Source organism: Paenibacillus sp. FSL H8-0457 (assembly GCF_038051935.1).
Lineage (GTDB): Bacteria > Bacillota > Bacilli > Paenibacillales > Paenibacillaceae > Paenibacillus_AQ > Paenibacillus_AQ lautus_A.
Map to the genome: position 1 here is coordinate 5,847,075 of NZ_CP150293.1, position 57,671 is coordinate 5,904,745.

The 57,671-nt window shown below is 54.5% G+C and carries 54 protein-coding genes and 1 riboswitch (2 of these 55 cut by a window edge); of the genes, 11 read left to right on the forward strand and 43 right to left on the reverse strand.

Annotation, left to right across the window (positions count from 1 at the left end; translation table 11 throughout):
- The 6 genes from MHI43_RS26115 to MHI43_RS26140 form a co-directional block, all read right to left on the reverse strand.
- A protein-coding gene (locus tag MHI43_RS26115) for an Rrf2 family transcriptional regulator (protein WP_015737170.1) crosses the window boundary here: on the reverse strand, positions 1 to 66 show its 5' end (the start). 387 nt of this gene lie to the left of the window's left edge; only the first 66 of its 453 coding nucleotides appear in the window; its start codon is at positions 64 to 66; its stop codon lies off the left edge, out of view.
- A 220-nt stretch (positions 67 to 286) separates the two neighbouring features.
- A complete protein-coding gene (locus MHI43_RS26120) occupies positions 287 to 451 on the reverse strand; it encodes a hypothetical protein (protein ID WP_009589346.1) in 165 nt (54 codons plus the stop codon).
- 111 nt (positions 452 to 562) lie between these two features.
- Entirely contained in the window at positions 563 to 1,486 is a 924-nt protein-coding gene (locus tag MHI43_RS26125; protein ID WP_036662796.1) for an AEC family transporter, read from the reverse strand.
- Between the two features lie 110 nt (positions 1,487 to 1,596).
- The gene (locus tag MHI43_RS26130; RefSeq protein WP_341283176.1) at positions 1,597 to 4,671 is read right to left on the reverse strand and encodes an ATP-binding protein; all 3,075 of its coding nucleotides are present in this window, start codon (positions 4,669 to 4,671) and stop codon (positions 1,597 to 1,599) included.
- A gap of 210 nt (positions 4,672 to 4,881) precedes the next feature.
- A complete protein-coding gene (locus tag MHI43_RS26135; protein ID WP_015737173.1) occupies positions 4,882 to 5,373 on the reverse strand; it encodes a hypothetical protein in 492 nt (163 codons plus the stop codon).
- A gap of 174 nt (positions 5,374 to 5,547) precedes the next feature.
- Positions 5,548 to 6,705, reverse strand: coding sequence for a response regulator (locus MHI43_RS26140; protein ID WP_036662794.1), 1,158 nt, complete (start codon positions 6,703 to 6,705; stop codon positions 5,548 to 5,550).
- Positions 6,706 to 6,890: 185 nt separating this feature from the next.
- Here MHI43_RS26140 and MHI43_RS26145 point away from each other — a divergent pair, with 185 nt between their 5' ends.
- A complete protein-coding gene (locus MHI43_RS26145) occupies positions 6,891 to 7,235 on the forward strand; it encodes a hypothetical protein (protein ID WP_009589352.1) in 345 nt (114 codons plus the stop codon).
- Between the two features lie 60 nt (positions 7,236 to 7,295).
- On the opposite strand, the gene MHI43_RS26150 is transcribed toward MHI43_RS26145, so the two are convergent.
- Together MHI43_RS26150 and MHI43_RS26155 are read right to left on the reverse strand one after the other, a co-directional pair.
- A complete protein-coding gene (locus MHI43_RS26150; RefSeq protein ID WP_051425344.1) occupies positions 7,296 to 7,772 on the reverse strand; it encodes an N-acetyltransferase in 477 nt (158 codons plus the stop codon).
- Between the two features lie 150 nt (positions 7,773 to 7,922).
- Positions 7,923 to 8,423, reverse strand: a complete 501-nt coding sequence (locus MHI43_RS26155; RefSeq protein ID WP_009589361.1) for a GNAT family N-acetyltransferase — start codon at positions 8,421 to 8,423, stop codon at positions 7,923 to 7,925.
- Between the two features lie 185 nt (positions 8,424 to 8,608).
- On the opposite strand from MHI43_RS26155, the gene MHI43_RS26160 reads away from it, so the two are divergent.
- On the forward strand, positions 8,609 to 9,697 hold the full coding sequence (locus tag MHI43_RS26160) for a Xaa-Pro peptidase family protein (protein WP_015737177.1): 1,089 nt from the start codon (positions 8,609 to 8,611) through the stop codon (positions 9,695 to 9,697).
- Positions 9,698 to 9,828: 131 nt separating this feature from the next.
- On the opposite strand, the gene MHI43_RS26165 is transcribed toward MHI43_RS26160, so the two are convergent.
- From MHI43_RS26165 to cobD, 11 genes are all read right to left on the reverse strand, one after another.
- Positions 9,829 to 11,223, reverse strand: a complete 1,395-nt coding sequence (locus MHI43_RS26165; RefSeq protein WP_015737178.1) for an L-cystine transporter — start codon at positions 11,221 to 11,223, stop codon at positions 9,829 to 9,831.
- Positions 11,224 to 11,435: 212 nt separating this feature from the next.
- Positions 11,436 to 12,257, reverse strand: a complete 822-nt coding sequence (gene cobS / locus MHI43_RS26170; protein ID WP_015737179.1) for an adenosylcobinamide-GDP ribazoletransferase — start codon at positions 12,255 to 12,257, stop codon at positions 11,436 to 11,438.
- Complete coding sequence (gene cobU / locus MHI43_RS26175) at positions 12,254 to 12,832, reverse strand: bifunctional adenosylcobinamide kinase/adenosylcobinamide-phosphate guanylyltransferase (protein WP_015737180.1); 579 nt, start codon at positions 12,830 to 12,832, stop codon at positions 12,254 to 12,256. Before cobU ends, cobS begins: the two co-directional genes overlap by 4 nt.
- Complete coding sequence (cobT, locus tag MHI43_RS26180; RefSeq protein WP_015737181.1) at positions 12,829 to 13,899, reverse strand: nicotinate-nucleotide--dimethylbenzimidazole phosphoribosyltransferase; 1,071 nt, start codon at positions 13,897 to 13,899, stop codon at positions 12,829 to 12,831. Before cobT ends, cobU begins: the two co-directional genes overlap by 4 nt.
- Before the next feature lie 65 nt (positions 13,900 to 13,964).
- Positions 13,965 to 14,750 (reverse strand): ABC transporter ATP-binding protein, encoded by a 786-nt coding sequence (locus tag MHI43_RS26185; RefSeq protein ID WP_015737182.1) that lies wholly within the window; start codon positions 14,748 to 14,750, stop codon positions 13,965 to 13,967.
- Positions 14,747 to 15,793, reverse strand: a complete 1,047-nt coding sequence (locus MHI43_RS26190) for an iron ABC transporter permease (RefSeq protein ID WP_015737183.1) — start codon at positions 15,791 to 15,793, stop codon at positions 14,747 to 14,749. The genes MHI43_RS26185 and MHI43_RS26190 overlap by 4 nt, the downstream gene beginning before the upstream one ends.
- The gene (locus MHI43_RS26195; protein ID WP_015737184.1) at positions 15,790 to 16,794 is read right to left on the reverse strand and encodes an ABC transporter substrate-binding protein; all 1,005 of its coding nucleotides are present in this window, start codon (positions 16,792 to 16,794) and stop codon (positions 15,790 to 15,792) included. Before MHI43_RS26195 ends, MHI43_RS26190 begins: the two co-directional genes overlap by 4 nt.
- 255 nt (positions 16,795 to 17,049) lie before the next feature.
- Positions 17,050 to 17,253, reverse strand: a riboswitch (cobalamin riboswitch).
- A gap of 152 nt (positions 17,254 to 17,405) precedes the next feature.
- Positions 17,406 to 18,200 (reverse strand): histidine phosphatase family protein, encoded by a 795-nt coding sequence (locus MHI43_RS26200; protein WP_036662792.1) that lies wholly within the window; start codon positions 18,198 to 18,200, stop codon positions 17,406 to 17,408.
- Entirely contained in the window at positions 18,191 to 19,168 is a 978-nt protein-coding gene (gene cbiB / locus MHI43_RS26205) for an adenosylcobinamide-phosphate synthase CbiB (RefSeq protein WP_015737186.1), read from the reverse strand. Before cbiB ends, MHI43_RS26200 begins: the two co-directional genes overlap by 10 nt.
- Positions 19,165 to 19,899: an adenosylcobinamide amidohydrolase gene (locus MHI43_RS26210; RefSeq protein ID WP_015737187.1), complete on the reverse strand. Its 735-nt coding sequence runs from the start codon at positions 19,897 to 19,899 to the stop codon at positions 19,165 to 19,167. The genes cbiB and MHI43_RS26210 overlap by 4 nt, the downstream gene beginning before the upstream one ends.
- Positions 19,900 to 19,980: 81 nt before the next feature.
- Positions 19,981 to 21,105, reverse strand: coding sequence for a threonine-phosphate decarboxylase CobD (gene cobD / locus MHI43_RS26215; protein ID WP_015737188.1), 1,125 nt, complete (start codon positions 21,103 to 21,105; stop codon positions 19,981 to 19,983).
- Between the two features lie 175 nt (positions 21,106 to 21,280).
- On the opposite strand from cobD, the gene MHI43_RS26220 reads away from it, so the two are divergent.
- On the forward strand, positions 21,281 to 22,282 hold the full coding sequence (locus tag MHI43_RS26220) for a lipoate--protein ligase (protein ID WP_015737189.1): 1,002 nt from the start codon (positions 21,281 to 21,283) through the stop codon (positions 22,280 to 22,282).
- An 89-nt stretch (positions 22,283 to 22,371) separates the two neighbouring features.
- On the opposite strand, the gene MHI43_RS26225 is transcribed toward MHI43_RS26220, so the two are convergent.
- Positions 22,372 to 23,082 carry a metal-dependent hydrolase gene (locus tag MHI43_RS26225; RefSeq protein WP_015737190.1) on the reverse strand — a complete coding sequence of 237 codons (711 nt, stop codon included), beginning with the start codon at positions 23,080 to 23,082 and terminating at the stop codon, positions 22,372 to 22,374.
- 287 nt (positions 23,083 to 23,369) lie between these two features.
- On the opposite strand from MHI43_RS26225, the gene MHI43_RS26230 reads away from it, so the two are divergent.
- Together MHI43_RS26230 and MHI43_RS26235 are read left to right on the forward strand one after the other, a co-directional pair.
- Positions 23,370 to 24,272, forward strand: coding sequence for a DMT family transporter (locus MHI43_RS26230; RefSeq protein WP_036662797.1), 903 nt, complete (start codon positions 23,370 to 23,372; stop codon positions 24,270 to 24,272).
- Positions 24,273 to 24,310: 38 nt separating this feature from the next.
- A complete protein-coding gene (locus tag MHI43_RS26235; protein ID WP_009589265.1) occupies positions 24,311 to 25,117 on the forward strand; it encodes a Cof-type HAD-IIB family hydrolase in 807 nt (268 codons plus the stop codon).
- Positions 25,118 to 25,248: 131 nt separating this feature from the next.
- On the opposite strand, the gene MHI43_RS26240 is transcribed toward MHI43_RS26235, so the two are convergent.
- Entirely contained in the window at positions 25,249 to 26,010 is a 762-nt protein-coding gene (locus MHI43_RS26240) for a TioE family transcriptional regulator (RefSeq protein WP_036662791.1), read from the reverse strand.
- A 221-nt stretch (positions 26,011 to 26,231) separates the two neighbouring features.
- Between MHI43_RS26240 and MHI43_RS26245 the strand changes: the two genes are divergently transcribed.
- Together MHI43_RS26245 and MHI43_RS26250 are read left to right on the forward strand one after the other, a co-directional pair.
- Positions 26,232 to 26,489 carry a hypothetical protein gene (locus MHI43_RS26245; protein WP_235201776.1) on the forward strand — a complete coding sequence of 86 codons (258 nt, stop codon included), beginning with the start codon at positions 26,232 to 26,234 and terminating at the stop codon, positions 26,487 to 26,489.
- A 3-nt stretch (positions 26,490 to 26,492) separates the two neighbouring features.
- Positions 26,493 to 26,648: a hypothetical protein gene (locus MHI43_RS26250; RefSeq protein ID WP_235201775.1), complete on the forward strand. Its 156-nt coding sequence runs from the start codon at positions 26,493 to 26,495 to the stop codon at positions 26,646 to 26,648.
- 109 nt (positions 26,649 to 26,757) lie between these two features.
- On the opposite strand, the gene MHI43_RS26255 is transcribed toward MHI43_RS26250, so the two are convergent.
- The 4 genes from MHI43_RS26255 to MHI43_RS26270 all read right to left on the reverse strand — a co-directional run bounded on the left by MHI43_RS26255 (position 26,758) and on the right by MHI43_RS26270 (position 30,351).
- Positions 26,758 to 27,537, reverse strand: a complete 780-nt coding sequence (locus MHI43_RS26255) for an MBL fold metallo-hydrolase (RefSeq protein WP_015737195.1) — start codon at positions 27,535 to 27,537, stop codon at positions 26,758 to 26,760.
- Positions 27,538 to 27,699: 162 nt separating this feature from the next.
- Positions 27,700 to 27,936 carry a hypothetical protein gene (locus MHI43_RS26260; protein ID WP_009589256.1) on the reverse strand — a complete coding sequence of 79 codons (237 nt, stop codon included), beginning with the start codon at positions 27,934 to 27,936 and terminating at the stop codon, positions 27,700 to 27,702.
- Complete coding sequence (locus MHI43_RS26265; protein ID WP_015737196.1) at positions 27,933 to 28,961, reverse strand: nucleotide-binding protein; 1,029 nt, start codon at positions 28,959 to 28,961, stop codon at positions 27,933 to 27,935. Before MHI43_RS26265 ends, MHI43_RS26260 begins: the two co-directional genes overlap by 4 nt.
- Positions 28,962 to 29,073: 112 nt before the next feature.
- On the reverse strand, positions 29,074 to 30,351 hold the full coding sequence (locus tag MHI43_RS26270) for a serpin family protein (RefSeq protein ID WP_036662790.1): 1,278 nt from the start codon (positions 30,349 to 30,351) through the stop codon (positions 29,074 to 29,076).
- A 189-nt stretch (positions 30,352 to 30,540) separates the two neighbouring features.
- On the opposite strand from MHI43_RS26270, the gene MHI43_RS26275 reads away from it, so the two are divergent.
- Complete coding sequence (locus MHI43_RS26275; RefSeq protein ID WP_015737198.1) at positions 30,541 to 31,107, forward strand: GNAT family protein; 567 nt, start codon at positions 30,541 to 30,543, stop codon at positions 31,105 to 31,107.
- 225 nt (positions 31,108 to 31,332) lie between these two features.
- Here MHI43_RS26275 and MHI43_RS26280 read toward each other — a convergent pair whose 3' ends face one another.
- Genes MHI43_RS26280 through cysT form a run of 4 tightly spaced genes read right to left on the reverse strand, consistent with a single transcriptional unit; the run spans position 31,333 to position 35,097 of the window.
- Positions 31,333 to 32,391 carry a sulfate ABC transporter substrate-binding protein gene (locus tag MHI43_RS26280; protein ID WP_036662788.1) on the reverse strand — a complete coding sequence of 353 codons (1,059 nt, stop codon included), beginning with the start codon at positions 32,389 to 32,391 and terminating at the stop codon, positions 31,333 to 31,335.
- Between the two features lie 30 nt (positions 32,392 to 32,421).
- Positions 32,422 to 33,486 (reverse strand): ABC transporter ATP-binding protein, encoded by a 1,065-nt coding sequence (locus tag MHI43_RS26285; protein ID WP_015737200.1) that lies wholly within the window; start codon positions 33,484 to 33,486, stop codon positions 32,422 to 32,424.
- A gap of 1 nt (position 33,487) precedes the next feature.
- Complete coding sequence (locus MHI43_RS26290) at positions 33,488 to 34,285, reverse strand: sulfate ABC transporter permease subunit (protein ID WP_009589250.1); 798 nt, start codon at positions 34,283 to 34,285, stop codon at positions 33,488 to 33,490.
- A complete protein-coding gene (cysT, locus tag MHI43_RS26295) occupies positions 34,282 to 35,097 on the reverse strand; it encodes a sulfate ABC transporter permease subunit CysT (protein ID WP_036662786.1) in 816 nt (271 codons plus the stop codon). The genes MHI43_RS26290 and cysT overlap by 4 nt, the downstream gene beginning before the upstream one ends.
- Positions 35,098 to 35,286: 189 nt before the next feature.
- Here cysT and MHI43_RS26300 point away from each other — a divergent pair, with 189 nt between their 5' ends.
- Positions 35,287 to 35,688, forward strand: coding sequence for a secondary thiamine-phosphate synthase enzyme YjbQ (locus MHI43_RS26300; protein ID WP_015737203.1), 402 nt, complete (start codon positions 35,287 to 35,289; stop codon positions 35,686 to 35,688).
- 178 nt (positions 35,689 to 35,866) lie between these two features.
- Here MHI43_RS26300 and MHI43_RS26305 read toward each other — a convergent pair whose 3' ends face one another.
- The 3 genes from MHI43_RS26305 to MHI43_RS26315 all read right to left on the reverse strand — a co-directional run bounded on the left by MHI43_RS26305 (position 35,867) and on the right by MHI43_RS26315 (position 38,561).
- Positions 35,867 to 36,460, reverse strand: coding sequence for a TetR/AcrR family transcriptional regulator (locus MHI43_RS26305; RefSeq protein WP_015737204.1), 594 nt, complete (start codon positions 36,458 to 36,460; stop codon positions 35,867 to 35,869).
- Positions 36,461 to 36,466: 6 nt separating this feature from the next.
- Complete coding sequence (locus MHI43_RS26310; RefSeq protein ID WP_009589243.1) at positions 36,467 to 37,099, reverse strand: YigZ family protein; 633 nt, start codon at positions 37,097 to 37,099, stop codon at positions 36,467 to 36,469.
- Between the two features lie 106 nt (positions 37,100 to 37,205).
- Positions 37,206 to 38,561 carry a glucose-6-phosphate isomerase gene (locus MHI43_RS26315; protein ID WP_009589268.1) on the reverse strand — a complete coding sequence of 452 codons (1,356 nt, stop codon included), beginning with the start codon at positions 38,559 to 38,561 and terminating at the stop codon, positions 37,206 to 37,208.
- Positions 38,562 to 38,758: 197 nt separating this feature from the next.
- Between MHI43_RS26315 and MHI43_RS26320 the strand changes: the two genes are divergently transcribed.
- Both MHI43_RS26320 and MHI43_RS26325 read left to right on the forward strand, forming a co-directional pair.
- Positions 38,759 to 39,655: an NAD(P)-dependent oxidoreductase gene (locus MHI43_RS26320; RefSeq protein ID WP_015737205.1), complete on the forward strand. Its 897-nt coding sequence runs from the start codon at positions 38,759 to 38,761 to the stop codon at positions 39,653 to 39,655.
- 162 nt (positions 39,656 to 39,817) lie between these two features.
- Entirely contained in the window at positions 39,818 to 40,744 is a 927-nt protein-coding gene (locus MHI43_RS26325) for a copper amine oxidase N-terminal domain-containing protein (protein WP_036662781.1), read from the forward strand.
- Between the two features lie 121 nt (positions 40,745 to 40,865).
- Here MHI43_RS26325 and MHI43_RS26330 read toward each other — a convergent pair whose 3' ends face one another.
- The 11 genes from MHI43_RS26330 to purU form a co-directional block, all read right to left on the reverse strand.
- Positions 40,866 to 41,183 carry a pyrimidine/purine nucleoside phosphorylase gene (locus tag MHI43_RS26330; protein WP_015737208.1) on the reverse strand — a complete coding sequence of 106 codons (318 nt, stop codon included), beginning with the start codon at positions 41,181 to 41,183 and terminating at the stop codon, positions 40,866 to 40,868.
- 101 nt (positions 41,184 to 41,284) lie between these two features.
- Positions 41,285 to 43,306 carry a transketolase gene (tkt, locus tag MHI43_RS26335; RefSeq protein ID WP_009589249.1) on the reverse strand — a complete coding sequence of 674 codons (2,022 nt, stop codon included), beginning with the start codon at positions 43,304 to 43,306 and terminating at the stop codon, positions 41,285 to 41,287.
- A gap of 366 nt (positions 43,307 to 43,672) precedes the next feature.
- Entirely contained in the window at positions 43,673 to 46,696 is a 3,024-nt protein-coding gene (locus MHI43_RS26340) for a VWA domain-containing protein (RefSeq protein WP_341283177.1), read from the reverse strand.
- The gene (locus tag MHI43_RS26345) at positions 46,680 to 48,686 is read right to left on the reverse strand and encodes a VWA domain-containing protein (RefSeq protein WP_036666325.1); all 2,007 of its coding nucleotides are present in this window, start codon (positions 48,684 to 48,686) and stop codon (positions 46,680 to 46,682) included. Before MHI43_RS26345 ends, MHI43_RS26340 begins: the two co-directional genes overlap by 17 nt.
- Positions 48,687 to 48,946: 260 nt before the next feature.
- A complete protein-coding gene (locus tag MHI43_RS26350) occupies positions 48,947 to 49,894 on the reverse strand; it encodes a DUF58 domain-containing protein (protein WP_036666324.1) in 948 nt (315 codons plus the stop codon).
- Positions 49,891 to 50,880, reverse strand: coding sequence for a MoxR family ATPase (locus MHI43_RS26355; RefSeq protein ID WP_015737213.1), 990 nt, complete (start codon positions 50,878 to 50,880; stop codon positions 49,891 to 49,893). Before MHI43_RS26355 ends, MHI43_RS26350 begins: the two co-directional genes overlap by 4 nt.
- 71 nt (positions 50,881 to 50,951) lie before the next feature.
- Positions 50,952 to 52,649, reverse strand: coding sequence for a phage tail length tape measure protein (locus MHI43_RS26360; RefSeq protein WP_036666323.1), 1,698 nt, complete (start codon positions 52,647 to 52,649; stop codon positions 50,952 to 50,954).
- Positions 52,650 to 52,683: 34 nt separating this feature from the next.
- Positions 52,684 to 53,631, reverse strand: a complete 948-nt coding sequence (locus tag MHI43_RS26365; RefSeq protein WP_015737215.1) for an ABC transporter permease — start codon at positions 53,629 to 53,631, stop codon at positions 52,684 to 52,686.
- On the reverse strand, positions 53,628 to 54,557 hold the full coding sequence (locus MHI43_RS26370; protein ID WP_015737216.1) for an ABC transporter ATP-binding protein: 930 nt from the start codon (positions 54,555 to 54,557) through the stop codon (positions 53,628 to 53,630). Before MHI43_RS26370 ends, MHI43_RS26365 begins: the two co-directional genes overlap by 4 nt.
- A complete protein-coding gene (locus MHI43_RS26375) occupies positions 54,554 to 56,914 on the reverse strand; it encodes a hypothetical protein (RefSeq protein ID WP_036666322.1) in 2,361 nt (786 codons plus the stop codon). The genes MHI43_RS26370 and MHI43_RS26375 overlap by 4 nt, the downstream gene beginning before the upstream one ends.
- Positions 56,915 to 57,240: 326 nt before the next feature.
- A protein-coding gene (gene purU, locus MHI43_RS26380; RefSeq protein WP_036666321.1) for a formyltetrahydrofolate deformylase crosses the window boundary here: on the reverse strand, positions 57,241 to 57,671 show its 3' end. 469 nt of this gene lie beyond the right edge of the window; 431 of the gene's 900 nt are visible here — the last part of the coding sequence; the start codon falls outside the window, past its right edge; the stop codon is at positions 57,241 to 57,243.

Below are 57,671 nucleotides of genomic sequence, written 5' to 3' on the forward strand. Positions count from 1 at the left end.
AGCCTTATTCATCTCCAGCACGGAAAGAATATGAATGGCCACTGCAAATCGGCTGCTTATGTTCATGCGATCCCTCCTGACGGTCCAAATCTTCAGATGACTAGCATGTAACCATCATAGTTACATTAGACTCCAAAGTCAACGCTCCTGCCGTGTGCATAGAATAATAGGAAAAACTTTCGCGTCCATTATGCACATTGTGATCCTGCCCTACTTCATGAAAAAAAGCCTCCATCCCGCTTGTGGCTAAGGAGAGGCTTTCTCACCGACGTAACCCGGCCTGAACTTAGAACATCGGGAATACGTATTTGATCAGGAAGTACAAGAAACCAAAAAAGATGATCAGATAAGCAACATACTTGATCAACGTAGAAGCTACCCTGCTGGAGTCGTTACGCTCCTCGATATTGCGGGTCTCGATCTCCACGTCTCGGTCACGCGGTCTGCTCATAGTTTCCACCTCCATCCGATTCGGATTCGCAGATGATGGTTATCTCTTGACGCTTACTACTCTTTACACGCTAGTCCAAGAGTTGAACCAATCTTCCGGAGGCGAGACATCTTAAAGAAAGCCAATCATGGCAGGCAGAACGATAAAGGAAGCCAGCGTGGTCCACAGAATACACCTGGAAACAAGCTTGGGCGCGGCATCGTACTCTTCGGCAAGGATGACCGCATTCACGGCTGCAGGCATCGCCGACAGAATCAGAATGACTGCAAACAAGGTTCCCTCAATGGATAACATCGCGAGCAATCCCCAAGCCACCAACGGGCCCACCAGCATTCGCATCGCCATGCCCGACCAGAATCCGCGCTTTGAGACGGCGAGCGACGCTCCACCCTCCCGAACCCCAACCATCTGGGCTCCCAGTATGACAAGAGCCAGCGGCGCATAGGCGGCGGACAGCATGGAAACACCGGTATTCAACCCTTCGGGGAGCTGGAAATCCGTCAACCGGAAGAGTACGGCAAACGCTGCGGCGTAAACCGAAGGAAGCGTAAATACGGTCTTGATCGCTTTTACGGCCGAAAAATGAGACCGCGCTGCCAAATACACGCCTAATGTATTCATGATGATGATCTGCACAATGACATACACGGAAGCCTTATCCAGCCCTGCCTGCCCGAATGCAAGCAGCACGAGGGGAAGCCCGTAATTCACGCTGTTGGTAAAAATGGTGGTCAAGGCGAGGCCCGATTTCTCCGTCTGGGACAAGCCCAGCATTTTACCTGCAAAGGCGCTGAGCGCCCAGAGGATGATCACGTTCAACAGGCAAAAGGCAACCGTCACCGTCACCTCGTTCGAGGTGATCGAAGCCTTTTCCAGCGTCTCGAAGATCAGTGCCGGGCTCAGCACATATAAAGACAGGGCCGAGAGCCCCTTGGTTTCAATTCCTTTAAATCGCTTAAGCAGCGCTCCGCCGATGACGGGCAGCGATATCGGAAGGAATACGCTGTAAATCGTAGCCAAAAAAGAAGAGATCATGAAGTCCACCCTTATACGAAGTAAAATATCATCATCTCTACATCCTAACCTAAACCTGCGGCATTCGTCCAAGATTCAAAGACTATAGGTCTAATAGGCTCAGGCTTTGATTATGCCATCTTCTTGATGACAAATGACACCGTGGTTCCTCTGTCCCTTGAGCTGTCGATCATGAGGCCCTGCCCATAAATCTGCTTCAAACGGCGGTCCGTGTTCATAAGCCCGACTCCCTTGGTGGCGCGATGTCCGCTTCCCAGCATCCTTCGGAGCTTCTCGGGATCCATCCCCGCGCCGTCATCCGCGATGATCACCTTGGCTGATTCAGCCTCTCGTACGATGCGGATGGTAACGGTCCCTCCCTGGGTCCGTGCCAATACCCCGTGAACGACCGCATTCTCCACGATGGTCTGCATCGTCAAGGGAGGAAGCTTCCATTGCTGCACGGCAACCTCGTCGGAGATATGCCAACGGACACGCAGCCGTTCCCCGAACCGCTCCCCCTCGATATACAGGTAAGAGCGAACCAAGCCAAGCTCCTGCTCCAACGGTATGAAACGGTCCAGGTTGCTGATATCATAGCTGGCCCTCAGATAATGGCTGAATTCTGCGATGAGCGCAATCATCCGGGAAGGATCCACCTCGCTTAGCGAAGCGATCGAATTTAAGGTGTTGTGCAGGAAATGCGGCTGGATTTGGGCCTGGAGCCAAGCCGCTTCCATATGCAGCCTCTCCTTAATGGACCGCTTCAGCTCCAGCAAGGCGCGTACCCTCGTTTTTAATTCCAGGTGATCCACCGGTTTTATTAAGTAATCGTTAGCTCCCGAGATGAACCCCATATGTATGTCCTCCGGCCGATTTCTGGCGGTCAGCAGCAGGATGGGAAGCTCCGATAGCATATACCTCTGCCGAATCGTCCTGGACAGTTCATACCCCGACATCTGGGGCATCATCACGTCGGAAATGATAAGATCCCACTCTCCCTGCTCCAACAGCTGAAGAGCTTCCTCGGCGCGGGTAACGGTCACGATCCGATACCCCTCGTCTGCAAGCAAATGATGGATGACCTTCAGGTTAACCGGATCGTCGTCAACGATAAGCAGCCTGCCGTCGCTTGGACGGGCAAGCGCCAGAGCCTCCGATTCGGCGTCATCCTGTTCGTGCATATCTGACATATTCGATTGCGTCTCCTTCTCTTTCTCTGGATTTGAAGCCGGGGAGACCGCGATAAACTCCTGTTTATCCGCGTTCTCCTGCTTCATCATATCGTCCACTTTCAGCGTGAACGTAAAGTCGCTCCCCTGACCCGGAGCGGATGTTACGGAAATACCCCCTCCATGGAGCTCAACCAGCTGCTTGCTGATGCCCAGTCCAAGCCCCAAACCGCCTCCCGAAGCGGCAAAACCGGAATCTCCCTGCTCGTAGGGGAGGAATATTCGGCTTAACGTCTTTTCGTCCATACCGATCCCCGTGTCGCGAACGTGGACATAAGCCCTTCCTTCAATGACCTCGGCAGCCACCGTGATACGTCCCGCCTCCGTATATTTGATGGCGTTGTGAATCAGATTGAACATGATTTGAACCAAGCGGCTTTCATCTGCCCATACCTTGGGGCCATCCTCCGCGATCTCGCATACGAGCTCGATTCGCTTGCCTTCCGCCATCGTACGGAGCATGTCCAGCACGCCTTGAACAGCCGAACCGAGGTGAACGCTCTGCACATTCAACCGAACGCGGTTGTCCTTCAATAACGAAACATCCAACAAGTCGTCCAGGAGCAGTGACATCCGTCTGCCGATACCGGTGATCAGCTCCAACTGATTGCGATCCTCTTGCTCCAATACGCTCCCTTTGCGTTCCAGCAGCGTTTGCGCCATGTTGATGATGCCGTGCAGCGGATTTCGCAGCTCATGGGACGTATTCGCCAGAAACTCATCCTTCATCTTGTCCGCTCGCTGCAGCTGCTCGGCCTGTTCCCTAAGCATGACGCTGTTTCTGGTAAACCGGATAAACCAGAAGGAAGCAAACCCGAGAAACGCAACGATCAGGTCGATCGGGTAAAAAGGCAGTTCCTTAAAATACCGGAATCTTAAAATTCCGCTTATCATAATGTTGCAGGAAACCGCAACCGCCGACAGCAGGATGAAGATCGCTGCTTCCTTCCGCTCGCTGACCGCCTTCCTGGCTAACGAAGGCACGAACAGCACGGCGCTTATCAATACCACCGACAAATATTTAGAGAGATGGACCATCAGATGAAACGGAAGCAGCAAATAGACTGCGGCATACGAAACCACAAACACCGTGTAAGCACGGTAAAAGCCCTCCTTGATCCTCGGCTTTAGCAAATGCTTGGTGCACAGAATCAAACATAAAGATATCGCGACATAAGCAATAACCTTAAGCTTCACCGCCCACTCGAAAGGAATGCCGGGCAGCCACACCAACAGAAGCTTATCATCGTCGCTCAGCGTAGCCAGCAGCGTAAACAGAATAAGCCCGGCAAAATAAAAAAGCCCTCTGCTTCGATAGCCGATCAAGTACAAAATAAAAACATAGATCACATGGAGCAATAGCACGATGCACACCAGCAGCTGCATGTTCTCGGAGAAGGCTTTTCCCCTCATCACCGCTTCCGCCGTTCCGAATTGGATCGGCAGCCGGATCCCGCCTGAATCGGCATACTGATAGTTGCTCACTTCCACGATGATATCCAGCTCATCACCGCCGGTCGGGGGGATGAGCTCCATATGGGGGATGATCCTGGCCACGTGGGTCTCTGGCAGATCGGACGGATGTCCTGATTCGTGCAATAATTTCCCGTTTACATACAAACGATAGGCTGTACGGATATCGCTGATCCAGATGCCGTAAGTTTTGTTCCGATCCGGTACGAGCAGCTTGAGGCGGTAAGTCCCGTAGCCGATTTGGTTTCCGTTCTCGTTCACGCCCTCCCATGGCCCCGGAACCTGTATCCAGCGCGGGTCGGCGGCAGCCGGCTCTCCTTGGGACGCTCCATCCGGGCCCTTCCATTGATTCGGATAAAAGGCCCACTCCCCGTTGAGGGCGACCCTGCTCCGATCATCCGCCGGCCAAGCCCGAAGATCCAGCACGCCTTGCCGGAATGGACGTTCCTCGGGTACCGTAATGGTGTTGAACCAGACCAAGCGCACGGAAAGTAAAATCACGATAAACAGAAAAGTAATCCCCAGCAACCTTCTGCCGGAGACGGGCTTCGATTTGATATTGGAATAGATCGACAATAGTAACAGTCCTTTATATAACGTATTGTAAGAATCAATAACACTACATAACTGTCCATTATTTTACATCGTTGCGATGCAATTGTCTGTCCCATTCCCTAAAGTTCGCATGAATCCACGGGTTCGTCAGGCCGCCTAAACAATCGAAAGCGTTTTGCCCGAACGCTGAAGAGGCTGATGCGGGCATAATTCGTCAGCGGATACATGCTTCACCGTATAGTAGGAGTAGAATCTTTTTCTCCCGGAAGCTTCATAAATCCACGAAAAAAAGTCGAATATCGAATCATCCACCCATCTTCCGTTATATTCGATTAACGACCGCAAATATGGAATCTGAAGCTTCACGCCTCCATTCCACATGAAGATAAACGTATTAAACTCGGCATTTTTTTGCAGCAAAAAATGAACGGTACGCTCATCCAGCAAAAACTTCTCCTGATCACACAGAAATACCGGTCCCTCGTCCGTAGCAACGATGCCAATCCGCTTGCCGTTGAAGTAAACATAGAAGCCTCGGCAATGCTGGACATCCTTAGTTGCATCCAGCTCGATCTCCCGAAACGTACCAAGCTCCAGCCCCATGGCTTTATGCAGCGAAGATTCCTTAAATTTCCGAATGAATTTCATAACCGAATATTGTACCTCCCGATTCTTATGGTTCACACTCTACAGTATAAGAGGCGGTCCTCTACAATTTCTGAACAGGAACCAAAAAGAACAGCCCTTCGGTTGACGCATACAAAAAAATCACCGGTCATAGCGGCCGGTGATTCCCTATCTTATGATTGCTTGGTAGATCATTTATTGTATATGGGTGATTTGGATTCCATCGCTCCACTCGTCATACCATTTCTTGATGTAAGGGCTTGGCTCCTCACCCATCTCATCTTCCAGCACTTGACGCAGCAGGCTGAATTGACGGTGTACCTGGGCTGGGTTCCCCTGCAAGCCGTATATTTTCATCAATGAAAAATAGGCCTTCTCTTCCAAGGGGTGCAGCCTCTGGATCGAGGCGAAGCACAGTACGGCCTCTTCGAAGCGTTCCTGATCCACATACCATTCCGCCATGGATAACGATACGCTGAGCCACAGCTCCTTCAGTCTTTGACGCTCGCCTTCCGCCCACCAATAATCATATTCCTGCAGATAATCGCCCGTATACAGCTTCATCATTTCAAGATGGCCATCTATCGAATCGGCCGACACCGAGGGGTTCGCCATGAACCAGTTCTCCCACTCCTCGATGTCCAGCTGCACGTCTTCCACATTCAGCACATAGCCTTCCGTCGTGTTGGTGATTTGAAATCGGGTATCATAGGGCTCCAATGTTTTTCGGATATGATAAATGGCGGTATACAGCTGGGGATAGGCCTTATCCATGTCAAACTCCGGCCATAGCATATCGATCAGTGCCGACTTGCGCACCAGCTGCCCCCGATGCTGCAGCAAGTAAATGAATATTTCCTGGGCCCGGGTTGTCCGCCAATGAAGCATGGCGAATTGCCCCTGCTCGTTCGGCTGTTCGATCATAACCTGGCGGAACATCGTCATCCGAATTTTACGATTGGGGTTCAGGACCTCTTCCGGTCTGGACGCAATGCGACTTCGCAACCGCTCCATCGTTTTGGCTACTCGATCGATCTGGACCGGTTTGACGATATAATCGACGGCATTCAATTCAAATGCGGTAACTGCATATTCGTGATATCCCGTCACAAATACAATGCAGAGATGGGGCTTCTGCTCCAGCAGCTGCTCCGCCAGCTCGATCCCGTTCAATTCCGGCAAGCTGATATCCAAAAACACGATATCCACGTCCCTTGCAAGAATTTCCTTTCGCCCCTCAAAAGGATTCGTATACGTACCGATTACATCTATAGGCATGGTATCCAGTTTTAACAGCTGACGTTCTAAATACTTCAAGGCCAACGGTTCGTCATCTACGAGAATTACCTTCATTCATATAACTCCTTGGATTGGAAAAATACGGTCCTATGTAAACTATATTGATTCCTGCGCACGGTTGCAACAATCGAAAGCATGTTTATGACAATATTCTCTTATTTTTTCACTTGAAAAACTCATAATTCCAAGTATAATACTTGGTATAAACAGGTTATACGTTTTCTAAGGGGGCATTCAACATGGAACATGGCGATAAAGAACCGACATCTCTGTCCCTTGATGATTATCTGGATCTTCTCAATTTGGCGATTCGCTTGGAAGATCGGAAGTGGCAAGCAGACATCATTCGTACGCTTCACCACATGCAGGAATCGCTGGGCGAGGAACAAGCGAAGTCGGAGGAATGCACGGAACAGGAGCTGTGGCAATGCGTGGATCAAATCAATGAACGGATGTCTGCCCTGTATCATGAATTGAAAGCAACAGACGATAAAGATATACAGCGGAAGCTGCTGGACCAAATGTGGGAGCTGAAAATTGCCCGGGTTGAGGTTTTTCGGAAAATACGCTCGATTTATCAATAAAGAACAAAGACGATAACTCCTTAGGGGTATCGTCTTTGTTTGTTCCGGATGCCCACTGCGTCAGGATAAATCCAAATGGTAATGCACAAATTCATCGTCCCGCTTATATCCTGCGGATTCATACAGGCGTTGAGCGGCCGTGTTGTGAAGCTGCGTCGAGAGTGTCAAGCCTTTGGCCTTGGTCTGAACGGCGTGCGCACGGGCTTGATGAAGCAGTTCCCTTCCAATGCCAAGCCCGCGATATTCGGAATCCACGTACAGATCATTCAGAATCCACAACCTGGACATGGATAGCGACGAGAAGGATGGATATAATTGTAGAAAGCCTGGCGTGGCCAGGGATTCACAGCGGGTGCAGTCCGCTAAATATATGACGGAATCGCCATGGGTCAGCCTTTCCCTGATATATTCCCGGGCCCCGTCCAGATCATCTTCCCGCTCATAAAATTGCCGATACTGATTCAACAGCGCTGCCGCTTTGTCCAGATCCTTCAGCTCTGCTTGATATATGCGAATCTCTGCCTTCACATCCTCCACACCCTTTTCGTCCCTTGTTTTCCCCAAGTGTACTGGATATCGGTTAAGGTTTGGAATGCAGAATACCATGAAGGGTTTGCACGTAGCTTCATCTTCGCGCTGCGATGACTTCTCTTATGGACCTTAAATTTATCCTTCACGTATCGGTACTTAGATCGCACGTCCTACAATAACCAGATCCCGCTTGACTCCGTCAAGCTCCGCAACCGCTGGGAGAAGCCCCCACTGGTCGAAGCCGAACTTCTTCAACAGCTTGAGGCTTGGTTCATTATGACCGAATACGAATCCGACGAGGTTGCTGACGCGAAGACGCGGGCACTCCTCGATGGCCTTCTGGATCAATAGGCTGCCGGCACCAACGCCGCGATATTTCTCGTTAACGTAGATACTGATTTCAGCTGTCCCGTTATAGGCGGGACGGCCATAGAAGGATTGAAAGCTCATCCACGCAACCAGCCCGTCATCAGATCGCATGACCCAAAGAGGGCGAAAATCGTTGCTGTGCTCTTCAAACCAGCGTATGCGGCTCTCCACCGTGACCGGCTCCAGATCGGCCGTTACTTTTCTGCTTGAAATCGTTGAATTGTAAATGTCCACAATGGCCGGCAAATCCTCTTTGACGGCATAATCGATACGGTATGGATGCGTCACGATGCTCTACCTCCGAATAGATGTCTTTATTACGAGATCTATTGTACAAGAGGTAACGGAAAAACGCTTCTATTTTCTCAAGCCGCGATTCATTCACGAGGAAAACTTTACTTACGCGATGGAACGCGATACCCTTACATTAACGGCATGATGAACGTCTTTGAGTAAAGAAAGGAATGAACAGGATGAACGAACGATTGCAAAGTTTGCTGTTATCCATGAAGGATCAGGGCTGGGATCATGTCCTGGTGACAGACCCCAAGCATGTTTATTATTTGACCGGCTTTGCGAGCGATCCCCATGAGCGCTTTCTCGGCCTGCTCCTCTCCCCCGCCAATGATCCGGTGCTGATCGTGCCGGCATTGGACGCGAACGCGGCCGAGGCCGCTTCAACCGTGAAGAACATTGTCACGCATCAGGATACCGATAACCCTTACCTTTTGCTTAAGGAACAGATTCAAGGCAGCGCCGGAACGCTGGCGCTGGAGAAGGATCAGCTGACCGTCTCCCGCTATGAACAGCTGCGGCAACATGTGAACGCGGACCGCATCGAAGATGTCGGCATTGCGCTGCGGGATCTTCGGATTCGAAAGTCTGCCGAGGAAGTGAAGATCATCAAGAATGCGGTGAGGCTGGTCGAAGATGTTCTGACGCAAGGCATGGCCCGGGTAAAAATCGGCATCAGCGAGCTGGAGCTTGTCGCGGAACTGGAATACTTGATGAAAAAGCTTGGCGCGGACGCGCCCTCCTTCGCCACGATGGTATTATCCGGCCCCAACACCGCCTTGCCTCATGGCGTTCCGGGTGCGCGCCGAATCGAAGCAGGGGATCTGCTCATGTTCGATTTGGGAGTATACGCCGGCGGTTATGCGTCGGATATTACCCGTACCTTTGCGGTAGGCGATCTGAAGCCGGAAGCCGTTAACATCTATGAGACGGTTCTTGCTGCGAATCTGGCCGGGATTCAGGCCGTCAAACCCGGCGTGACCTATGGCTCGATCGACCAAGCGGCACGCAAAGTGATTGACGACGCAGGTTACGGCCATGCCTTCGTACATCGCCTGGGTCACGGGCTTGGCATGGATGTCCACGAATATCCATCCGTTCACGGGTTGAATCAGGACATATTGCAGCCTGGGGCGGTCTTCACCATCGAGCCCGGCATTTACCTGCAGGGCGTCGGCGGCGTGCGAATCGAGGACGATGTCATCGTGACCGGCGATGGCGTCGAGGTGCTGACCTCCTTCCCGAAAGAACTGACCGTCATCGGATAAAGCATGTTAAGCATGAAAAAAAGCCCGAATCACCGTTTCGCTTACGGTATTCGGGCTTTCTCTATTCACGCAGAAGAGCCATCTTGCAGGCAGAAACACTGCCTGCAAGATGGCTCCCCTGGATGCGTTCATTATGCCTGAACCATATCCAGTTCAATGTTGTCGTCGTTATACACGTCTTTATCCACTTCATTCATGACTTTCCCGGTAATCACGCCGGCCGTCATGGAGTCATTCACGTTCAGTGCCGTCCGTCCCATATCGATCAGCGGCTCGACGGAAATCAACAGGCCTGCCAAGGCAACCGGCAGGTTCATCGTGGAGAGCACGATGAGCGATGCGAAGGTAGCTCCGCCTCCGACACCCGCCACGCCGAAGGAACTGATCATAACGACCACGATCAAGGTCAGGATGAACGACCACGACGTCGGATCCACGCCGGCTGTCGGTGCAATCATGACGGCCAGCATGGCAGGATAAATGCCCGCGCAGCCGTTCTGTCCAATCGTGGCGCCAAACGATGCCGAAAGGTTCGCGATGCCTTCCGAGACGCCCAGCTTTTTGTTCTGGGTCTGCACGTTAAGCGGGATCGTAGCCGCGCTGGAACGCGACGTAAAGGCAAAGGTCAGCGTTGGGAACACCTTCTTGACATACTTGAACGGATTAAACCCGAATATCGCCAGCAGCACCAGATGGATAATGAACATGGCGATCAAGGCCACGTATGAAGCCAGAACGAAATCGATCAGATTCATGATCACCGCAAGATCGGTCGTGGCGATCGTTTTGGCCATCAGCGCCAGAATCCCGTAAGGCGTCAGACGAAGCACCAGCGTCACGATACGCATGACCACGCCGTATACGGCGGAGATCATGTTGCGGAAGGTCTCCGCCTGCTCCTTGTTTTTACGGTCCAACCCGAGCACGGCGATCCCGATGAATGCCGAGAATATGACGACCGCAATCGTCGAAGTTCTTCGTGCTCCCGTCATGTCGGCAAACGGATTGCTCGGAATGAAATCCAGAATTTGCTGCGGCAGCGTACGGCCCTCGACATCCCCGAGCCGTTCTTGCAGCAGCGCGCCCTGCTGCTCCTCGGCAGCGCCGCCCTGAATATTGACGGCGGACAAATCGAACGCCAGCGCGGTCGTAATTCCGACAGCGGCGGCTACCGCCGTCGTCAGAAGCAGCACCGTAATGATCAGTCCGCTCATTTTGCCCAGGTTCTTTCCGCCCTTCAGCTTCATGATGGCCGATATGATCGACACCATGATCAGCGGAATGACCATCATCTGCAGCAGTCTGACATAACCGTAGCCAACCAGATTAAACCAATCGGTGGATTTCACCACCACATCGGAGGTCGAAGTGTAGATGAGCTGCAGTGCCACTCCGAACAACACACCCAGTCCAAGTCCGGCAAACACGCGTTTGGTAAACGAGTAATGCTTTCTCTGCATCCAGTACAAAATACCGACCAGCAGAATCAGAACAAGGACATTGATGATAACCCAAAGCGTTTCCATCCTAATGATTCCTCCCATTCTATAAATAAGGATATACTGCGTCATCCTCATGTCATAAGTGCGCTAGTATGTATTCATATCCATTTCATAGCCCACTCTAAACATATCATTACCCGTTTGAGAAAATTCCTGTCAAAAACGTTATTTTTCTGTTGACGTGAATTATGTCGACTATGTTGATCGGAATACCACCGCATTGCTCTACCATCATATCATGTAAACTTCAAAAGGAGAACTACCAAAATTAACACAATCGTTTCGATCCATTCATTCAACGCCCCGTAGGTATCTCCCGTCAGTCCCCCGAGTCTTCGGCTCATCCGTTCGGCCGTCAAACTTCCAACGGCCCAGGCTGCCAACGGGATGACGAGGATTCCTCCGATTCCAATCGCCGCAAGATCCAGTGTGCTTGTCGTGCACCAGAGAAGGCCTATGACAACCAGCGTTAACAGGATCGCGACTATGCCTGCCAGCGACCTCCTTCTAACGGACAGTCCGTGAAACAAAGCTGCCAGTCCCTCGCTTCCCCGTGCCATCGGCCATCGATACATGGCGTGGACCATAAACCAGCGGCTCCAGACCGGAGCGAGCACCAGCAGCCACGCTTCTTGCTTCCATACCCCCTCAGACAAATCCCAAACGGACATGATTAAGGAAGCTTTCAGAAGGAGCAGCAGCATGCAGGCCATGACCCCCATCGCGCCTACCCGGCTATCCTTCATAATTTCAAGCATTCGTTCGCGCGACCGATGGCTCAGCAGCGCATCCGCGCTGTCCATCCAGCCATCGAGATGAAGCCCTCCGGTTAATGCTACCCATGCAGCCAGCAGGATGACGGCAGCAGGAAAGGAAGGCAGCACAAAGCTTAAGCCCAGTCCCAATGCGGCAACGATAACACCTATGACTGCCCCTACGAAAGGATAAAAAACGACGCTCCGCTGTTGAACTTCGGGTGTAAAGGGAATTTCCCTCCGCACGGGAAGCCTCGATAAAAATTGAAAAGCGGCCGCAGCCGCTTCGATCATCTTGCTCATATCCGATACTCCCTGCTCTTGATTTCCATTGGGATTCCCGCGGTCACCAGAAATACCTCGTCACAGACCTGGGCCAGTCGTTGATTCATGATCCCTGCCCAGTCGCGATAAATCCGGCCCAGCGGATATTCGGGTACAATCCCTGAACCCACTTCGTTTGTTACCAATATAACCATGCCCGGGTATACCTGAACCGCTCTTGCCAGCCTGTCGATTTGAAGCCCCAGCCGTTCTTCCATGACGGCCGTGCCTTCAGGTTCGGCCTGCAGCAGCACATTCGTAAGCCACAGCGTCAGGCAGTCCACTACCACCGCAGGGGCATCCGAGGCTGACTGGCCGAGCGTTTCCAGCAATTCGGGCAGTGCGACAGGCTCCTCCACCGTCTGCCAACCATAGGCTGAATCCTGCCTGCGGTCTTGATGAATCCGGATCCGTTCCCGCATCTCATCGTCATAGGCTTGCGCAGTCGCTATATATGTACCGGAATCGGCGCGCTTCATGCACAGCTTCTCCGCGAACGAGCTCTTCCCGCTCCTCGCTCCGCCCGTAACCAACACGCTTCCACGATGACTCATACGGCTCCTCCGCTGATGCCGGCGCTTTCAAACGTCGCCATCTCGTTCACGATCCTGCACGCCGCCTCGACCAGATGAAGGCACAGCACACCGCCCGTCCCCTCGCCAAGACGCATGTCCATTTGCAGCATCGGCTGGAGTCCCAGCTCTTTCAGCAGAAGAACATGCGCCTGTTCATGCGAAACATGGGAAGCAATCATATAAGGAAGGGCATCCGGGCAGATCGATTTGGCAACCAACGCCGCGGCACTGGATATGAATCCGTCAATGATGACAGGACATCCATGAGCAGCCGCCCCCAGAATCAATCCGGCCAATCCGCCGATTTCGAAGCCCCCGACTTTGGCCAGCACGTCGAGCGGGTCGGCGGCATGAGGCGCATTGACTTGTATCGCCCGTTCCACAACCCGAATCTTATGGTTCAGCCGTTCATCCGTCACGCCGGTTCCTCGTCCCACAACCTCGGATGGCTGCTTGCCGGACAGAACCGAGAAAATAGCCGCGCTTGGCGTCGTGTTCCCGATGCCCATCTCTCCGGTTACGAACATCTGCGTGCCTTGTTTAACCAGCTCTGCCGCCACCTCAGCTCCGGTCACTACGGATTGCAGCGCTTCTTCCCTTGTCATTGCGGGTCCTTTGGCCATATTGGCGGTTCCTCTGCCAATATTCCGGGACAGGAGCCTCTCATGGGTCAGCTCGGTCGCTACGCCGATATCCACGCAATGAACGTCTGCCCCCGCTTGACGGGCCAGCACGTTAATGGCCGCCCCTCCATTCAGGAAGTTCATCACCATTTGGGGCGTCACCTCGGCCGGAAATGCGCTGATTCCTTCATCACACACCCCATGATCGCCAGCCATGACAACCACGGATGTTTTGGTAAACGAGGGCTTCATTTTCCCCGTGATTCCCGCTAATTGGATCGCCAGCGACTCCAGCTTGCCCAAACTGCCCGGAGGCTTCGTCAACGTATCCAAATAGGCGGCGGTTTCCGCCTGCGCCTCGGCATCCAGCGGTTTAATGTTAGCGGTAATTCCCTTCAAACGACTTGTGAGTGTATCCGTCAATGAAACGGCCTCCTTCCTCTTGCTCCTAAATCTTACAACGCGGCTGAACCTGCGGCAACACCGCTTTAGGACCAGGTGCTGTTCGCCGTTAACAGCACCTGCGGAGCCCCATTCTCGGGATGGGTCACGATGGAGGGCTCCACCCGGAAAATCCGTCGGATATACGCTGCCGTCAGCACGTCCTCCGGCTTGCCCACCCCTGCGATCCGTCCCTGATCCAGAACCAGCAGCTTATCGCAGAATTGAGCAGCCAGATTGAGGTCATGCAGTACGCTGATCACCGTTATGCCGGACGAGTTCCGCCACTCCGCCACCATATCCATGAACTGAAGCTGATAGCGGATATCCAGATAGGTCGTCGGTTCGTCCAGCATCAGCAGCGAAGGCTCCTGGACCATCACCTTGCCCAAAGCGACACGCTGGCGCTGTCCTCCGCTTAACTCGGTAAGCCGGCGCTCCTCCAGGCCGTTCAGATCCAGCTTTCGAATAACGGCCTCGATAAGCGGGGCCGCATCCTTATCCTCACGGCCAAGCCAGTTCAAGAACGGGAATCGCCCCATCTCCAGCACGTCCCGGACGGTAAAATCGGTAGGGTCGAGTCCCTCCTGCTGCAGCACCGCCACGATTCGGGCCATTGCCTTCCGGTTATAGCGTCCAAGCTCCTTGCCCAGAAGCGTCACGCTTCCTTCCGTAGGACTCTCCACGCCGGATAACAGCTGCATGAGGGTGGACTTGCCGCTGCCGTTCGGTCCGATGATCCCCCACCATTCCCCTTCGGCAATGTGAAGGTCCACCCCGGATAGAATCGACGCCTTGCCATAGGCTTTGCCAAGCCCTTGGGCCGTAATCATGATAACCCCTCCCTGCGCCGTTTTTTGTTCCGGTACAGCAGATAAGCAAAGAACGGAGCGCCTATGAATGCCGTGACCACCCCGAGCGGGATTTCCGTCGGCGCCAAGACGGAGCGTGCTGCCGTATCGCACCAAACCATGAAAATCGCGCCGCCCAGCGCCGACAGGGGAACAATCACGCGGTAATCGGAGCCGGTGATCAGCCGAATCATATGCGGCACTACAAGCCCGACGAACCCGATCACGCCGGAAACCGATACGGCTGCCGCGGCAAGCAGGGTAGCGACGATCAGCACGCTGGTCTTCAGACGATCGACATTCAATCCCATATGAGCGGCCTGCCGTTCCCCGAGCGACAAAATGTTAAGCGCCCGCGACCTGCTCCATAGATATACGAAACCCACTGCAAAATACGGGAAAAGGATGGCCGTATACGACCATCCGCGCATGCTCAGGCTTCCCATCGTCCAGTACAGGATTTGGTTCACCGTATCTTTGGACATCACCGTCAGAAACGAAACGACGGCGCCCAGAAATGACTGCATGACCACCCCGGACAGGATGAGCCCATGGATCGGCAGTTTTCCTTGATCCCTTGCCAGCAGCAAAACAGCCCATAGGGTGCCTGCTCCGGTCAGAAACGCTACAACCGGCAGTGTGTAACCTCCGGCAAAGGAATATTCCATTCCGAAAAAAATCAGGGATGCCGCGCCAAGCGCAGCACCCGAGGACACACCGAGCGTAAACGGATCCGCCAGCGGATTGCGAAGCACGCCTTGAAAGGCGGCTCCGGCCACCGCCAGGGAGGCTCCAACAAGCATCCCGAGCAGGATCCGCGGCAATCTCACCTTCATCAGGATTTGCTCGGAGGAAGCTTCCCAGCCTGGAACGATGGAATCGCCGATTCCCGGCAGCCGGTGCAGCAGCATCGCTCCAATCTCTCTCACAGGCAGGTGAACGGAGCCGATTCCGAGACTGACAACCAAGGTTAGCAGTAAAAGGATCAGGCCGGCCGCACCGAATCCTGCAAGTTTTTTACTCATGGATTCATCAATTCCGGATAAACGGCCTTCGCCACTTCTATCAGTCCTTGCGTCACGCGCGGGCCCGGACGGCTGAGCAGATTGGCATCCACGGAAATAACCTGATCGTTCTTGATGGCTTCGATCTGATCCCAGCCGCCGCGCTCCTTGATCAGCTGATCCAATGTTTTCTTGGTGGCTTCGTCCACCACATCGTCCGTGTACAGAATAACGTCCGGGTTCGCGGCGATGATGTTCTCCTCGCTGATTTCGAACCAGCCTTCCGCATCGCCGGCTGCATTGACGCCGCCAGCTGCGGTAATGATCTCATCCATGAACTCGCCTTTGCCGACGGTCCATCCCGGAGAGAACTCCACGTACACTTTCTTCTTGTCTTCATCCTTCACGGATTTCACGGCTTCCGTAACGGCAGCCAATTCCTGCTTCATCTGATCGACGACCGCTTTCGCCTCGGCTTGACGGTCCGTAATTTGACCGATCAGCTCGATGTTCTCCATCACCGCATCAATGGTTTTCGGATCGTTGACGAACAGGGTAACGCCAAGCTCGCGCAATTTCTCGGCATTCTGGGCATTCATCGAAGCCGCGAATACCACATCGGCGTCGGCTGCGATGATCGCCTCTTCATTCACCTGGAACCCGCCCAGTTTAGGCTTGGATTTGGCCGCTTCGGGGTAATCGTCGTTATCGGATACGCCAACGATCTCCTCATCCAGTCCCAATGCAAACAGTTTTTCCGTCTCGGACGGAGTCAGGGACGCAATCTTGGTCGGCGCTTTCTCAAACGTCATTTCCACGCCCGTTGAATCCTTGACGGTCAGCGGATACGTGGTCTTAAGCTCTTCCGCCGAATCCGCCGGCGCTTCGTTATTCTGCTCTTGCTGCTGTGCCGGCGGCGTCGCATCCTTCGGTGCTGCTTCTTCGCCGCCGCAGCCGATCAAGGCCAGGGCCATCAGTATGGCTACCAGAAGTACGGACCATGTTTTGTTTAATGCTTTCATCTCTTGGAATCCCCCTAAACATAATTGAGAACCTGGCGCAATGTGTCTAAATTCCTTCGACCGATCCTTAACTGGTAAGAAACGTTCAATCTTCATACCCCTAAGAAGCAAAAATCCCCGACTCCTCGATGACAAGGACTCAGGGATTACGTTTGTATCATAAGGACGCCGGGATAACCGTTCAACGATGGCGCCTTAAACTTCCGTCCGCATGGCTCCATGCGTCCGGTAAACGTAATCCTCTCCTCGAAGGACCGTCTTTCATTCGCTGAGGGCAGGTCTCCTGACTTGCAGGTTGTAACGACTTCTCCGCCTTCCCAAGCGCTAAAGGCTCAGTGGCATATGGAAAAGTCCCTGCTTCACAGTGGCGGGACCGTGCCGGACTTGCACCGGCTTCCCTATTAACCCGGCAGAAAACAATAACGCCCTCTGTCCGGGACCCTCGCAAATCATATGAATTTATGGATGATAGGCCAAGCATGGTTTCTCTGCACAAGATTATAGGCGATAAACCATCCCCTTACAACTGAAAGTTTCGGGCGTTTCGATTGCGTCATGACACCGATTTAGCCCGTTATCGCCTATTCCGACCGAAATCATACGTTTTCGTTTTATTCGCTTAACCGTACGCCCCGCCAGCGTGCTCCGTCCCATGTCAGCTGCAGCTTGAGCACCTCGCCCGGCATAACCGACGTCGCCCAGAATTCCGTATCCGGCACGGTAGCCGCTGCCATCTCCCGAATAACGCCGCCGTGGGTGACCACGAGCACGTCAACGCCTTCAGCGCGCGTTTCACGGCCATCATCACCACGCCTGGCCTCTGCCTCTGCCTCTGCCTCTGCCTCTGCCTCTGCCTCTGCCTCTGCCTCTGCCTCTGCCTCTGCCTCTGCCTCTGCCTGCGCAAGGGTATCCGGAGCTTCCTCCATATGCAATAATTCCTTCACATCCAAATGCAATCCCGACAAAAAAGCCTGGACGCGGGAACCGAAAGCTTCCCAGCTCTCCCCGCTGGGCGGCGTAACTTCCGCGGGGTTATCGATCCAGCGCCGGTAGAGGGAATCCGTCTTCAAATCCTCGTAGGTCTTTCCTTCCCAATCCCCGAAATCCAGTTCGCGCAGCCGTGGGTCATATCGTACGCCCGGTATAAACTGGCCCAATATGTCATCATCAGGAACAGCACCCCTTTTTGAATCCGATAAGATCACATGGAGCGTCTGCCGGCAGCGGAGGAGATCGCTGCAATAGATCCGGACAAAATGCCTGCAGCGAAGTTCCTCCCGCAGCGGGAGGAGCTGTTCCCTTCCCTCAGCCAGAATTCCCTGGTCCTCATGGCCGAGATAACGGCGCTCCTCGTTCCACAACGTGCGGCCGTGGCGGACCAGATGCAGGATGATCCTCATATCCATAGGCTTCCTCCTGCCGCGGCAGCAAGTCCGAGCACCGCGGTACCCAGCATCGTAAACAAAACCGATACGCCCACAAGCAGACGGTTTGTCACCCGGATATCCTCCGCTTCGAGCGGTCGGTCGGGGTCCCCCATGAAAGCCCGGAACGAGATTACGCCTTGGTACGAATTTTCGCCTCCCAGGCGAATCCCCAGGGCACCGGCAACGGCCGATTCCGGGAAGCCGCTGTTCGGACTGGGATGCTTACGCGCATCTCGTTTAACCATCTTGATCGCTTGTTTCCACTGCAGCGAAAACATCGCCGCCGCAACGGTCAACAGCCCGGCGGTCAGGCGTGCCGGTATCCAATTGGCGAGATCGTCCAGCCGGGCGGAGGCCCAGCCTAAATGCAGGTACTTCTCGTTTTTATAACCGACCATGGAATCCAGCGTATTCACGGCGCGGTAGGCCATCGCAAGCGGCGCCCCTCCGATCAAGGCAAAAAACAGCGGAGCGATGACCGCGTCCACGATATTTTCCGCAACCGTCTCCACCGTCCCCCGCACAATTTCCGGCTCATCCAAATGGGCGGTGTCCCTCCCGACCACCATGCTGAGCGCTTGCCTGGCCTCGGCGATATTCCCGGAACGAAGATGGCCGTAGACCTCCAATCCGGCCTCGCGCAGCCCCTTGATCGCAATCGTAGTCGCAATGAGAACGATCTCCGCACCCCAGGCAAGCCAAGGATGAATCGCTGCGCACAGCTCCAGCAGCAGCCAAGCCAGCACGAAGGAGCCGCCGGCCACGATCACCGGCAGCAATATCCCCGCCCGCTTCAGTCCCTGGGCGGAAGTCGTCCGCTGGCGTATCCACCCTTCGACCCGGCGGATCGCCTTCCCCATGCCGATGACGGGATGCGGCAGCCATCTCGGATCTCCGATCAGCAAGTCCAGCGCGACCGCCGCCCATATGACCCATACGACGGTCATATCCGATCCTCTCTTTCGGCGGCGATGCTCTCCGTGACGCTGTCGTAGACAAGACGTCCGATCATGCCGCCCAGATCGGTCGCGGTTCCGGCATAATGATGATTCACGTCATAGGCTGAATTGCCGCTGACCGCAAGGACCATCGCATCCGTCGTCGTTCCCGTGGCGGCGGCTCCGGTTTCATGATCCTTCACCCCCAGGTCATGCAGCGCCGCGGCTTTCGCTTCCGCTGCCGTCAGCATGGCGTTCACCATGCAAGCCGGCGTCAGCCTTCCGTCCACCGCCAGCACGACATTGATCGTGCCCGGCTGGTAAGCCGCGAAGGTCGTGCGTCTCGACCCGGCGCGGGCAGCATTGCCCACGCCCGCGGTAGTACAGCATAGAACGGAAGCTTGCTCGCCCCGAGCTTCCCGAATGGAGGCATATTTCAGTTTTACCGCCGTCATCAATCCTGCCGTGGAATCGGTCGGATAGCCGTGCCCAGCCATAAAGCTAACCATATCGTTTATCGGATCGCTGCAATCGTAATGCTTGTCGACATAACGGTTCACGATATGGTCCAAGTGCAGAAAACCGCCGCCGTATACGGCGCTGCTTATGGACGCAGCCGGACTCGGAAGCGAGATCCGAATATGCGGATGCTGCTGCTCCGAATCCAAGGACACGATGGCTCCTGGCCATGCATCCGAGTTATATGGACGATTGCTGCCTTTCAGAAAAGGTACTGCCATGTTTTTTCTCTCCCTGCTCCTTAAATATCTGAACCAACTGTACCTGTAGCGTTCTTCATATGGATCTGCTGCTAGAAATCCCTAAGTCGCGTCAGCAGAAGGATTTCCAAGGACCTCCGCGGTTATCGCCAGCAGTCTGTCGTTAGATCCGGCGTCCTTAACGGCTAACCGGATGTGGCGCTCACCAAGGCCCGGGTACATGGCGCAGCTGCGAACGAGCACGCCCCGCCTGCCCATTTCCTGCTGGAACGTCCCTGCATTCCAGGGCCGTGGAAGCTCCATCAGCAGAAAATTGGCCTCCCCCGGCGTAACGTCAAGCCCCAGCGCTCGTAAACCATGTATCAGCTTCTCGCGTTCCACGCGAATCAATTGCAGCGTATCCAGTTCATATTCCCTGCCGCTGCCAAGACAAGCCTCTCCCGCAAGCAGCGCCAGTCCATTGACGCTCCACGTCACCTGTTTGCCTGCCATGGCGCGTATCACGTCGGGGTGGGCAACCGTATACCCGAGCCGCAGGCCCGGTATCGCATAAAACTTGGTCATCGACCGGACAATGATCGTCCGCGGATAGTCCAGCAGTTCCGGCATCAACGTCTGTCTGTCCTCCGGCGGAATGAAATCGATGAAGGCCTCATCCAGCACCAGCCAGGTCCCTTCTTGCTCAGCGCATGCCGCCAGCTCGCGAATTTCCTCCAGGCTGTACTGAACCCCGTTCGGATTGTTCGGCTGTCCCACAAATACGAGATCCGTGCAGGCGATCAGCTCCATCATATCCGCCTTGTCCGCACGCCAGTCCCGCTCCGGCTGACCGCACACGGAGCGGATGTCCGAACCAAATTTCAAGGACAACTCCCGGTATTCGGAAAAACAAGGATCGACCACGCCGACCGTTCGAGGTTGCAGGCCCAGCAGCAGCAATGCCATGCACTCTGCAGCTCCATTCCCGACAAGAATGCACTGGGCATCGGTGCCCAATTCCTCTGCGAGCAGCCTCTTGAATTCGCGGTGCCCCGGATCCGGATAACGAATCACCGCGCTCATCCCTTCTTCTAACGCTGCCATGACCCCTTGTGGCGGTCCTAGCGGGTTAATATTCGCGCTGTAATCCAGAAAAGCCGAGGCTGCCCTTCCATATGCAGCCGCCGCCGTCTCCACGTCCCCGCCGTGTCCGTACACCTCGATCAAAGGTTGGTTATTATCGCTCATAAGGGTTCCTCCCGTTCCATGCCCATGGCTCTTGCAAGCCCTGCCGTTATGTAATGCCATCATTATGTCGCTACCGTCCCTGACTCGTCAACATGGAATGCTTTGTCTCTGCCTTCAAATTGGTTTACAATAGTCTGGAAGCACCACATTTTGAATTGTGACGACGGAGGATGCTATGCTATTTATCGATAATCAGGGGATTCACGACCCATCCATCAACCTAGCGATTGAAGAATATGCGCTTAAGCACTTGTCCATGGACGAGAGCTACCTTCTCTTTTATATCAACAAGCCTTCCATCATCATCGGAAAGCATCAGAATACGATCGAAGAGATCAACCAGGAATACGTTCGCGACAACAACATCCAGGTTGTGCGCCGGCTGTCGGGCGGCGGAGCCGTGTACCACGATCTCGGCAACCTGAATTTCAGCTTCATTACGAAGGACGACGGCCAGTCGTTCCACAACTTCCTGAAGTTCACGCAGCCGGTCATCGACTTCCTGCAAAAGATGGGCGTGCCAGCCGAGCTCAGCGGACGGAATGACCTGCAGGTCGGCGAGAAGAAAATTTCGGGGAACGCTCAGTTCTCGACGCGGGGACGCATGTTCAGCCACGGCACGCTCATGTTCGATCTGAATCTGGATGACGTGCAGGCCTCGCTGAATGCCAATCCGGAAAAGTTCAAATCCAAGAGCACCAAGTCCGTGCGCAGCCGCGTAGCGAACATCAAGGAGCTGCTTGGCACCGACATGACCATTGAACAGTTCCGCGCGGAGCTGCTTCGCTCGATCTTCGGGATGGAACCGGATCAAGTACCGCAATACGTGCTTCAGGAGAAGGATTGGGAGATCATCAACCAGATTTCGAAGGAACGCTACCAGAATTGGGATTGGAACTACGGGCTGTCCCCTGAGAGCAACGTGAAGCATGCGAGGAAGTTCCCGGTGGGCATCATCGATATCCGCATGGACATCCGTGAAGGGCATATCGGAGAGATTAAAATTTACGGCGATTTCTTCGGCGTCGGCGATGTCGCGGATATCGAGAATCTGCTTCGCGGCAAACGGTACGAAGAAACGGCGGTGCGCACCGCGTTATCCGGCATCGACGTCAAGCATTACTTCGGCAACCTCGAGCTCGACGATCTGATCGGCCTCATCTTTCTTGAGGAATAGATCCGGCTGAAATCTAAATAAGCCTCTCGCCCCGTATGCATTGCATAAGGGCGGGAGGCTTTTTCATTGTAAAACTGCATATCCCGGATTTAAGAAGCCATAAACACGTACCAAACAAGGGCCAGCGTCAGCACAATGCAGGCATTCTCTACCGTGCGTCCCCATTTGCTTCCGGTGCTCATGATCTTCAGCTTGATTCTCCATTTGAACGGAGGAAGCGGACGGATTCCGCGGTTGGTCAGCGCATCTGCGAGCAAATGAATCGAGTAGGATAAACCGCCGGCAAACCATAGGCTTTCCCCGCCGATCTTGCCCTGTGACGCAAAATACAGCAGGCCCGTCCATCCGGCTGCGGCGTAGACGGTATGGGTTAACCCCCGATGGGTCACCAAGGAGCCTGCAATCAGCACGCTGCCTGCGATCGTATTCCATGGGCTGAAGCCCTGCCCGAAGGAAATCAGTCCCAAGCCGATCAGGAACATGACGACATGGCGCAGCGTCCGGCTCGGCAGGTACGAAACAACCCCGATCAGCCCGGCCAGGGCGATATTCCAAGGCGCATACTCCTTGCCGTAGAATACGACGAATATGGCGGCGCCAATCATCGCCAGCTGAAGAATTCGCAGCAGCCCGGAAGGAATCGCCTTGCGCACCAGCAGGGAGTTGGGCTCGTCGATGTCGGGAAGCAGCGAGCTGACCAAAGCCACTGCCGCGGCAGGCAGCGTGACAGGCACTCCGCTCATGCCCATGACGGATAACGTGACCCCTGTGCTGATAATCAAATGAGCTCTGCCCATCATGATGACATTCTTCCTTTCTAAGCTCAATGCTGACTATGGAATCGATGGATCGCTTGCCGATCTCCACGTCCGATAGCCCAGGGTCATGAGAATATACGTTCGGTTCATTAGTATAGCAAAATCATCCTCTTTTTGTCTACCCCTTCCACTTTTGCAGGCTTAAAAATGGTTGTCCGATCCGCTCATATGGGATACAATTTGATCACTTGCCCATGGCTTACGCCCGGGGACGAAAGTACGGGAAGCTGCAATTTGAGTTTCGCATCATCGGAAAGGATGACTACCTAGTGAATCGCTCACGTATCGCCGACATCAGCCTGCTTCTGGTGGCCATGATGTGGGGCTCCACGTTCCTCATCGTTCAGTATGCGGTGCGCGTCCTCCCGCCTATGGCCTTTAATTCGGCCCGCTTTCTGGGAGCGGCCCTGCTCCTCGCATTGATCATCACCCTCTTTTACCGGAGTCAGTGGAAGCTAATATCCGGCAGGATGCTGCTGCATGCTTGCCTGCTCGGTCTTTTTTTGTTTATCGGCTATGCCTTTCAAACGGCGGGCCTTCTGTACACGACCACGTCCAATGCAGGTTTCATTACCGGCTTGTCCGTCGTGCTGGTGCCTTTCATATCGTACGCGCTGTTAAAGCACTCCATCTCCAGATTCACTTGGATCAGCGCCTTGCTTGCTGCAGCGGGCCTGTACCTGCTCACCTTCGCCGGATCCGGCATGAGCCTGAACAAGGGCGATGTGCTCGTATTCGTTTGCGCCATCGGTTTTGCGCTCCATATCGGTTATACGGGCGTTTATGCCGGCCGATATCCCTCCCTGCTGCTGGCAGCGCTCCAGATGGCCGTCGTTGGGGTATTCAGCCTGATAGCTTCCGCTTTAACCGAACATGTGGGCAATGCAGCGGATCTGATGGAGAAGCTGACCGAGCCGAACGTGCTGTGGGCGCTCGCTGTATCCATCGGCCCTACCAGCGCATTCGCCTTCTGGATCCAAACCGTCTGCCAAAAATACACGACGCCGTCCAGGGTAGCCATCATCTATGCAACGGAGCCCGTATTCGCGGCACTGACGGGAATTCTGTTTGCCGGAGAACGGCTTACGCTTTTCGGCGGCATCGGTTGCCTGTGCATTTTGGCGGGAATGGTGATTGCGGAATTGAAGTCTGCGCCACAGAAGGTACAATAGAGTATAGACAGAGACAGAATCAAAAAGGAGAGATACCCATGACAACTTACAAATTGATGGCCATCGACATTGACGACACCCTGATCAATGACGATAAGGAAGTAACCCCCGGCGTCCAGCAGGCGCTTGAGCAAGCGGTCGCCCACGGCGTCGTCGTGACGCTGGCAACCGGACGTGCCTATGCGTCAGCCCAGGCGATTGCCCGTCAAACCGGACTCAACGTTCCCATCATCACCTACCAAGGTGCCTTGATCAAAAATCTGCTCGACGAAAAGGTTCTTTACGAACGCTTCGTTCCCGTCGACGCTGCCGTAAAGCTGTTTGAATACTGCGTGGAGCACAATCTGCATCTGCAAACCTACATCGATGACAAGCTGTATGCCCGCGAAGAGAATCAGAAGCTGATCGATTACTGCGCCCTGAACCGGACGCCTTATTATATCGAGCCTGATTTTATGACGATGGTTCGGAAACCGACACCGAAAATGCTCATTATTGACGATCCCGACTATCTCGATGAACTGATCCCTATATTCCGCGAGCTGCTTGGCGATGAAGTGCATATTACCAAATCCAAGCCGCATTTTCTGGAGTTCATGCATAAGGAAGGCACGAAGGGACATGCGCTGACCTTCCTGGCCGATCATTTTGGCTGCGACCTCAAGGAAACCATCGCTGTCGGCGACTCCTGGAACGACCACGAAATGCTGGAGGCAGCCGGACTTGGCGTCGCTATGGGCAATTCGATTGAGCCGCTTAAGGCGATTGCCGATTACGTTACGCTGGGGAATAACGAAGACGGCGTGAAGCATGTCATTGATAAATTCGTGCTCAACCAAGGCTAATACGAAAAATAACTAGCTGCGCAAACAAGCCTCCATGATATCCATGGGGGCTTGTTCCTGTCCATAAACCGGGCCAATGCCGTGCCCCAAACCGGTTCCTTGGGAAGCGTAAGGCGGCCGCGACCTGTCGATCATTCCCGATCCGGGTTAAATGTTAGAATCGGCTTCAGAAGAGCCGCATCGTCGAACTCCAGCAAGCCTACCTCCATGCACAGCTCCATCAGTTTATGAATGCCGTTGAATTGCTGCAGATTTCGTTGATGAATGACCGACAACGCTTCGCGGACCAATTTTTTGGCCTGCTCAATGCTCTGATGCTCCACGGCCTGAATAATCTCCTTGATGCTCTCCAGGTAATACACTGTTCGTCTTAGCGAGCGAATCAGCAAAATCTGCCGGACATGCGAGGGGCTGTACAGCCGATATCCATTCTCGGGGTTGCGCTCGGGAGTGATCAAGCCTTCCTTCTCCCAGTGACGAATGGCGGACGACTCCACGTTGGTCAATTCGGCCACTTCGCCGATTGTCATATGTGCCTTCAGCTTTTTATCCCTGATGCTGTCAAGCCCGGGATTCTCAAGCAGGGCTAACGTTTCGTCCGCAATGGTCTTTTCCTGCTGCAGTTTGACCTGCTCCCCGTTCACGAGCCAGAGGGCTTCATCCATCTCCCTCTTCTGGATATGGCGAATCACATCATAGGTTACGGCATAACCGAACCCGGGGAACATGGCCCGCAGACACCGGAAGTAGGCGAGATGCATCTTCGTGTATAGACGGTACCCCTTCTCGTTCCGCTCAGGTGAGGGCACCACTCCCCAAGATTCGTAATGCCTTAAAGCACTCGTGCTGATATGCAGCTCTTTGGCGATGTCTTTCGGCTTGTAGTAATGCATGCCGTCCCCTCCCCGACCACGATTGAGAACCTACTTTACCAGAATCGCGGGCCATTGGCAAACCTTAAATTAAAACATTAAAGTGCTCTGATAAGGTTTGTGCAGCATCAACAAGGGTGCGGGTGAATTCGCCGCCCGGCAGCTTCCCACTTGCATCAATGTAGTATATTGGTTGGTGTAGAGGCAAGTTGAACGTATTCTTAACAGCGGGAGGCTGAATCATGATGAATATGCACATAACCGAGGAAGTTCCACAGCTTAAGGAATATATCGATCTTAGATTCGATGCAGGGCTGCCTGAGGTCGAGGAATCGATCGCAGAGACGGCTCTCAACCGCAGCCTGCTCTCCGTCCTAGTCCGGGACGGCAATGACCGGCTGATCGGTATGGGAAGGGTGATCGGCGACGGCGCTTTGTATTTTCAACTGGTAGATGTTATGGCCGCGGCATCCTATCGGGATCAAGGGCTTGAAGATTAGATCGTGTCCGAACTGCTCGGCCGCTTGAAAAAAATAGCGCCAGGCGGAGCAGAGGTCACCGTCATCACGGACGTTCCCGGAATCAAGCTGTATCAACACGCCGGCTTCAAGCTGCTGTACCCTGAACGATACGGTATGGCCGGATCTGTGTGTGAGTGATATCCCTGCCAGCGACTTAAAGCTGCAATCCTGCCGCATGTTCACGCTATAGGTCTCCGCATGGGAGCCGTCGAGCCGCACACATGGCCGGACTAACTACTACATATTCTCATTTATTCAATCTCACGGTCATCCCGGCCACCGCCACACGGACTCCCTCTGGCAGAGGCAGCTCTTTCCGAACGTCGACGTCATGCGACATATGGGTATACACCGTTTGGCGAGGCTTCACCTCGGCGAGCAGCTCTGCCGCTTCCTTCATATCATAGACGGAACGGGTCTCGAATTTGGCGGTTTCATGAACAAAGCTGGTTCCCAGCACCAGGAGATCCACGCCTTTCAGCGGCTTCTTTTCCTCCAGGCTGAGATGAATCGAATCCGAATTATATACCCATGTGTACCCGTCCTTCTGGAACCGGTAGGCGTAGGAGTACCCGTTCTTGCCATGGTTTACTTTCCAGCACGAAATCTCCCAGCCAGCTAATGTAAATCCATCATCGACTGGCGTCATCTCCATCTGCCGCGGAAGCCACGGATACTGCCGGACAATCTGGTCCAGCACCTCGGCTGGTGCGTATAGCCGGCCTTTTTCCCTCTGCCATCTGCAGGCATCGCTCCATTCCGGAAGGCCTCCGATATGATCAAAGTGGGCGTGCGTAATCAGCATATCGCTCATTTTTCGAATCCCGAGCCCCTCCATCATGCCGCGCCAATCCGGACCGCAGTCGATCATGAAGGACGTTTCGCCGCACTCCACCATCACCGAGGAGCGCAATCGCCGGTTCACGCCCGTACTCCTCGCTTCCGTGCATACCTCGCAATCGCAATATACCCGTGGGACGCCCATCGCATCCCCGGTTCCCAGAAAAGTTAATGTATCTCCGCTCACACGTATCCCCCATTTTTATGTATTGGATTCCTTCACGGTTAAGCAAACCTTATTCCTTTATTGTATTAGCGCACGAAGAAAAACACAAAGACCGCCGGGCTAATCCCGAACGGTCTTTCGTCATTTATGTCATACGATCGATATGGCTATGATAGCAATTCATTAAGCAAACGAGGGCTTATTATCGTCAACAGCTCCGCTGATGACCTTGACGTACTTCTTATCCACACCTTCCACGGAAGGACCGACATATACACTGCTCTTGCTTGAGCGTCTGACCGAGCGCTTCCGGGATTTCAGCGTACTCATCATCGGTACGGGCCCCCGAACCACCCAGCTGCTGCCATTGGCGGACCCCTGCGGATGACCTGACGTTCTCTTCTTCTCATTCCTGCTCACGACGAATCCCCTCCAACTAAATGCCTGATGGTACGAAGCAGCTCACGATTCTGTTCCACAACCTCCGCGAGATCTTCATCCGTAAGAATCTCATGTCCCGTAAAATGCACGGACAATACATGATTTACACCTAAAGGATAGCAGAACACATACACCTGCGCAACTTCCTCTTCGTGATAAAATGCCCATTTTCCACTATTATAGACATCAATCACGTAAATCGACTGGTTGCTTGGCGAATGATCCTTTTTCCCATCGAACGGGAAATACCGTCCTTTACCTACATTACCCCCAATTTGGGCAATGCCTTCATCCCTTCGTCCCCAAAAGGCTGCGCCGGTCACCCGGAAATCCCCTGCAGCCGGCGGGAGCAAGGAGTTTCGGACGGCTTCACTCAGTGCATGATATTTTTCCGCTTCATCGCTCACATGCACGTTTCGGTTATATTCCCAGAAAAAATGCAGCACGCTTTGCTTGCGTCTCAGCTCCGCATCCTTCTGTTCAATCAATGTGCTCGGGTTGTTATAGAACCCTTCGGTTTCGATCGCGCTCAGAATATGTCCGCAGGCGACATCGACGGCAGATTTGTAATCATCGTCGCTTCGAAGCTCGTATTCGAGCAGCGTAATGCCCTGCAGGTCGGAGAGTAGGTGATAATCCTTAACGATCACGTCTTGAACGGAACTGCTGTCTGCCTCTACCTGATCCGGAATGATGCAGTATACCCTTCGCCGCCCGAGCCTTCCCCAGTACAGCCCCATCTCAAACAACGTGTTGTCGCGGGTAACAAATACATGTTTGCCTCGAATGAGCGCCACATCATCCGGAGAAAAGACGAACACACCAAAATCACTGGACGCCAGCTGCTTCTCCAAAGCTTCCATCGTATACATATTCGCTCCGAACGTACCTCCGTACCAAGGCGTCACTTGGGCGGAGCGTTTGATCTGTTCGTGGATCGCCCTTGCATACTTGATGGCCTCTCTGGAAGAACCTATGAATAAATTCGGCTTCGGTATGGTCATAGGCACATCCTATTCTCCCTTTGTTATACATTTTAGTCTTATTCGACCATTATAACAAAGTTGCCTATTTTTGGGTGAAAATTATGGCAGGCGCATGTTGGTATAGTATATGCTACGGTTTCAAAACAGACCCCATAAATAACCATGCACCCGTGTCCCGATCTTCAATGGCAAGGAAAAAAGGGCGGTTGATCTTCATGGCGATCGGCTCGGTAGGCTCCGCGCTTTCCGTTATTCCCACCGCTGTCACAGCTGCGGCCTTTGTCCCTTTTTCGCTTACATCGACAATCGTCTGGTGTGTGACATGATCGATCCAAAATCCATCTCCTTGTTCGGCCATTTTGCTAAAATCAGCCTCGGCGGCGTCGAATGCCTTGACCATGCCAAGGCTCTTAAGGGCATCCGGAAGCTCGAAGCTCTGCTCCGCCTTAAACTTGGGCAGACTGAGCTGAACCGTTTCGAACGAGTAATCGCCTTTCCAGACGGACGCATCCTTCCACAGCTGCCGATGCAGCTTATCGATCGTGGAGGATTCCTTCGGCAGGATGACCAGCATGTGCATGCGGCCATCTCCATATGGAATGCGGATGGCCTGCCAGGACTCTCCTTCTTTATAGCTGTATCTATCTTCCCTCTTCATCATCGGGACTTGTTGAGTGGTGCCGTCAGATAGCGTAAATTCTTCATCCACGGTATTTGCCGGATCAAATTCATCCGTCCACCCGCCGTTGAAATATATGGCATTGATCAGGACCGCAACGCCCCCTGGCGGCTCATGATATATCTTAGGGATCATGCCGCTGGTTTTGTCTTTCACCCATTGGTTAATTTCATGCATCGCGTCCTCCTGCTGAAGGTCCGTCTCCCTGACCTCCGCGCCGTAACTGTCCTTTACGGCCTCCGCATAAGCCTCCTTTAGCTTAAGACCTGGCCGGTGCCAAACGGAATTGGCCACATTCAGCACGACGCCGCCTCCATTCTCCAGTAAGGAGCGCAGCTGGCGGTTGCCTTCATTGATGCCTGCATCATTCATGCCCTTCCAGCCCAGCATATCGGCCATCTCGGCAGCCGTATCGCCCGCGGTCCCGTTATAAGCCAGTGCCAAGGCCTGCGTGATGCTGTATGGAGAAATAATCAGATTATCGCTCGTGTACTCAGGGTTATCCGATAACGCCTGGTGCAACCGTAAACCAAAATCATTCTGCGCTTTCACCAGGCCGGTATCCACCTTGCCTAATACCTCTTTGCGTTCCTGAGCCGACAATTCCTTCACTTTGGTCTGCTTATGCGCCATGCCCTGCGGTTCCCCTGGCTGGATCCCGTTGTCCTGAGCGCAGGCGGTAAGCCCAACAAGCAAACATAGGCCTGTGAGCATCTTTTTATTTCGCATCGCCTTGTCCCCCTTCAATGCCAGATTTTTGATCTATCTGCTATTGACGGAATCGACACCCCTAATGTTTCATATAAAGGATCATTTATCCAAATTCAGTTGGCAATCCACTTCATCACCGCTACAATGAATAGATGAGTTCCAGCAACATACCTTAAAAGACATGCTGAGCGAAAGGAATTTCTACATATGCAAAAAATCCGTCTTGAAGGCAGCAGAGTGACGCTGCGATCCAGGAAACCCGAGGATACCCCTGTTCTATATAATCTGATCTATGGCACGAAGAACCCGGAATGGAAAAAATACGACGCCCCTTATTTCCCGCTCAAGCAGATTTCCTACGAAATTTTTGAAACGCAGTGGAATGCCGACTTCGAAACGGATCAATTTCCGAGCGATCTGCTCATCGAAGTCGAGGGCACAACGATTGGCATCGTCACGTTCTATTGGGAGCATGAGGCCTCGCGCTGGCTGGAAGCCGGCATCCTGATTTATGACCCGGGCCGTTGGAGCGGCGGATACGGCACGGAAGCACTGTCGTTGTGGGTGGATTGCCTGTTCCAAAATCTCACCATCGCCCGTGTCGGCATTACGACCTGGTCCGGCAATCCGCGAATGATGCGCTGTGCGGAAAAGGTGGGCATGCAGCTCGAAGGCCGTATGCGAAAGTGCCGGTATTACGACGGCGTCTATTACGACTCCATTCGCATGGGCATTCTGCGAGAAGAATGGGAAGCGCGCAAAACAACCGTATAGAGCAAGATGGTACGGAATAATCTGTATGCGTGGCATATTTGCAAAATAGGAGGCGTCATTCAGACGAATGCTAATGTTCTGTACGTACAAATAAGCGAGCCGTTCAGAATATCCTGAACGGCTCGCTTTATCTCTTTTTTGTCGCCGACGGGCCATGGATAATACGCAACTCAGCACGCGACGATCCCTCATGAACCTATCAATCGCTCCATATACCACCGAGCATCACAGCCCTGCCAGCACCTGATACCAAACCCCTCGCTTCGAATACAGCGTCTCGCGCACCTGGTCCCATCCGCCCAGATACTCGATGTCGAACAGCCCCGGCGGGTTGGCAAACCGCTCCTTCGTCTGTTCAAACACCGATTCCTCGACGGGACGGAAGCCATGCTTCACGAAGATGTTCTGCGCCTCCGGCGTACGCAAGTACTCCACAAAAGCCGCCGATACATCCACAGTGCCGTGTTTCTTCGCAAACCGCTCCACGACTGCGGCCGGATTCTCGATCAGCATGGTATGCTGCGGTACAACAATGTCATACTGGACGCCTTGGGCAATCCGGGCAAGCAGCTCGTTCTCATACGTAACGATCACATCCCCGACCCCATATTCAAAAGCCGCCATCGAAGCCCGCCCGCTTTTATCGAGCGACTCCACATTGCGGTGAACCGCTTCAAGGAAGGCTTTCGCTTCGGCAGGATCACGCTTTCCATTCTCTTCCGATTGTTTCAGGCCGGCGCCGTAAATCGCGTTGATGTCCCACTGCGCCCCGCCCGAGGTCTTCGGATTCGGATACAGCACCTTGACGTCCGATCGGGTCAGATCGTCGAAATCCCGTATCCCTTTCGGATTACCGGCGCGGGTACCGAGAACGACAATCGAGCGTGTCACCATGCCGTTATACGGCTGGGATTTCCACTCCTTGTCGACGAGCCCTGCCCTGACGAGTTTATCGACATCCCCTTCCATGGCAAGCAGCGTGACGTCAGCCTCAAACCCGCCCGTAATGGCGCGCGCCTGTGTTCCGGAGGCCTCGTAGGATTCCTGAAAACGAATGGTTTCTCCCGTCTGTGCCTTCCACTCGGCTTGAAAAGCGGGGATAATCTCGGACAAGGCATCCCTGGCTACGCTGTACGCGCCCAGCACGATCGTTCGCTCGCCCGGCTGCGATATCGCATCTTCATTGACGGGCTGATCATCGGCACATCCCGCGATAAGCAAACTGAAGAGAAGCGCCATGCCCACTTGCAGGAATGAGGTTCGTTTCATATTCAAGATCCGCATGAATCCACTTCCCTTCATTATTTAGAATCATCAGATCATAATCGGCATCGGATCGACCTTCAGGCGATTTTCCTCGATCCAGCTGTGCTCGTCGTTAAAGAGGTATGCCCGGTGAACGAGGACGCGGACCTCTTGGCCCGGCTGCAGCGTTTCCTTCTCCAGCGACCGGTAGGTGATCAGTTTATGTCCCTTGACCTCCACCTCCACGAGCCACTCGCTGCCGCGGAAATGCAGATGGCGGACGATCCCCGTCTCCGTGGCGGACAGCACGCTGAAATCATGCTCGCTTCCAATCTCGATATATTCCGGGCGAATTAATGCGCGCGTCGCATTCTTGTTAGCGGCTGCCTCGAATCCCTTCAGCTCGGCAGCGCTTGAAATGACGGTGGACTCGCCTATGAAGGAAGCGACAAACGGCGTCTTCGGCTCCTTGTAAATATCCCACGGCGTTCCCTTCTGCTCGACGCGCCCCTGATTAATGATCATGATTTCGTCCGCGACTTCAATCGCCTCATCCTGGTCATGCGTAACAAAAATCGACGTGATGCCGACCCGCTCGATCAGCTCGCGAAGCCAGGAGCGCAGCTCTTGGCGGATCTTCGCATCGATGGCGGCGAACGGTTCATCCAATAAGAGCAGCTGCGGCTCGGGCGCAAGCGCTCTGGCAAAGGCTACGCGCTGGCGCTGTCCACCCGATAACTGGTGCGGATAACGGCTCTCGAAGCCTTTCAAGCCCGTCAGTTCCACCAGCTCCATCACCCGGTCTTTGATTTTGGCCTTGGCGGCCTTCTTCACCTTCAAGCCGAAAGCGATGTTGTCAAACACGGTCATATGCTTAAACAAGGCATAGTTCTGGAACACAAAGCCGATGCCGCGCTCCTGCGGCGGCAGGTCATTGACCACTTGGCCATGAAAGGAGATTTGTCCGGAATCCGGATTCTCAAGCCCGGCCAGCATGCGCAGGATGGAGGTTTTACCGCCTCCGCTGGGCCCCAGAAGCCCGATCAGATGTCCCTTTTCAATCTCGAAGCTGACATTCTTGACGGCGTGAAACGTACCGAAATGCTTGTTCAGATCGCGAACTTCCACATGCATATCAATGCACATCCTTTCTTTTTTTGGCCCATTCCATCAGCAGCAAGAGACCTACGGAGAAGGCGGCCAGTACCAGCGCCACTCCATTCGCCGCAGCCACGTTGAAATTCTCCACGTCCTGATACACAAGCGTCGTCGCCGTCTGGGTTTTGTTCATGATATTGCCGGAGACCACCAGTACGGCGCCGAACTCGCCCAATGAACGGGCAACCGTGAGCACCAGGCCGTATACGACGGCCCACCGGATGGAAGGCCACGTTACTTTCACGAACGTGGTCCACCCGTAAGCCCCAAGCGTCGCGGCCGCCTGCTCCTGATCGTTTCCGATCTCCTGCAGGACGGGCATGACCTCGCGAACCATCAGCGGGAACGTGACGAAGAGCGTCGCAATCACCATGCCGGGGAACGCATACACCACCTTAAACCCGATCCCTTCAAAAAAACCGCCGATGATGCTGTCGGGTCCCAGCAGCAGCACAATCATCAAACCGCCGATGACCGGCGAAACAGCGTAAGGCAGGTCGACAATGCTGTTCAGAATGCCCTTGATCTTTCGGCTGAGCCAATTTGCCCGCACCAGATACAGCGCCATCATGATGCCAAACAACGCATTCAAAAAAGTAACGAATACCACAATCAGACCGGTCATCATCAGGGCATGCAGGGCTTCCGGCCTGAGCAGCCCCTCCGCAAACCCGTCCAGCCCCTTATCGAACGCACCGATCGCAATTCGGGACAGCGGAATGATCAGCAGGATGATAAATACGGCATACGTAAGTCCGATCCATAATCGCTTCAAGCTCGTCTCCCCCTCTGCTGCACGGCATTGATCACCCAGAGGATCATGAAGGAGAGCGTAAGAAGCAGAATCGATACGGCAGCCGCTCCGGCCGGATTATCGCTCTCCACTTCGCCAAAAATAAATACCGATGCGATCAGCGTCCTGCCCGGAATGTTGCCGGCAACCAGGACAACGGCGCCGAATTCAGCCAATGCCCTAGAGAAGGCCAGCATCCCTCCGCTGATGATTCCCGGCAGCATCGACGGCAGGATGACTTTAAAAAAGGTTCTCGTTCTGGAAGCGCCCATCGTATATGCGGCCTCTTCCTCCAGCGGATCCAGCTCTTCCAGCAGCGGCTGAACCGCCCGGATTACAAACGGGAACGTGACAAACAGCATGGCGACCACGATCGCGGGCTGATGGAACACGATTTCAAAGCCGAGCTTCTCCGCCAGGCCTCCAAGCAAGCTCCCCGGCCCAAGCAGCAGCAAAATCATCAAGCCGCCAACGGCCGTCGGCAGCGCAAAAGGCAGATCCACCAGACTGTTCAGCAGCGTCCTTCCCGGAAATCGATACCGTATGAGCACCCAAGCAATCATCGTTCCGATAAGCACGTTGATGAAAGTAGAGATTAGGCCCAGTTTAATGGTAAGCAGCACGGCCTTCCAGGCGATCGGATCCATTACGCTTTCCGCAAAATGGCCCCATCCCGCAGAGAATGATTGCACGTACACCCCAAAGATCGGCAGTACGATCAAGGCAAGAAAATAAAGCAGTACGGTGCTTCGAAAACCCCAAGTCCAACCTTTATGACGAATCCATGTTGTCATCTCGTATCCCTCCCGCCTCCGGATGGCATTCCGGTCGACTCCTCCACAAACCATCTTTATATTTCCTATTTGTATACTTGGTTTTACTTTACACATACTTTACCAAAAGCTGAATCCGATCGTCAATCCATCTTTTGCACTTTATCGGGTAAAATAAAAGAAATGGAAAAAGTTGAGGAGGTTATTGAGATGCTGTATACCGGTGAATTGGCTACGCAAGGACGCGATGAGATGAGGGATATTACAAGGGAGATCCACTCTTTCGTGAAACAAAGCGGAGTCCAGCAAGGAACGGTCCTGATTTATTGTCCGCATACGACGGCGGGAATCGCCATCAACGAAAACGCCGATCCCGATGTGAAACGGGACGTGCTGATGTCTTTGGATGAAGTCTATCCATGGAATCATCCTAAGTATCGCCATGCGGAGGGCAACACGGCCTCCCACCTTAAATCGATCACCTGCGGCCCTTCGCAGACCGTGATCATTCAGAACGGGCACCTGCTTCTTGGACGCTGGCAGGGGATTTACTTCTGCGAATTCGACGGACCGAGGCAGCGCCAATATCATGTGAAGATCATGGAAGGATAAAACCGGGAACGGTTGCCGACAGTCAAGCGAATGAAATGAAAGCACAAAAAGCAGACAGGTGCATGCAAGGGAGCGCGGACCTGTCTGTTTTATGGTTCATTAGGTGATTGACGTTTCAACGCTAGGCCGTTGTAACGGATTGAAGTGCCAAGCTGCACGTGTTGGCAGCATGTAAACATCAGACCCTGCTGTACAGACTCCGGCATAACACTTTGATATGGGTAAGAGCGGCTGGTTTAATCTCATCAAAACCGATTCTGTCCTGAATATAATACGATATAAATCCATGCAGCGACAAAAACAAAGTCAGCGGAACGGTTCGCCGTTCTTCCTCACTGTAATTCTCCTCCAGCAAATACTGACGGACCAGCATAGCAAACATTTCAAAACAGCGTCCCTGCTCAGAGCGACAGTAGGACAGCAGCTCTTCGTCCCGAATCATGAACATGATTTCGTACTGGTAAGGATTATCCAGACCGAAACGAACGAATTCCAGCATCAGCTGCTCCAGCTTCGATACCCCGTCACAGGGAGGCTTTACCGAGACCTCCAACAGCAAATCATTTAGATCATTAAAGTCCTTCATGACAATGGCGTAGAATAGCTCCGCCTTTTCCTTAAAGTGATAATACAAGGAGCCGTGGCTATAACCCAAATGCTGCCCGATGCTTCGCATCGAAATGGCCCTGTATCCTTTGGTTATGAACAAATGCCTGGCTGCTTCCAGTATCCGCTCTCTCGACAACTCGCGTTCGACTGCTCTTCTTGCCATATTATTTTATTCCCCTTCAATAAAATAAAGCCGCTCTCCCTCCGTGATCAAGGACTGCCCCTGTGTCAAATCCACCATCCAAGTCATAAAGCTCTCCGCATCACCATCGAGCGGCAAGCAGGTCAAAGTCACCGTGTCGGCAAAGTTTGTCTCTCCCATGCGTACGTTCCGGTTACGAAGCTCGTTCTCCACCTTACCCAGCCAGGTATAATCCAGCTCCACAAAAATCTCCCGGTGAAGAACCCTTGTAATCGGTTCGCCTGACTCGATCGCAGCCACGGCTCCGTCGGTGTACGCCCGGATTAATCCGCCCGCACCCAGCATAATGCCGCCAAAATAACGCGTGACCACGATAGCTACATTCTTCCGCCCCTGATTGCGGATCACCTCGAGAATCGGCTTGCCGGCCGTTCCGCTCGGTTCCCCGTCATCCGATTGCTTCTGAATCTCATCCCGCTCGCCAATCATGTAAGCGGAACAATTGTGCGTAGCATTCCAATGTTTTTTCTTGATCTCTTCAATAAAAGCGACGGCTTCCTCTTCGGTCTCTACCGGCATTACATGCCCGATGAAACGCGATTTCTTGATGACGATCTCCTTGGAGCCCGCCTGACGCACCGTTTTGTAACGATCCAGCATGAAACAACAACCACCTCTATATTGCCAAGAAAGCAGTCCACGGCAATGATATGCCAGCGGACTGCTTCCTTCAGCGTCTTACGTCTAATCCAATGAAAGTGTCGGGTTATTCGGAAAGTCTAGCTTCCAATTCGGCCTTCTCTTTCTCGTACCCAGGTTTGCCGAGCAGAGCGAACATATTTTTCTTGTACGCCTCTACGCCCGGTTGGTCAAACGGGTTGACACCCAACAGATAGCCGCTGATACCGCAGGCCTTTTCGAAAAAGTATACCAGATATCCGAACGAATAGGGAGTGAAATCTGGAATTGTCACAATCAAATTCGGAACTTGTCCGTCTGTATGGGCCAGCATCGTGCCTTGGAACGCCTTTTTGTTGACAAAATCCAATGTTTTCCCGGTCAGGAAGTTCAATCCGTCCAGATCGTCCGGATCCGATTCGATCGTAATATGCTCGGATACGTTCTCCACCTGAATGACCGTTTCGAAGATGTTGCGGCTGCCTTCCTGGATAAATTGACCCATGGAGTGCAGATCGGTAGAGAAATCGACGGAAGCCGGGTAGATCCCCTTGTAATCCTTCCCTTCGCTCTCGCCGTACAGCTGCTTCCACCATTCCGATACAAAATGCAGGGAAGGCTCGTAGTTCACCAGGATCTCGATGCCTTTGCCTTTACGGTAAAGCGCGTTACGAACCGCTGCGTATTGGTAAGCTTCGTTCTCGGCAACGTTCGGGCTGCTGTACTCCTTGGAGGCGTCAGCCGCGCCCTGCATCATCTCTTCGATGTTGATGCCTGCCGTCGCGATCGGAAGCAGACCTACTGCGGTCAGCACGGAATAACGTCCGCCCACGTCGTCAGGAATGATAAAGGACTCGTAGCCTTCCTCGGTTGCCAGCTTCTTGAGGGCGCCCTTCGCTTGATCCGTCGTCGCGTAAATGCGTTTGCGCGCTTCTTCCTTGCCGTATTTCTTCTCCAGCTCCGCACGGAAAATACGGAAAGCGATAGCCGGCTCCGTCGTTGTGCCCGATTTGGAGATGACGTTGACGGAGAAGTCTTTGCCTTCGATCAATTGAAGCAGATGCGAGACATACGTGGAGCTGATGTTGTTGCCCGCAAAGTAGATTTCCGGCGTCTTGCGCTGGTCCTTCGACAGCTCGTTATAGAACGAATGCGACAGCATTTCGATGGCCGCGCGCGCTCCCAGGTAGGAACCTCCGATTCCGATTACGATCAGAACGTCCGAGTCGCTTTGGATTTTGGCGGCCGCTTTCTGGATGCGGGAGAATTCCTCTTTATCGTACTGAGTCGGCAGGTCGATCCAGCCCAAATAATCGGAGCCGGCTCCCGTACCGTTATGTAACTGTTCATGAGCTGTGCGGATCGGCTCAGCGAAATAATCAACTTCGTGCTGATTGACAAAGGTCAGTGCTTTACTGTAATCAAACTTGATTTTTTTAGACATGCCTTAAACCTCCTGTGAATTTAGAAATAGGATACTTTAATTTAATAAAGACCGCAAGTTTCACGGGCCAACTGTCATCTATTCTTCATGCGCGGGACTCCTTCTCCCTTCCATTCCCTGCAAAGACTGGCTTCGTTTCGGGAACCCGTGCTAAGATAGAGTGGATCAGGAATCCATAATCGAAGGTGATATAGACTATGAAAAAAATCGGGTTTATCGGACTGGGCACCATGGGCGCTCCCATGGCCTCCAATCTGCTGAAGCAGGATTACGATGTGACGGTATATAACCGCACCCACGAGAAATGCCGTCCGCTCGCCGAACAGGGAGCCTCCATCGCGGAGACGCCTCGGGAAGCGGCCGAAGGGCAAGATCTTGTCATTACGATGGTAAGCAACGACCAATCCATCCGGGATGTATTCTACGGAGAGAACGGCCTGCTTGGCTCCCTGACGAGCGGGATGACCGTCATTGACTGCAGCACGATCTCCGAAAGCCTGGTTAAGGAAATTGCCTCCGCCGTTTCCGGCCTCGGCGCTTCCTTCCTGGATGCCCCGGTAACCGGCAGCAAGCCTGCAGCGATTGATGGCACCTTGGTCTTCATGGTTGGCGGTGATGCCGCCGTCATCGAAGCGCAAGCCGACGTTTTTGACACCTTGGGCAAAAAGGTCATTCACATGGGGCCTAACGGAAGCGGCGCCGTGGCCAAGCTCGCGCACAATACGATTGTGGGCATTAACAACCTGGCACTGGCCGAAGGCTTCGCCATCGCCGCGAAATCAGGCATACCGGCAGACAACTTCCTGGAGCTCGTGCAGCTGGGATCGGCCGGCAGCAAAGCGGCGGAGCTGAAGGGACGCAAAATCATCGAAGGCGATTTCAGCAACCAGTTCTCGCTGGCGCTCATGCTCAAAGACCTGAAGCTGGCCTCTTCGCTCACCGATGGCATCGGGATGCCGTCGCCCATGCTGAACCTGGCCAAGAGCCTGTTTCAAGCTGGTGCCAGCGAAGGCTATGGCGACGAGGATCTCTCCGCCGTCGTGAAGTGCTACGAGGCTTGGATCGGCCAGAAGATCGGCGGCCAGCAGCCATAATCAGACAAGCCATGCATCTATAATGGCTCCTTCTCGTTAGTTTTCGGTTCATCCGGACTAGGAGGAAGGAGCTATTTTTTTGGCCATTCCATCATTTTCCTCTCGGCAAGAAACTTTTTGCGTTTCACTTCCGTCTACTATGCAAAGGGAGGAATTTACAACATGAAATGGACCAATCGATTAAAAGCAATGGCAGCCGCTGTCGTACTAACCGCTGTTCTGTCCCCTGCAATAGGCGGTTTGCCAGCCTCTGCAGCAGTTAAACCATCCGCAACCATTAACAACGTAACCGCAAGCGGCGACGTGCTGATCAGGCAGGGCACCACCTTTGTTACCCTTACCGATCTCAAGCCTCTGGGCAACTACGTCATGAAGTACGACAACCAGAAGAAACAGGTGACCATTCAAGGCGATAACCGAACGATGATTCTCGCGGCCGGAAGCACCAGCATGGAGGTGAACGGCGTTAAGAAGGCGCTCCCTGCAGCCCCGCTGCTGCATAACGGCAAAACCTTGATTCCCCTAAGGGCCGTTGCCCAAGCCTTCGATGCCAGCGTCTATTGGAACGGCTCTTTAAAAACAGCTTATATCAATAAGGCAGAGCCCGATATCATCGCCGACTTAAAGAGCTCCGATCTGGCCACCGCCCGGAATGCTGCAGCCAAGCTTCCGTATTCATCCGAATTGAAGAAACCTGAGCTGGACATGCTGCCCGTGGAAATGCAGGGCGTGGATTATTATTTTCCCAAAGGCCAATCCCAACGCTTTTTCCTGGTAGATAACGATATCGCCAGCTATTTCGAAATCCGCGGCAGCGTTAAATATCTGAAATGGCAGGGCAAGCTGGATTATTCCGCCAAGGCACCGGCAAACCAAGATCTGTTCTTCCTGCCTGCGCTGAAAGCGGAGATCGGCAAACAGCCGGATACCGGCAATTGGACCCTTGCCAAATTCGTATTCCGCTACCCTTCCGGCGTCACCAGCTACCGCCTGCTCGACCGCGTCCAAGAATGGGGCGAAGGATACGTAGAGCTGGACAACCGGGCTCCCGGATATAAAGGCGAGATCGTGACGATCCCCGAGGAATAAGTCCATTATATCAACCGCCGTTAACGGCCTGCGTTGACATCCGGCATTGACAGTAAAGGCTCAGAGCCATCGGCTTTGAGCCTTTTTGGCATATTCACTGCTTTAGGCGCCGTTTGTCCTGCTACATCGTCGGATAAGAGCAGCAATAATCCGTCACGGTGCGGATTTCCAGCTTGAAGCTTGAATTGCCCGGCACGTTAAAGGTCGCGGGCTCTTGAATCTCCAACCACTCTTGCTCCCCGGGCAGCAGAACACGCAAATCGCCGGACAGGATTTCCATAATTTCAGGGCCATCCGTGCCGAATTCATAGCTTCCCGGCAGCATGATGCCTAGCGTGACCTTCTCCCCATTCTCCAGCAGCACCGTGCGGCTGGTTACCTTCCCCTCATAGTACACATTGGCTGCTTTCGTGACGGTCGCATTCTTGAATTGAGACATCGACAACTCTCCTCCTCCAAAATATGTATGGCTTGATATATGGACGGCACCCGCATGATGCGGGTGCCGGAAAATCAATATGGAGTTAAATCAAGGTGTTGTTACAGCAAGCCTTTTACGCGGCTAACCACGTTCTCAACGGTAAATCCGTACTCGGCAATGACGCGGTCGCCAGGAGCGGAAGCGCCAAACGTGTTGATGCCGAGAATGTCCCCTTTGTCGCCCACGTAACGTTCCCATCCGAACGGATGAGCCATTTCAATGGCAAGGCGGGCTTTAACGTCAGGAAGCAGCACGGAATCTTTGTAAGCCTGATCCTGGCTGTCGAACAGATCCCAGCTCGGCATGCTGATGACGCGTACGGCAATGCCTTCTTCAGCCAATGCCGCTTGTGCTTTAACGGCAAGCTGAACCTCGGAACCCGTTGCAATGATTTGAGCCTGCACGTTTCCATCTTTTGCGTCGGATACCACATAAGCTCCGCGTTTGATGCCTTCACGCGCATGGTCCGCCGTGCCTGCGAGGATCGGCAGATTTTGACGAGTCAGCACCAAGGCTACCGGACGATCCGTGTTCTCAACCGCATAAGCCCATGCAGCGGATGTCTCGTTCGCATCTGCCGGACGGATAACGGTCACGCCTGGAATGATGCGCAGGGAAGCCAATTGCTCGATCGGCTCATGCGTAGGGCCGTCTTCGCCGACAGCGATGCTGTCGTGTGTCAGCACATACGTAACCGGCAGCTTCATGATCGCAGCCAGACGAATGGCCGGACGCAGATAATCGGTAAATACGAAGAACGTACCGCCGAAAATTTTCAATCCGCCATGGAGAGCGATACCGTTCATCGCGCCAGCCATCGCAAATTCACGAACGCCATAATACACGTTGCGGCCTTCATAGCTCTCCGCGGTGAAAGATGCCAGGTCGTTCAAGTGAGTCATGGTGGAGCTTTCCAGGTCAGCCGATCCGCCAAGCAGCTGCGGTACGCCTGCCGTCAAACCGTTCAGCGCTTTACCGGAAGCCACGCGAGTGGAAACCGCTTTGTCGTCCGCGCTGTATTTCGGAAGGTCTTTGTCCCATCCTTCAGCCAATTTGCCGGATTCGCCGCGCTCGAATTGCGCAGCCAGCTCTGGGTAAGCCTCTTTGTATTTCGCGAACTGATCCACCCACGCTTGATACGCAGCAATGCCGCGTTCTTTCACTTTGCCGAAATGCTCGCGCACTTCCTCCGGCACGTAGAAGTCCTCTTCATATACCCATTTATAGAATTCCTTGGTCAGCTTCGCTTCGTCGGCTCCGAGCGGAGAACCGTGCGTACCGCCATGGCCGCCTTTGCCTTGTTTGTTCGGGCTGCCGTAACCGATGACCGTTTTCACTTCGATCAGCGTCGGGCGGTTCGAATCGCCTTTCGCTTCCTCGATCGCTTTCTCGATCGCAGGCAGATCGTTGCCGTCTTCTACGCGCAGCACTTGCCAGCCATATGCTTCAAAACGCTTCGCCACGTTCTCGGAGAAGGCCAGGTTCAGCTCGCCGTCAAGGGAGATATCGTTGGAATCGTACAGCATGATCAATTTGCCAAGCTTTAGGTGACCTGCCAGGGAAGCCGCCTCGGAAGCCACGCCCTCCATCATGTCGCCGTCGCCGCAGATCGCGTACGTATAGTGATCCACCACGTTGAAACCGTCTTTATTGTAAGTCGCGCCCAAGTGAGCCTCAGCCATTGCCATACCTACGGCCATGGCCACGCCTTGTCCGAGCGGACCTGTCGTTGCATCAACGCCGGCCGTATGGCCGAATTCCGGGTGCCCCGGGGTTTTGCTTCCCCATTGGCGGAACTGTTTCAGGTCCTCAATAGACAAGTCATAGCCGCTCAGGTGGAGCAGACTGTAGAGCAGCATGGAGCCATGTCCTGCAGACAAGACGAAACGGTCGCGGTTAATCCACGCCGGCTGGTCCGGGTTATGATTCATCGTCTTCGCGAACAGCTGGTAGCCCATAGGCGCGGATCCCATCGGCATGCCCGGATGACCGGAGTTGGCTTTTTCGATCGCGTCGATCGCCAATGTCCGGATCGTTGCGATGGACAGGTTGTCGATCGTTTGGTTATGTTCAGTTGTCATGATTCGTCCTCCTCAAATCTTTTCCATAGTAAGCTTCGAAAATGAAGGCTTCTTACGTCCCTCCAGCCCCGATTCGCTTGGTATCAGAGCAGTTAGGAATGTTGAGAATATCATTTTGACTCTTATTGTATCACCACACGTCTTTCATTTCCATAACGTAATTGTCAATGTTGTGTAAAAGTCGTCAGGGCTGCCGACATCCCTCTTGCATTATTTCCCTTATTAGTCCGGTTATAACCGGATTCGACATCCGTTAAACGATTTAGGGGACATCGGCGGCATGGAAAAAGTTACTGCATTCGGGCAAAGAAAAAGCTTCGGCCTAAGCTGCAGATCGACAGCCGGACCGAAGCTTGCAGCGGCACATCAACGCGTGCCGCGTTTTTTGGCTTTGAGGAGGCGATCCATGGAGGAGCCTCCTTCCGGAGCCGGCCCGGTCTCCCCGGGCCGGCCGCTGCCGTCCCCCTGCGCCTTCGGCGGCGGGGGTGGCGGCGTGGGCGCGCTTCCCTTGCGCGCGCCCTGGCTTGCGGCCGGCTTCGCCTGCGCCGGCCGCTCCTCCCGCAGCGGGGAATTCGCCCGCTGCGACTCGCGCGCCTCCGGCGGGGCCTTGCGGCCCCCTGCCGGAGCTGCGCCGGGTGCCGGGGCAGGGCTTCCGCCCCCGGCACCGTGGCCCGCGCCGCTGCGCTCGCGCGCGGGCGGGGCCTTCGGCGGCGGCATCGCGGAGCTGCCGCCGTAGAACTGGGCGGCGCGGGCTTTGCGCGCCGCCAGCCGCTCGAGGCCGGCGTCAGGCGCGGCCTCTCTGGCAGGGGCCGGCCGCCTGCGGAGCAGGGCGGCCATCCGTGCGCCGATGGCGCCCCATGGCAGAGCCAGGCGCCGCACGGCGATGTCGGCGACCCACAGCAGCAGGGCCGCCGCCAGCAGCGGGTAGCTCCAATCATGGAGCTGCATCCGCGAGGTCGCCTCCCGGTCGAACACTTCGGCCGGGTCATCCCAGGATAACACGCGGCCCCCGGTCGCTTCGGCCAGCCGTTTCATCGCTTCCTCGCCGCTGCCGGAAGATAGCCGGTATTCCGGCGAATACGGCACAACGAAGCCGGTGCCCGGCGCAGCTTGCAGCGGCTCTTCCCCGCTCGCGTCCTCAAGGGACATGAGGAAGGCTCCCGGCTTGGAGACGTTGACGAGTCCGGTATAACGGCCCGGCGCCTCCTGAATGAGCTCCACCGTCTGCTCGCCGGCCTCGTCATCCCCGATCACCGCATTCAGTTTTTCCGGCGGATTCTCCCCATTGGCGATGACCTGCAGCTTCACCTGGTTGCCGGCCGTCTCGGTAGTGACTTCATAGGGCGACGACGTAAACTGCGGGAACGTCCACTTCACGATTTCGGTCAACGTATCGGCGAACCCGGACCACGACACCCACTCCTTGGACCACTTCCCGCTTAAATCGCTCGTCCATGCCACCGTCCGGCCGGATCCGTACTGCCATCGCGACAGGATCGGGTCCGGCTCCGGACTGGACAGAACCGTCTGGGCGGAAGACTTCGGCGTTGCCGCGACATAACCATAGAGCCCCGGAACGCCCTGCTGGAACAAACTCGCCCAATCGCCCGGGTTCTGAACGGCCGGGACAAAGGGTTTATCCACGATATAGGATTTGGCCAGCATCACGGCCTCCCGGCTGAATACGGCCGGCAGCGTGGTTTCATCCTCAACGAAATAATAACGGCCCTTGGCCGCATCCGCCAAGGATTGAAGCAGGTTGGTGTCCGCATCCATCCCGACCGCCACGGAAGACATCGTGATTTTGTTCTCCACCATCGTATCGGTCAGATCCTGATATCCGGAATTCATCGCGGACTGACCGTCGGTCATGAGAATGATATGCCTGCGCTGGGCGTCAATCTTCAGCATTTCCTCCAGCGCCGAGGAAACGGCAGGATAGATGTTGGTCCCTCCGGCACTCGGAATCGACTGGATGCTGCTTAGCACCTCTTCCTTATCACCGAGCTTCTGCGGCGGTACGACCCACCACGGCTGATCGTCAAAGGCGACGACGCCGACCGTGTCCTTGGCTCTCATCAGCTCCACCGTGCGCATGGCCGATTCTTTGGCCAATTCGATCTTGTTGCCGTCCATGCTGCCCGAACGGTCGATGACCAGTATGAGGCCAAGCGATGGAATCTCCCGCTTGCCTTCCAGCTCCATCGAGACCGGCAGCGCCTTTTCGATCGGGGTTTTAAAATATCCTCCCATCCCGAAGCTGTCCTCGCCGCCCGCCATCATAAACCCGATGCCGAAGCTTCGGACCGCCTGCTCGATCAGCTCCATCTGTTTGCCGCCGACGTCACTGCCCGAAACGTTATTAAAGATAATGCTGTCGTACACGGCATACTTGGCCGCTTCCAGCGGGAGCAGCTCCGGCGGAATCACCTCGGTGCCGATCATGCCGGACTGAAGGGCTGCCGTGATATTCCCCGACGTTCCAGGGGTTCCTTCCACGATCAGCACGTTCGGCGGACCTTCCACCCGGGTGAAATCGAACGCTGCATTATTGGCCGAGGCTTCATCTCCGTCCATGAAGATTTCGGCACGGTAACGGTGGAGTCCCGGGTTCTTGGCCAGGCCCTTCACGGCGTACCGGTTCTCGCCTGGTGTTACATCCACGCGTTCCCGGCCGATCTCGCGGCTATCCTCGTAAATGCGCAGTTCGCCGGAGGTCTTGAACGTGCTGCGAACCATGACCTCCACATAGAACGACTCCGCCTGATACAGCTTGTCCGGAACCTTCAGCTCCTCCACGGCAGCATCCTGGACGGCCTGCTTCGGAGTCGGAAGCACGTCAACGGCTATCCCCCGATCCTTCAGCAGCCTTCCCGCCGCCGCCATGCTGCCCACATTCTCCTCCCCGTCGGAGATCAACACGATTCGGGAATCGCTCCTGCCCTCGAACAGGCTGCCGGCCAGCTGAAGACCGGATTCCAGCCCGGTAAACCGCTGCTCCAGGAGCGCGTTCAAGGAAGCGCCCGCATGCTCCGCAGGGGATAGACGCCGTTCCACGGCGCCTTCAAGACCCGTAGAAACAACGGCGGTGCCATCCTTCTCGCCTTTTGCCGCAAGGGAATCGTTGATCCAGCTCGTGATCCGGGCCGAATCCCCCATGCTGTCGGAACGGTCAGCCAGATACACGACCTGTTTATCCCTGAGAACGGTAAAGCCATGCAAACCCGAAATCATAAGGATTAATAATAGAATGACGCAGGTTCTAAAGAATAAGGCCAGTTTTTTGCGAAAACCGCTTAATCGGAAATCCGATTTGTAGGCATAGTAGAGAAATAAACCTGCCGGAATCAGCAGCAGCAACAACCATGGTTGGCTAAATTGAACGCCCACGCTGGTACACCCCCCATTCCGCTGCGATCACAGCCAGTGCCAAAGCGGCCAGCCATGGCATTAACGAGCCGGCACGGTTCGTCGTTTCGTTACTCCCGGATGTGCCGGAATCAGCTCCCGCTTCAGACTCACCCGCGTTCGTTGCCGCTTGACTTACCGCCGGGCCTTGATCGTTGCTCCAATCCGCCTCGTACGGGTCTGCAGTTACAGCAAGCCAATAATTAAGCTTCTCGCCCGCTTCATTCTGCTGTTCAAAAGCGTACAGCCCCGGATATTCCGGCACGAGCTGTACCGGCGATATCCCTTGCTCATTCCTCAGGACATCCGCAGCAGGGAGGCCGTCAGCCAGAGCAAGACCGCTCTTGGGGATCCATTTGGCCGCTACCGTATCCGCTGCAATCGGAATATCCGCTTGCGCGCCGGCCATATATCGGCCAAGCCCGCTTCCCTTGCCTGAGGTCATCCACTCCAGCGCATTGCTGACCATGACCGGAAATTCCGGCGATAACGGAAGGTCGCTATCCTGAAGCAGGAAATTGAAGGATAATCGAGGCCGCCCGTTTTCGCTTCCCGCATATACGATCGGTTGATCCCCCAGCTTGATGACGGGTTCCCCCCAAGCAGGGGCCTGATCCACCAGCGTACCGAAATAGACCCCGGACAAGGTGACATAGGCAGTCACCGGATGCTTGGCAAGCACGGCGCGTCCTCCTTGGTTGCCGACTTTGTCACCTTCTCCGCCAATCGTCCATAACGGAGTCTTGGCCATCAGACCCGCCCACTTCCCTTGCCGGAATCCCTCCGGCAATTTCCCGTCGACGACAAACAGATCAAATTCGCCTTCGGGCACGGGCGGCACATCCGCAGCTGCCCTGCCCTTACCCGCCTCCTTATCCGCACTGCCGTTGTTCTCGGCGGTCTTAGCTTTGGATTCGTCCAAAGCTACCCGGGTGACTTCGGCACCGCTCAGCTGAAGCGCCTTCTCCAAGAACAGATTGCCTGAAGTCAGCAGCAGGACGCGCGAAGATCCGTGACCCAAACCGAACGCAAAGGAATGATTGTCTGCCGTATACCCGTCATCCTGAGATAACTCAAGTCGGTACACTTCAGCAAACGGCAGATCGGTAAAGGATTCGGTTAATCTCTTCCCCGGCTCCAATTCAAGCATCCTGCTGGTCAGCAGCTGTTCATCTCCGTAAAGATTTACTTCGGCCGATACGGATGTCTCGGCATTCGTGCTGAGGACGGCGACCGCCGCATAAGATGAATCCGCATTATCTCTAGGTGAAATGCCGAATTGATCAATGGACACGTTATGCGGGAGCTCGCCCTGCACCTTCTCAACGGAAACCGGAACCTGAAACGCTATGGGGGCCGTGTCCGGCTTCCAGTAGCTGTCCGTAAAAATAACGACCTCTGCATCATGCTCTTCCCGCGTCAGCGCCGAAGCGAGCGATAAGGTTTCCCTGTAGGACGCCTGTCCGTAATAGGGACGTAAACCATCCACGGCCTTATCGATGGCGGCACGGTCGCTTTCATGGGATACAAGCGTCATGGGACTTGCTCCTACGGACAGCAGGGTGATCTCGCTCCGTCTCCCTCGGTCCTTCACATATTCCTTAATTCGTTGCTGCATCAGCTCCAGCCTGGTTGCGGCTCCGCCTTCAGCGGACGGCTGCATCTGCGCGCTCATGCTGCCCGAGGTATCGGCAACGATGACCACATGGGCGCTGCCTCCGCCGGACACCTGCATAAAGGGCTGCATCAGTGCGAAGACCATCAATGCCGCAGCAAGCAGCTGGAGCCACAGCAGAAGCCGGTTCTGCAGCTTCTGCCACGGCCTGTTGGCCTCCAGGTTCCGGAGCACCCGCTCCCACAGCAAGTGGCTGGGAACGGTTGTATCCACATATTTCCGCTTGAACATATACATGAGCACGATGGCCGGCAGCGTTAAACCGAACCATAGACTCAGCCAAGATTGAATCCCCAACGTGTCCCCTCCTTACTCCCATGGACCCTGACTAACGAGACATGCCTGTACTTTCCCCGAGCATCGGATGAAGGCCTATCCATCTCTTCCTATTTTTCGAACAAGATTTCAACTTGTTCGTTTCTTGAGATCGCAGACAGGTCCTGGTGAAGCCTGTTAAGCAATCGCTTGTGTATCATCTCTGTTTCCTGTCGCCAAACCTCCGAAAGCATGAGGAATCCTGCAGATGCATGGACAGCACCTCTATAGGAGGTCCCGCTCTATCCAGTAACCAGACCAGCTCCCGCAAGCACCCCGAACATCGCGTCCGTAAGCGGCATATCCGCCGGAATGAGCACGTAAGACATGCCCCGTTCCGCGCATACGCGGGACAGCATCGTCCGGTATCGCTCCAGCTCCTCCTTGTAAGCATCCAGCACTTTGCCCGTCAGCGCCACTTCCTTGCCGCTCATCGTTTCGCTGTCCACCAGCCGCAGATCGCCGGATAATTTAGGCTCCAGCTCCTCCCGCGACAATACATGCACCAGCACCACTTCCTGTCCGGTACCGGACAAAAGGGAAAGCGACCTGAACAATTCCTCCTCGCCGCCCTCCAGCCAAAAATCGGAGAACACCCAGGTCATTCCCGGCTGCCGGGGCAGTGCGCCAGGAACCGCAAGCGCTGCGCCCAAGCTGCCCTCGCCTCCCGTTTCTGCCCCTTGCAGGAACGAAAACAGGCGATGAGCCGAGCCCTTTCCTCTCATGATCGGAAGACGGGCGTTAATCGAACGGCTGTAACAGGCAACCTGCAGCCTGTCGTAAGACGACAACGCCATGTAGCCGATGCTTGCGGCGAGTTGACGCGCTAGCAGCCATTTAGGGCTGCCCTTCGTTCCCTCCGGATCGGCGGTGCTTGGTTCCGTAGGCGATGACATGACGGCCCCCATCGATGCGGAGCAATCCACTAACAGGCTCACGGTCAGCTCCTGCTCGTCCATGAATTGACGAACGAAGGCTTTTCCCGTACGGGAATAAACGCCCCAGTCAAACCTGCGGACATCATCCCCGGGGGAATACACGCGGTAATCGGCGAATTCGAGGGACGAGCCGAGCCGGCGGGATCGTCTCTTTCCCTGCAGCGTTCCGGCGACCCGGCGTTTGGCATCCAAGCTCAAGCGCTCCAGACGGGGGAGCCATTCCGGAGGAAGCAGGTGCGCGCCCCCGCTCACGCGGATGCCTCCAGCGCTTGCAGAACCTCCCGAATGACATGGTCCGTGGTAATGCCGAGCGCCTGCCCCTCGAAATTCAGGAACAAGCGGTGTCGCAGCGCTGATAAAGCCACGGCGCGAATATCGCCCGTGGATACATGCATCCGCCCGCTGCACAAGGCCCGGACTTTGCTTACCGAGATGATGGACTGAATGCCGCGCGGTCCGGAACCGAACTGGACGTATTTACGGACAGCCTCCGGTGCGGCCGCCTCCTCCGGATGCGTCATCATCAGCAGACGAACCGCATAATCCAGAATCTCTTCGGCGACCAGCACTTCCTTCGCCCCGCGCTGGATTTCCAGCAGCTCGTCCCCGGTCATTTGCCGTTCCACCTGGAATTCGTGTGAGGACGTCGTCCGCTTCACGATTTCCTTCAATTCGTCCGCGGTGGGATAAGATACTTCGATCTTCAATAGAAAGCGGTCAAGCTGGGCCTCCGGCAATGGATACGTCCCCTCGTTCTCCAAGGGATTTTGCGTGGCCAGAACGAAGAAAGGCTTTGGCAGCTGATGGGTTACGCCCCCCACGGTGACGGTCTTCTCCTGCATCGCCTCCAGCAAGGCGCTCTGGGTTTTGGGCGTGGCCCGGTTAATCTCATCGGCCAGCACGATGCTGCTGAACAGCGGACCCTTTTGAAAGGTCATCCCGGTGTCCCCGTGCTGCCCGAACGACAGGATATTGGTGCCCGTTATATCGCTCGGCATCAAATCCGGCGTAAACTGTATGCGGGAAAAGGACAGGTCCAACGCCTCCGACACGGTGCGGACGAGCATCGTTTTGCCGAGACCCGGAATCCCTTCCAGGAGGGCATGGCCCCCCGCAAAGATACACCAAAGCATCTGCTCCACAACATCCTGCTGTCCGACAATCACCTTGCCGATATGTTCGCGCAGGCCTGATATTTTCTCCATCCATTCCTGTGGTCTCACTGCAATATCCGACATGGACGAAACCTCCATCTTCTTGGTAAAGTTCAAGTTCTCATTCTAGCTTCGGTGCTCGGCTCTTCGATCCCTTACGGGTTCGGATTGATCTGTATGAAATATTCCTCAACCAACCCTTGCATCTGGTCCGGCAGCTGATTGCGGTCTAACGTTTTGCGCGCTTCGGTCTCATAATCGCGGTACACTTCCTCATAAGGCCTGGACATGCCGGGAACCGTCGGCGATACGCCGCCCTTCTGTATATCTCCGCCGCTGCCTTTGATCTCGCCGGAATCGTTCTGCACATTGCCGCTGCCCTTATAATCCCTAGGGATGGTGACGAGCTCACGGCCGCCTGAGCCAAGACCGGCTCCGCTGCCTGTGCCGCTTCCCGATCCGCCGCTGCCGCCCGAGCCGGAACCTGCTCCTGAGCCCGAACCGCTTCCCGATCCGGAGCCGCTGCCTGTGCCGGAGCCTTGACCTTGGCCTTGACCTTGGCCTATACCGGAGCCGCCTTCACCTGGGGCTCCCTCCGAGCCCTCTCCTTGTTCGCCCGAGCCTGCACCGGAGCCGGCCTGAGCCAACGCCTCGGCACTGCCGCCGTTACTCCAGGCATCGGATACCGACATCCCTGCAGCCGCCATCTGATCGGCCAAGCTCAATCCTTGCGAAGCAAGGGAGGACGCCAGCGAGGACGCGGACTGCGACTGGCTGTCCGACGCGGCTTTGGCTTGCGCTGCTTTCGCCAGCTCCTCGGCCAGCTGCTGGAGCGCTTCTTCCAGCTCCTTCGGCAGCTTGCCCTCCTTCAGCGCATCGGCCGCATTCTGGAGCTCCTGCTCCAGCTTGCCGTCTTCCATCTGCTTGGCAGCTTCCTCAGCCAGCTTTTTCAAAGCATCGGACAGCTCGTTCTTCTCTTCCTGGGACATCTTCTTCACCTGCTCGGTGAGTTTCTTCATTTCCTGCTTCAGTTCATCGGCCATGCCCTCGGCAAGCTTTTTCCCCACCTGGGACAGCGCCTTCTCCTGCTGCATTTGCTTAGCCAGCTCCGACAGCGCCTTTGCTTTTTCCTCCTGCTGTTTCGCCAGTTTCTCCAGCTCTTTCATGGCTTCTTCCAGCTTCTCCAGCGCTTGCTCGGGATGCTTCTCCTGCTCCAGCGCTTTTTTCAGTTCATCCAGCTTTTCCTGAAGCTTTTTTCGATCGGCAGGATCCAGCGTTTCCTTCTGGAGCTCCTCCGCCAGCTGTTCGGTTTTGGCTGCCTGCTCCTTCATCCAGCTCTGCGCCTCTTTGGCAGCCTCCACCTTCTTATCCATCGGGTTCGGAACGAACACCAGGATGAGTACGGCAGCAAGCGAGGCACCGCAGATCAGAAGCTGTTTTTTTCGGCTAGGGGAAGGCAGACGCTCCGGCAGCCGTTCCGCAAAACGCGCACCGTAACGCTCCGCCTGCTCGCGCTGCCATTTGGCGGCCAACGATTCTTCCTCCTTGAACGACAGCGCCGTCACCATCATATCGCTTCGCTCCGCTCCGTCCGGAACATGGTCCATCGCTGAAGCCGCTTCTTCGATCGGCACCCGATGCAGCCAACCCCATAACAAGCCTATGAAGCCCGCCCCCACGGGAACGGCCACGGATGCGACGGGAAGCCAGGCTATAGGCACGAATCTCCCAAGCACCAGGAGCAGCAGCAGCACGGCCAACCCTGCCATAAGCCCGTATAACGCATACGTGATGACGCGGAACCGCTGCAGCCGCCGTCTTGCGGCTTCGATAAAACGCATGATGTTGTCCATTGCTCTCCCTCCTTACCGTACTCCTTGCATGATGTTACGCTTCGTTCCCGGCCGTTTCCGGCTCCTGCGGCAGCTGGGTTTCGTTCTTATCCTTGCGTTTGCGCCTTGCGACAGGACGGATATTCCGTACGGCAACCCACAGGGCAAGAACGATCACCACCGAATACACGATGAAAAATTCCAGCCACAATTCGATCGGAGCTTTGCTGTTCAGGCTTCCGCCGCGCAGCAAGAACGCGTCCCCTGAAAAAGACGGGTTGAACAAACTCATCATCGCCCCGGCCGGGTTCAGGCCCAGCACATAACCGACCCAAGAATAGGTGCCCGGTACGATCGGCTGCCCGCTTTGATACATATTCCGCTGTTCGATACCCATTAAGAACAGGTACAGCAGACCTGTAACAAGGAATATGATCAGTCCGGCCCCATAAGTGACGATAATCGCGACGATGGTTCTTTTGAATAATGTGGAAAACATCACGCCGAGCGAACCGAGCAGCAGCATCACGAATAAATAAAAGGCAAACACGGAAACCAGCTGCTTCGGCGAAATCCCGCCGTACAGGAACACAATGCTGTAGACCGGCAGCGTAGCCAGCACGATCAGCGTCATGAAGCTGAGTGCCGATACCAGCTTGCTCAGCACGATCGTAGCCGAGCTCTGCTGCGTCGTCAGCAGCATGCTCAGCGTTTGCTTCTCCCGCTCGCTGCTGATGACGCCCGCCGTAAGCGCAGGGGCCATGAACGCGATAAGGACAAGCTGGGCAAAACTCAGGACATAGAACATCATCTGGCTCATCTGCGGATCGAATCGCTGAGGCCCCTGCTGTCCCAAATATAAGAAGAGATAAATGAAGCCCATGGCTATGGCGCCTAGCGCCAATACATAAAACAACACCGACAGCATGGAACGCGTAGAACGCATCCGCAGCCGGAATTCCTTGTCGATGACCGGGTTGATCAGCTTTCTGCTCCAATTCATTCGCGGGGCCCTCCTTTGGTAATTTCGAGGAATACATCCTCCAGATTGCTCTGCGCTTCCTGAAACGAGACAATCGGAATTTCCCAGGAGACCACCTGCCGAAGCAGGGCGCTTTGCTGCGCGTCATCCCCGCCGTAATGAACATGGACGCCGGTGTTATCCGTTAATACCGACGTGACGAATGGTTCATCACGCAGTTTCTCAGCCAGCTCCTCTTCACGCTCCAGTGTGCGAATATGAATGACTTTTTTCACGCGAAGGCGGCTCTGAATATCGGCTACCTTGCCTTGGGCAACCATCTCGCCGTGCTCGATTACCCCGATCTCATCCACCATCTCGGCCAGCTCAGGCAAAATATGCGATGAAATGATGATGGTCTTGCCCATGAGCTTCAGTTCCTTCAATATTTCGCGCATCTCGATCCGCGCCCGCGGATCCAGCCCCGAGGCCGGCTCATCCAGGATCAATACCTCCGGATCATGCACCAGGCACCGGGCCAAGCATAAACGCTGTTTCATCCCCCGCGAGAGACTGTCGACGTACGTATCCGCCTTGTCGCTCAGGTTGACGAGCTCCAGCAGCTGTGGAATGAGCTGCTCCCGCTCGGCGCGCGGGATGCCGTAACTTGCCCCGTAGAAATGCAGATATTCTGTAGACTTCAGCTGATCGTACACGCCGAAGAAATCGGGCATATAACCGATCCGCTTGCGGACCTCTTTGGGATGCTGGGTCACGTCATAGCCGCCGACCTTGGCAACGCCCGAGGTAGGAAGCATCAGGGTAGCCAATATGGACATCGTCGTGGATTTGCCTGCTCCGTTAGGACCGACAAATCCGAATACCGTCCCTTTTTCGATATGAAGACTGATATCTTTCAGCGCATGGAACGCTCCGTATCTTTTGCTCAGATTTCTAATCTCGATCATTGAGTGGCCTCCCCTTTCACAGACAGCTCCGGCATCATAAAGTTGGTCTGATCCTTGGCGGTGATCATGAATCGGATGCGATTCCCCACGATATACTGCTCCGGATTCTGGTTAATGGTATGCACATTGTTCGCGTCTGTAACAGGCTCCCATTCGCTCTTCTTCGAGTTCCAGATCTCCATCGTGACGTTGTTGTTGAATTTGGTGCCTTTGATGGACAATTCGGAATACTTCACTTGGCCTTCGGATATGAGCGGGAATTCGGCGATCAGATTGCCTTGTCCCATTTCAACCCCATGCGGATAAACCCCGAACATCGGCGAATTCACCTGCGATATCTCCGGAGACAGGAAGCCGTAAGGAATGTTGATTTCCCCGTTCAGTCCCCAATCCATTTCCACCGGCTGTATCCAGAAATTGAGCTGATCGCTGTCCACCTCGGCGCCTTTCAGCGTATAATTCGTCAAATGGTCTTTGCTCCATCCCAGAATGTAAGCATCCTTGTTGACCATTCCCTTCGAGTATCCGTAGTTGGACAAAATGTCGCGCTCCCGCTGTTTCAGATCATTCTGCGAGTATGGGTACAGCATCCCGGACAAGTCACCGCCCGTAAATTTGATGATTTGTTTCGGGTCCTGAGGAATGGCAGCCGCCTCGCCCTTCTTGATATCTCCCAGCTTATAGGCACTGCCTCCGACAACCAGCACCACCTCGGTTAAATCGTTAATGGTGTCATTGGTGATCTTACCGTTTAATCCCCCTTTGGCATCCAGCTTTAAATCCATGGCAAGACGTCCCATCTCCTCCGTACCCTGATGGTCCACCCATACCTTGGCCAACGACCATTGGGACATGTCCCGAAGCTCCAGCGTCGTGGACTCCTGACCTACCCGGACAAAACTTTTGTTCTCGGCGGTTCCTCCAAACGTGTTCCGGGACTGCCCCGTTTTCAAATACGTATTCTCCCCAAACTCCAAGGCATAGTTCCCGCTTCGAGGCGTGAAGAATGCAGAAGCGGTCGATTTCACCGCATCTCCCTGGCCATTTAGTTCAATCAGATTGATGGTATGCGCGAGCTCGCGCGTCTTGTCCGACGAGCCGACCGCATAGACGGAAGCGCTCGCGATGACGGCAATGATCGGAATCAAGAACCACGCCCATTCCCGCTTGTCCGCCTTCTTCAATATATAGTAGAGCAGCGGTGCGACGACGACCGCATAAATAATGAGCATCCACAGCAGCAGCGTGAAGGAAGGCATCTTCAGCGACGGGAAATACTCCAGAACATAATTCAAATTGTCCATGAGCGAATTGTAATACATGCCATTCTGCGAATTCATCATCGGCAGGTTATTGCGCAGTACCGATGCCCACGCGTCCGGATGGCCTGCCCAAGAGCTTACCGGCTCCATCGCCAGATCGTAAGCGGCATATTGAACGCTACCCTGGCCGTAAGCCTTCGAGGCAAACAAAGGTTGTCCGTCCGCGGCAATCCCGATTTGAGCGCCTTCCACCGCTTTCGCCGTAGAAATGGTAAATGGCCCATCCAGTTTCAGCGGTTTCCCGCCAAGCTTCTCCAGTTCATCCAGCGAATTCACGGTCGCGGTGCCATTCGCAGCGACCGGCGATATGTCGGCAAACGGCGCCGCCGTTTTGGCATACCCCGCGCCCCCGGCCAGAACCAGGGTGCCGCCGCCATTGACCCAATCCGTAATCGCCTTTTGTTGAAGCTCAGACAGCGTATCGGATGCATAATTGTTCATTACGATGACGTCCAGCCCGTTCAGCAGCATCGCATCCGTAGGAATGCTTGCGTCCTTAAGCGGGAACACGTTCACGCTGCTGCCTTTGCCGTTCAGGACGTTCATGAAATTCATCGTGTCCGGATCATCGGACAAGACGGCCATGAGCGCGCCTTGATACGGAGAAGCCTGCACGTAATTTTTGCCTGTGGCAAACGGTACCTGCTTCCCCTTCGTATAAGAACCTTCATAGAAAAGGATTTGGTTATTGTCTTTATTCAGTACGGCTCCCGGAATGCCGATCACGACTTCCTTCGGCGTATCCTTCGGCAGGTCCACCTGCTGAACATAAGAAGTCTGATACCCGAAGCCGTTGTAGTTCTGAATCTGCACGACCACATCGCCGGATATATCCCGGTCGCTCGTTAGGGTGAGTTTGAGCGGGTTCCATTTCTCATGTTTGATTTTGCCTTGGTAGCCCATTTCGGATTGAATGCCAATCTTCGCTCCGTCGGCGTAGACGTTTCCTGCCGGAATCGACAGAGATAACGTTGCCACAATCAGCAGAGCCACCATCGGCAGCAGCATCCACGTTTTCTTTGTATAAAACGACAACTGATGATTCCCCTCTCCGCATATAAATTGCTGTTCAAAGACAAAAGATGCATAGGTTTTAGAAGATGTATGTAAAGACTCTCTTCACAAGCTCAACTATATTGACGAGTCGAATTTATAAAAAGTTTGACGTATACTTCCATAAAAAGCTCCAAGGAACCATTTTTTCAGCTTTTGGCAAGAAATTCGTGTTATTACTTAAGTCAAATATAAAATAAAATCCCGCTCCAAGAAGAGGAGCGGGATCAAGGGGTAATCCATTGCAGCGTTAAAGTGTCAGGCTGCTCCATTATACTCTCTATGATGAATCGTCGGAATGACCAGAATTAGCTGAATACAACCGTTTTATTGTTATGGACCAGAATCCGATCCTCGACATGCCATTTGACGGCTCTTGCCAGCACCACGCGTTCGATGGTACGTCCGATGCGCTTCAGCTCATTGACGTCGTCCCGGTGGCTTACGCGCTGCACGTCCTGCTCGATAATCGGTCCGCCATCGAGCTCTTCCGTTACATAGTGGGCGGTTGCCCCGATAATCTTGACGCCGCGGTTATATGCTTGCGCATAAGGCTTGCCGCCGACGAAGGCCGGGAGGAAGGAATGGTGGATATTGATAATCCGGTTCCGGTAATGATCGATAAAGGTTGGCGAAATAATCTGCATGTAACGCGCAAGGATGATCACGTCGATATCATCGCCGATCACTTCCAACTGACGCTGCTCCGCTTGAGGCTTCGTATCCGCCGTAACCGGAA

What these genes read in the sequence shown, in the direction of transcription:
- MHI43_RS26120 (WP_009589346.1), bottom strand. Translation starts at nt 451, where the DNA reads ATGAGCAGACCGCGTGACCGAGACGTGGAGATCGAGACCCGCAATATC.
- MHI43_RS26125 (WP_036662796.1), bottom strand. Translation starts at nt 1,486, where the DNA reads ATGATCTCTTCTTTTTTGGCTACGATTTACAGCGTATTCCTTCCGATA.
- MHI43_RS26135 (WP_015737173.1), bottom strand. Translation starts at nt 5,373, where the DNA reads ATGAAATTCATTCGGAAATTTAAGGAATCTTCGCTGCATAAAGCCATG.
- MHI43_RS26140 (WP_036662794.1), bottom strand. Translation starts at nt 6,705, where the DNA reads ATGAAGGTAATTCTCGTAGATGACGAACCGTTGGCCTTGAAGTATTTA.
- MHI43_RS26145 (WP_009589352.1), top strand. Translation starts at nt 6,891, where the DNA reads ATGGAACATGGCGATAAAGAACCGACATCTCTGTCCCTTGATGATTAT.
- MHI43_RS26160 (WP_015737177.1), top strand. Translation starts at nt 8,609, where the DNA reads ATGAACGAACGATTGCAAAGTTTGCTGTTATCCATGAAGGATCAGGGC.
- MHI43_RS26165 (WP_015737178.1), bottom strand. Translation starts at nt 11,223, where the DNA reads ATGGAAACGCTTTGGGTTATCATCAATGTCCTTGTTCTGATTCTGCTG.
- cobS (WP_015737179.1), bottom strand. Translation starts at nt 12,257, where the DNA reads ATGAGCAAGATGATCGAAGCGGCTGCGGCCGCTTTTCAATTTTTATCG.
- cobU (WP_015737180.1), bottom strand. Translation starts at nt 12,832, where the DNA reads ATGAGTCATCGTGGAAGCGTGTTGGTTACGGGCGGAGCGAGGAGCGGG.
- MHI43_RS26185 (WP_015737182.1), bottom strand. Translation starts at nt 14,750, where the DNA reads ATGATTACGGCCCAAGGGCTTGGCAAAGCCTATGGCAAGGCGTCGATT.
- MHI43_RS26190 (WP_015737183.1), bottom strand. Translation starts at nt 15,793, where the DNA reads ATGAGTAAAAAACTTGCAGGATTCGGTGCGGCCGGCCTGATCCTTTTA.
- MHI43_RS26195 (WP_015737184.1), bottom strand. Translation starts at nt 16,794, where the DNA reads ATGAAAGCATTAAACAAAACATGGTCCGTACTTCTGGTAGCCATACTG.
- MHI43_RS26200 (WP_036662792.1), bottom strand. Translation starts at nt 18,200, where the DNA reads ATGGATATGAGGATCATCCTGCATCTGGTCCGCCACGGCCGCACGTTG.
- cbiB (WP_015737186.1), bottom strand. Translation starts at nt 19,168, where the DNA reads ATGACCGTCGTATGGGTCATATGGGCGGCGGTCGCGCTGGACTTGCTG.
- MHI43_RS26210 (WP_015737187.1), bottom strand. Translation starts at nt 19,899, where the DNA reads ATGGCAGTACCTTTTCTGAAAGGCAGCAATCGTCCATATAACTCGGAT.
- cobD (WP_015737188.1), bottom strand. Translation starts at nt 21,105, where the DNA reads ATGAGCGATAATAACCAACCTTTGATCGAGGTGTACGGACACGGCGGG.
- MHI43_RS26220 (WP_015737189.1), top strand. Translation starts at nt 21,281, where the DNA reads ATGCTATTTATCGATAATCAGGGGATTCACGACCCATCCATCAACCTA.
- MHI43_RS26225 (WP_015737190.1), bottom strand. Translation starts at nt 23,082, where the DNA reads ATGATGGGCAGAGCTCATTTGATTATCAGCACAGGGGTCACGTTATCC.
- MHI43_RS26235 (WP_009589265.1), top strand. Translation starts at nt 24,311, where the DNA reads ATGACAACTTACAAATTGATGGCCATCGACATTGACGACACCCTGATC.
- MHI43_RS26240 (WP_036662791.1), bottom strand. Translation starts at nt 26,010, where the DNA reads ATGCATTACTACAAGCCGAAAGACATCGCCAAAGAGCTGCATATCAGC.
- MHI43_RS26245 (WP_235201776.1), top strand. Translation starts at nt 26,232, where the DNA reads ATGATGAATATGCACATAACCGAGGAAGTTCCACAGCTTAAGGAATAT.
- MHI43_RS26265 (WP_015737196.1), bottom strand. Translation starts at nt 28,961, where the DNA reads ATGACCATACCGAAGCCGAATTTATTCATAGGTTCTTCCAGAGAGGCC.
- MHI43_RS26270 (WP_036662790.1), bottom strand. Translation starts at nt 30,351, where the DNA reads ATGCGAAATAAAAAGATGCTCACAGGCCTATGTTTGCTTGTTGGGCTT.
- MHI43_RS26275 (WP_015737198.1), top strand. Translation starts at nt 30,541, where the DNA reads ATGCAAAAAATCCGTCTTGAAGGCAGCAGAGTGACGCTGCGATCCAGG.
- MHI43_RS26280 (WP_036662788.1), bottom strand. Translation starts at nt 32,391, where the DNA reads ATGCGGATCTTGAATATGAAACGAACCTCATTCCTGCAAGTGGGCATG.
- MHI43_RS26285 (WP_015737200.1), bottom strand. Translation starts at nt 33,486, where the DNA reads ATGCATGTGGAAGTTCGCGATCTGAACAAGCATTTCGGTACGTTTCAC.
- cysT (WP_036662786.1), bottom strand. Translation starts at nt 35,097, where the DNA reads ATGACAACATGGATTCGTCATAAAGGTTGGACTTGGGGTTTTCGAAGC.
- MHI43_RS26300 (WP_015737203.1), top strand. Translation starts at nt 35,287, where the DNA reads ATGCTGTATACCGGTGAATTGGCTACGCAAGGACGCGATGAGATGAGG.
- MHI43_RS26305 (WP_015737204.1), bottom strand. Translation starts at nt 36,460, where the DNA reads ATGGCAAGAAGAGCAGTCGAACGCGAGTTGTCGAGAGAGCGGATACTG.
- MHI43_RS26310 (WP_009589243.1), bottom strand. Translation starts at nt 37,099, where the DNA reads ATGCTGGATCGTTACAAAACGGTGCGTCAGGCGGGCTCCAAGGAGATC.
- MHI43_RS26315 (WP_009589268.1), bottom strand. Translation starts at nt 38,561, where the DNA reads ATGTCTAAAAAAATCAAGTTTGATTACAGTAAAGCACTGACCTTTGTC.
- MHI43_RS26320 (WP_015737205.1), top strand. Translation starts at nt 38,759, where the DNA reads ATGAAAAAAATCGGGTTTATCGGACTGGGCACCATGGGCGCTCCCATG.
- MHI43_RS26325 (WP_036662781.1), top strand. Translation starts at nt 39,818, where the DNA reads ATGAAATGGACCAATCGATTAAAAGCAATGGCAGCCGCTGTCGTACTA.
- MHI43_RS26330 (WP_015737208.1), bottom strand. Translation starts at nt 41,183, where the DNA reads ATGTCTCAATTCAAGAATGCGACCGTCACGAAAGCAGCCAATGTGTAC.
- tkt (WP_009589249.1), bottom strand. Translation starts at nt 43,306, where the DNA reads ATGACAACTGAACATAACCAAACGATCGACAACCTGTCCATCGCAACG.
- MHI43_RS26355 (WP_015737213.1), bottom strand. Translation starts at nt 50,880, where the DNA reads ATGTCGGATATTGCAGTGAGACCACAGGAATGGATGGAGAAAATATCA.
- MHI43_RS26360 (WP_036666323.1), bottom strand. Translation starts at nt 52,649, where the DNA reads ATGGACAACATCATGCGTTTTATCGAAGCCGCAAGACGGCGGCTGCAG.
- MHI43_RS26365 (WP_015737215.1), bottom strand. Translation starts at nt 53,631, where the DNA reads ATGAATTGGAGCAGAAAGCTGATCAACCCGGTCATCGACAAGGAATTC.
- MHI43_RS26370 (WP_015737216.1), bottom strand. Translation starts at nt 54,557, where the DNA reads ATGATCGAGATTAGAAATCTGAGCAAAAGATACGGAGCGTTCCATGCG.